The 57,671-nt window shown below is 42.5% G+C and carries 53 protein-coding genes, 1 tRNA gene, 1 other RNA gene and 2 pseudogenes (1 of these 57 running past the window's edge); 32 read left to right on the forward strand and 25 right to left on the reverse strand.

Annotated elements, in window-relative coordinates:
* Window positions 1-172: 172 nt before the first annotated feature.
* Entirely contained in the window at window positions 173-337 is a 165-nt protein-coding gene (gene rubA, locus E2K52_RS01670) for a rubredoxin RubA (RefSeq protein ID WP_151203271.1), read from the reverse strand.
* A 481-nt stretch (window positions 338-818) separates the two neighbouring features.
* On the opposite strand from rubA, the gene E2K52_RS01675 reads away from it, so the two are divergent.
* Complete coding sequence (locus E2K52_RS01675; protein ID WP_151203272.1) at window positions 819-1,361, forward strand: adenine phosphoribosyltransferase; 543 nt, start codon at window positions 819-821, stop codon at window positions 1,359-1,361.
* Between the two features lie 82 nt (window positions 1,362-1,443).
* On the opposite strand, the gene E2K52_RS01680 is transcribed toward E2K52_RS01675, so the two are convergent.
* Window positions 1,444-1,938: a YqiA/YcfP family alpha/beta fold hydrolase gene (locus E2K52_RS01680; RefSeq protein ID WP_151203273.1), complete on the reverse strand. Its 495-nt coding sequence runs from the start codon at window positions 1,936-1,938 to the stop codon at window positions 1,444-1,446.
* Window positions 1,939-2,314: 376 nt separating this feature from the next.
* Here E2K52_RS01680 and lysS point away from each other — a divergent pair, with 376 nt between their 5' ends.
* On the forward strand, window positions 2,315-3,841 hold the full coding sequence (lysS, locus tag E2K52_RS01685; protein WP_151203274.1) for a lysine--tRNA ligase: 1,527 nt from the start codon (window positions 2,315-2,317) through the stop codon (window positions 3,839-3,841).
* A gap of 759 nt (window positions 3,842-4,600) precedes the next feature.
* On the opposite strand, the gene trpS is transcribed toward lysS, so the two are convergent.
* The gene (gene trpS / locus E2K52_RS01690; protein WP_151203275.1) at window positions 4,601-5,614 is read right to left on the reverse strand and encodes a tryptophan--tRNA ligase; all 1,014 of its coding nucleotides are present in this window, start codon (window positions 5,612-5,614) and stop codon (window positions 4,601-4,603) included.
* Between the two features lie 190 nt (window positions 5,615-5,804).
* Between trpS and E2K52_RS01695 the strand changes: the two genes are divergently transcribed.
* Together E2K52_RS01695 and E2K52_RS01700 are read left to right on the forward strand one after the other, a co-directional pair.
* A complete protein-coding gene (locus E2K52_RS01695) occupies window positions 5,805-6,731 on the forward strand; it encodes a DUF808 domain-containing protein (protein ID WP_151203276.1) in 927 nt (308 codons plus the stop codon).
* A gap of 50 nt (window positions 6,732-6,781) precedes the next feature.
* On the forward strand, window positions 6,782-7,687 hold the full coding sequence (locus tag E2K52_RS01700; RefSeq protein WP_151203277.1) for a neutral zinc metallopeptidase: 906 nt from the start codon (window positions 6,782-6,784) through the stop codon (window positions 7,685-7,687).
* A gap of 34 nt (window positions 7,688-7,721) precedes the next feature.
* Here the strand turns inward: E2K52_RS01700 and E2K52_RS01705 are convergent, their stop codons facing one another.
* Window positions 7,722-8,276, reverse strand: coding sequence for a hypothetical protein (locus E2K52_RS01705; RefSeq protein WP_151203278.1), 555 nt, complete (start codon window positions 8,274-8,276; stop codon window positions 7,722-7,724).
* Between the two features lie 210 nt (window positions 8,277-8,486).
* Between E2K52_RS01705 and E2K52_RS01710 the strand changes: the two genes are divergently transcribed.
* Window positions 8,487-9,986 (forward strand): cation:proton antiporter, encoded by a 1,500-nt coding sequence (locus E2K52_RS01710; protein WP_151203279.1) that lies wholly within the window; start codon window positions 8,487-8,489, stop codon window positions 9,984-9,986.
* Between the two features lie 120 nt (window positions 9,987-10,106).
* Complete coding sequence (locus tag E2K52_RS01715; protein WP_151203325.1) at window positions 10,107-10,403, forward strand: MGMT family protein; 297 nt, start codon at window positions 10,107-10,109, stop codon at window positions 10,401-10,403.
* Window positions 10,404-10,452: 49 nt separating this feature from the next.
* Here E2K52_RS01715 and E2K52_RS01720 read toward each other — a convergent pair whose 3' ends face one another.
* A complete protein-coding gene (locus tag E2K52_RS01720) occupies window positions 10,453-10,893 on the reverse strand; it encodes a universal stress protein (protein ID WP_151203280.1) in 441 nt (146 codons plus the stop codon).
* A gap of 246 nt (window positions 10,894-11,139) precedes the next feature.
* A complete protein-coding gene (locus tag E2K52_RS01725) occupies window positions 11,140-11,544 on the reverse strand; it encodes a hypothetical protein (RefSeq protein WP_151203281.1) in 405 nt (134 codons plus the stop codon).
* A 174-nt stretch (window positions 11,545-11,718) separates the two neighbouring features.
* Here E2K52_RS01725 and E2K52_RS01730 point away from each other — a divergent pair.
* Window positions 11,719-11,795: transfer RNA gene (locus E2K52_RS01730), tRNA-Met, on the forward strand.
* Between the two features lie 234 nt (window positions 11,796-12,029).
* Here E2K52_RS01730 and E2K52_RS01735 read toward each other — a convergent pair.
* The gene (locus tag E2K52_RS01735) at window positions 12,030-13,655 is read right to left on the reverse strand and encodes an NAD+ synthase (RefSeq protein ID WP_151203282.1); all 1,626 of its coding nucleotides are present in this window, start codon (window positions 13,653-13,655) and stop codon (window positions 12,030-12,032) included.
* A 1,057-nt stretch (window positions 13,656-14,712) separates the two neighbouring features.
* Between E2K52_RS01735 and E2K52_RS01740 the strand changes: the two genes are divergently transcribed.
* The 3 genes and pseudogenes from E2K52_RS01740 to glpD form a co-directional block, all read left to right on the forward strand.
* The gene (locus E2K52_RS01740) at window positions 14,713-15,255 is read left to right on the forward strand and encodes a hypothetical protein (protein ID WP_413772980.1); all 543 of its coding nucleotides are present in this window, start codon (window positions 14,713-14,715) and stop codon (window positions 15,253-15,255) included.
* A 595-nt stretch (window positions 15,256-15,850) separates the two neighbouring features.
* Window positions 15,851-16,240, forward strand: coding sequence for a tautomerase family protein (locus tag E2K52_RS01745; protein ID WP_151203283.1), 390 nt, complete (start codon window positions 15,851-15,853; stop codon window positions 16,238-16,240).
* Between the two features lie 411 nt (window positions 16,241-16,651).
* Window positions 16,652-18,133: pseudogene (gene glpD, locus E2K52_RS01750) on the forward strand (glycerol-3-phosphate dehydrogenase); the annotation flags it as partial.
* A gap of 248 nt (window positions 18,134-18,381) precedes the next feature.
* Here the strand turns inward: glpD and E2K52_RS01755 are convergent.
* Complete coding sequence (locus E2K52_RS01755) at window positions 18,382-20,211, reverse strand: phosphoenolpyruvate carboxykinase (GTP) (RefSeq protein WP_151203285.1); 1,830 nt, start codon at window positions 20,209-20,211, stop codon at window positions 18,382-18,384.
* A 416-nt stretch (window positions 20,212-20,627) separates the two neighbouring features.
* Here E2K52_RS01755 and E2K52_RS01760 point away from each other — a divergent pair, with 416 nt between their 5' ends.
* From E2K52_RS01760 to groL, 4 genes are all read left to right on the forward strand, one after another.
* A complete protein-coding gene (locus E2K52_RS01760) occupies window positions 20,628-21,566 on the forward strand; it encodes a diacylglycerol/lipid kinase family protein (RefSeq protein ID WP_151203286.1) in 939 nt (312 codons plus the stop codon).
* Window positions 21,547-22,323, forward strand: a complete 777-nt coding sequence (locus E2K52_RS01765) for a metallophosphoesterase family protein (RefSeq protein WP_151203287.1) — start codon at window positions 21,547-21,549, stop codon at window positions 22,321-22,323. Before E2K52_RS01760 ends, E2K52_RS01765 begins: the two co-directional genes overlap by 20 nt.
* Before the next feature lie 177 nt (window positions 22,324-22,500).
* On the forward strand, window positions 22,501-22,791 hold the full coding sequence (gene groES / locus E2K52_RS01770) for a co-chaperone GroES (protein WP_067729023.1): 291 nt from the start codon (window positions 22,501-22,503) through the stop codon (window positions 22,789-22,791).
* Window positions 22,792-22,862: 71 nt separating this feature from the next.
* Window positions 22,863-24,497 (forward strand): chaperonin GroEL, encoded by a 1,635-nt coding sequence (groL, locus tag E2K52_RS01775; protein ID WP_151203288.1) that lies wholly within the window; start codon window positions 22,863-22,865, stop codon window positions 24,495-24,497.
* 67 nt (window positions 24,498-24,564) lie between these two features.
* Here the strand turns inward: groL and E2K52_RS01780 are convergent, their stop codons facing one another.
* Entirely contained in the window at window positions 24,565-25,077 is a 513-nt protein-coding gene (locus E2K52_RS01780) for a copper resistance protein NlpE (RefSeq protein WP_151203289.1), read from the reverse strand.
* An 816-nt stretch (window positions 25,078-25,893) separates the two neighbouring features.
* Between E2K52_RS01780 and E2K52_RS01785 the strand changes: the two genes are divergently transcribed.
* The gene (locus E2K52_RS01785; protein ID WP_151203290.1) at window positions 25,894-26,475 is read left to right on the forward strand and encodes a 1-acyl-sn-glycerol-3-phosphate acyltransferase; all 582 of its coding nucleotides are present in this window, start codon (window positions 25,894-25,896) and stop codon (window positions 26,473-26,475) included.
* A 17-nt stretch (window positions 26,476-26,492) separates the two neighbouring features.
* Here E2K52_RS01785 and E2K52_RS01790 read toward each other — a convergent pair whose 3' ends face one another.
* The 3 genes and pseudogenes from E2K52_RS01790 to E2K52_RS15665 all read right to left on the reverse strand — a co-directional run bounded on the left by E2K52_RS01790 (window position 26,493) and on the right by E2K52_RS15665 (window position 28,501).
* Complete coding sequence (locus E2K52_RS01790; protein WP_151203291.1) at window positions 26,493-26,816, reverse strand: hypothetical protein; 324 nt, start codon at window positions 26,814-26,816, stop codon at window positions 26,493-26,495.
* Window positions 26,817-26,969: 153 nt separating this feature from the next.
* Entirely contained in the window at window positions 26,970-27,731 is a 762-nt protein-coding gene (locus E2K52_RS01795) for a 3-oxoacyl-ACP reductase (RefSeq protein WP_151203292.1), read from the reverse strand.
* 64 nt (window positions 27,732-27,795) lie between these two features.
* Window positions 27,796-28,501, reverse strand: a pseudogene (locus E2K52_RS15665) (TSUP family transporter).
* A 246-nt stretch (window positions 28,502-28,747) separates the two neighbouring features.
* Between E2K52_RS15665 and E2K52_RS01805 the strand changes: the two are divergent.
* Window positions 28,748-28,978, forward strand: a complete 231-nt coding sequence (locus tag E2K52_RS01805) for a hypothetical protein (protein ID WP_151203293.1) — start codon at window positions 28,748-28,750, stop codon at window positions 28,976-28,978.
* An 89-nt stretch (window positions 28,979-29,067) separates the two neighbouring features.
* Here the strand turns inward: E2K52_RS01805 and rsmD are convergent, their stop codons facing one another.
* Window positions 29,068-29,628 carry a 16S rRNA (guanine(966)-N(2))-methyltransferase RsmD gene (gene rsmD / locus E2K52_RS01810; RefSeq protein ID WP_151203294.1) on the reverse strand — a complete coding sequence of 187 codons (561 nt, stop codon included), beginning with the start codon at window positions 29,626-29,628 and terminating at the stop codon, window positions 29,068-29,070.
* A gap of 2 nt (window positions 29,629-29,630) precedes the next feature.
* Window positions 29,631-31,667, reverse strand: coding sequence for a penicillin-binding protein 2 (gene mrdA, locus E2K52_RS01815; RefSeq protein ID WP_151203295.1), 2,037 nt, complete (start codon window positions 31,665-31,667; stop codon window positions 29,631-29,633).
* A gap of 236 nt (window positions 31,668-31,903) precedes the next feature.
* Here mrdA and E2K52_RS01820 point away from each other — a divergent pair, with 236 nt between their 5' ends.
* The 4 genes from E2K52_RS01820 (at window position 31,904) to E2K52_RS01835 (ending at window position 34,831) form a co-directional block, all read left to right on the forward strand.
* Window positions 31,904-32,422 (forward strand): hypothetical protein, encoded by a 519-nt coding sequence (locus tag E2K52_RS01820; RefSeq protein ID WP_151203296.1) that lies wholly within the window; start codon window positions 31,904-31,906, stop codon window positions 32,420-32,422.
* A 65-nt stretch (window positions 32,423-32,487) separates the two neighbouring features.
* Window positions 32,488-33,804: a hypothetical protein gene (locus E2K52_RS01825; RefSeq protein WP_151203297.1), complete on the forward strand. Its 1,317-nt coding sequence runs from the start codon at window positions 32,488-32,490 to the stop codon at window positions 33,802-33,804.
* Window positions 33,805-33,879: 75 nt separating this feature from the next.
* On the forward strand, window positions 33,880-34,539 hold the full coding sequence (gene adk, locus E2K52_RS01830; RefSeq protein WP_151203298.1) for an adenylate kinase: 660 nt from the start codon (window positions 33,880-33,882) through the stop codon (window positions 34,537-34,539).
* Window positions 34,540-34,624: 85 nt separating this feature from the next.
* Window positions 34,625-34,831 (forward strand): hypothetical protein, encoded by a 207-nt coding sequence (locus E2K52_RS01835; RefSeq protein ID WP_151203299.1) that lies wholly within the window; start codon window positions 34,625-34,627, stop codon window positions 34,829-34,831.
* 304 nt (window positions 34,832-35,135) lie between these two features.
* On the opposite strand, the gene nth is transcribed toward E2K52_RS01835, so the two are convergent.
* Window positions 35,136-35,840, reverse strand: coding sequence for an endonuclease III (nth, locus tag E2K52_RS01840; RefSeq protein WP_151203300.1), 705 nt, complete (start codon window positions 35,838-35,840; stop codon window positions 35,136-35,138).
* A 3-nt stretch (window positions 35,841-35,843) separates the two neighbouring features.
* Window positions 35,844-36,635, reverse strand: coding sequence for an RnfABCDGE type electron transport complex subunit B (locus E2K52_RS01845; protein ID WP_151203301.1), 792 nt, complete (start codon window positions 36,633-36,635; stop codon window positions 35,844-35,846).
* A gap of 349 nt (window positions 36,636-36,984) precedes the next feature.
* On the opposite strand from E2K52_RS01845, the gene gdhA reads away from it, so the two are divergent.
* The gene (gdhA, locus tag E2K52_RS01850) at window positions 36,985-38,328 is read left to right on the forward strand and encodes an NADP-specific glutamate dehydrogenase (RefSeq protein WP_151203302.1); all 1,344 of its coding nucleotides are present in this window, start codon (window positions 36,985-36,987) and stop codon (window positions 38,326-38,328) included.
* Window positions 38,329-38,901: 573 nt separating this feature from the next.
* Here the strand turns inward: gdhA and E2K52_RS01855 are convergent.
* From E2K52_RS01855 to rlmH, 3 genes are all read right to left on the reverse strand, one after another.
* Window positions 38,902-39,678, reverse strand: coding sequence for an META and DUF4377 domain-containing protein (locus E2K52_RS01855; protein WP_151203303.1), 777 nt, complete (start codon window positions 39,676-39,678; stop codon window positions 38,902-38,904).
* Window positions 39,679-39,820: 142 nt separating this feature from the next.
* Complete coding sequence (locus E2K52_RS01860; RefSeq protein WP_151203304.1) at window positions 39,821-40,597, reverse strand: DODA-type extradiol aromatic ring-opening family dioxygenase; 777 nt, start codon at window positions 40,595-40,597, stop codon at window positions 39,821-39,823.
* Between the two features lie 103 nt (window positions 40,598-40,700).
* Complete coding sequence (gene rlmH, locus E2K52_RS01865) at window positions 40,701-41,183, reverse strand: 23S rRNA (pseudouridine(1915)-N(3))-methyltransferase RlmH (protein WP_151203305.1); 483 nt, start codon at window positions 41,181-41,183, stop codon at window positions 40,701-40,703.
* A gap of 154 nt (window positions 41,184-41,337) precedes the next feature.
* On the opposite strand from rlmH, the gene E2K52_RS01870 reads away from it, so the two are divergent.
* Window positions 41,338-42,285, forward strand: coding sequence for a M28 family peptidase (locus tag E2K52_RS01870; RefSeq protein WP_151203306.1), 948 nt, complete (start codon window positions 41,338-41,340; stop codon window positions 42,283-42,285).
* A gap of 79 nt (window positions 42,286-42,364) precedes the next feature.
* On the opposite strand, the gene lon is transcribed toward E2K52_RS01870, so the two are convergent.
* From lon to E2K52_RS01895, 5 genes are all read right to left on the reverse strand, one after another.
* Window positions 42,365-44,791 carry an endopeptidase La gene (lon, locus tag E2K52_RS01875; RefSeq protein WP_151203307.1) on the reverse strand — a complete coding sequence of 809 codons (2,427 nt, stop codon included), beginning with the start codon at window positions 44,789-44,791 and terminating at the stop codon, window positions 42,365-42,367.
* A gap of 147 nt (window positions 44,792-44,938) precedes the next feature.
* Window positions 44,939-45,520 carry a 5-formyltetrahydrofolate cyclo-ligase gene (locus tag E2K52_RS01880; RefSeq protein WP_151203327.1) on the reverse strand — a complete coding sequence of 194 codons (582 nt, stop codon included), beginning with the start codon at window positions 45,518-45,520 and terminating at the stop codon, window positions 44,939-44,941.
* Between the two features lie 282 nt (window positions 45,521-45,802).
* Window positions 45,803-45,987: non-coding RNA, 6S RNA (gene ssrS, locus E2K52_RS01885), on the reverse strand.
* A 98-nt stretch (window positions 45,988-46,085) separates the two neighbouring features.
* Window positions 46,086-46,373: a cell division protein ZapA gene (locus E2K52_RS01890; protein WP_151203308.1), complete on the reverse strand. Its 288-nt coding sequence runs from the start codon at window positions 46,371-46,373 to the stop codon at window positions 46,086-46,088.
* Window positions 46,370-46,927, reverse strand: coding sequence for a hypothetical protein (locus tag E2K52_RS01895; protein ID WP_151203309.1), 558 nt, complete (start codon window positions 46,925-46,927; stop codon window positions 46,370-46,372). Before E2K52_RS01895 ends, E2K52_RS01890 begins: the two co-directional genes overlap by 4 nt.
* A 64-nt stretch (window positions 46,928-46,991) precedes the next feature.
* Between E2K52_RS01895 and E2K52_RS01900 the strand changes: the two genes are divergently transcribed.
* From E2K52_RS01900 to E2K52_RS01925, 6 genes are all read left to right on the forward strand, one after another.
* Window positions 46,992-47,624 (forward strand): UPF0149 family protein, encoded by a 633-nt coding sequence (locus tag E2K52_RS01900; protein WP_151203310.1) that lies wholly within the window; start codon window positions 46,992-46,994, stop codon window positions 47,622-47,624.
* Window positions 47,625-47,772: 148 nt separating this feature from the next.
* The gene (pepP, locus tag E2K52_RS01905) at window positions 47,773-49,107 is read left to right on the forward strand and encodes a Xaa-Pro aminopeptidase (protein ID WP_151203311.1); all 1,335 of its coding nucleotides are present in this window, start codon (window positions 47,773-47,775) and stop codon (window positions 49,105-49,107) included.
* Between the two features lie 841 nt (window positions 49,108-49,948).
* Window positions 49,949-50,191: a DUF378 domain-containing protein gene (locus E2K52_RS01910; RefSeq protein WP_151203312.1), complete on the forward strand. Its 243-nt coding sequence runs from the start codon at window positions 49,949-49,951 to the stop codon at window positions 50,189-50,191.
* A gap of 907 nt (window positions 50,192-51,098) precedes the next feature.
* Entirely contained in the window at window positions 51,099-52,307 is a 1,209-nt protein-coding gene (gene ubiH / locus E2K52_RS01915; RefSeq protein WP_151203313.1) for a 2-octaprenyl-6-methoxyphenyl hydroxylase, read from the forward strand.
* Window positions 52,304-53,551: an FAD-dependent monooxygenase gene (locus tag E2K52_RS01920; protein ID WP_151203314.1), complete on the forward strand. Its 1,248-nt coding sequence runs from the start codon at window positions 52,304-52,306 to the stop codon at window positions 53,549-53,551. Before ubiH ends, E2K52_RS01920 begins: the two co-directional genes overlap by 4 nt.
* 177 nt (window positions 53,552-53,728) lie before the next feature.
* Entirely contained in the window at window positions 53,729-53,980 is a 252-nt protein-coding gene (locus tag E2K52_RS01925) for a hypothetical protein (RefSeq protein ID WP_151203315.1), read from the forward strand.
* 65 nt (window positions 53,981-54,045) lie between these two features.
* Here the strand turns inward: E2K52_RS01925 and rsmI are convergent, their stop codons facing one another.
* A complete protein-coding gene (gene rsmI, locus E2K52_RS01930) occupies window positions 54,046-54,888 on the reverse strand; it encodes a 16S rRNA (cytidine(1402)-2'-O)-methyltransferase (protein WP_151203316.1) in 843 nt (280 codons plus the stop codon).
* A gap of 10 nt (window positions 54,889-54,898) precedes the next feature.
* Between rsmI and E2K52_RS01935 the strand changes: the two genes are divergently transcribed.
* The 4 genes from E2K52_RS01935 to E2K52_RS01950 all read left to right on the forward strand — a co-directional run.
* The gene (locus E2K52_RS01935) at window positions 54,899-55,858 is read left to right on the forward strand and encodes a penicillin-binding protein activator (RefSeq protein WP_151203317.1); all 960 of its coding nucleotides are present in this window, start codon (window positions 54,899-54,901) and stop codon (window positions 55,856-55,858) included.
* 3 nt (window positions 55,859-55,861) lie between these two features.
* Window positions 55,862-56,281, forward strand: coding sequence for a YraN family protein (locus tag E2K52_RS01940; RefSeq protein ID WP_151203318.1), 420 nt, complete (start codon window positions 55,862-55,864; stop codon window positions 56,279-56,281).
* 134 nt (window positions 56,282-56,415) lie between these two features.
* Window positions 56,416-57,105 carry a BON domain-containing protein gene (locus E2K52_RS01945; RefSeq protein WP_151203319.1) on the forward strand — a complete coding sequence of 230 codons (690 nt, stop codon included), beginning with the start codon at window positions 56,416-56,418 and terminating at the stop codon, window positions 57,103-57,105.
* Window positions 57,095-57,671: the 5' portion of an alpha/beta hydrolase gene (locus E2K52_RS01950; protein ID WP_151203320.1), read on the forward strand. It continues 302 nt past the right edge of the window; only the first 577 of its 879 coding nucleotides appear in the window; the start codon lies at window positions 57,095-57,097; its stop codon lies beyond the right edge, outside the window. Before E2K52_RS01945 ends, E2K52_RS01950 begins: the two co-directional genes overlap by 11 nt.

The raw sequence follows: 57,671 nt of genomic DNA on the forward strand, positions 1-57,671 counted from the left end.
CTTCTTGAGTAAGATGAGTATAGTTCATGATGCAACTTTGACTTTGGTCGGTCGGAAGCAAAATGCTAGCTCATCTTGCTCCCTTTCAATAATTTAATCTCTGTTGCACTTCATTTGAGAATCCAAGGGACATAAAAAAAGACCATTCAGCATGGTCTTTAAGAGGACATGATCAGACTTCAATCATTTCGAAATCAGCTTTTGATACGCCACAATCTGGGCAAGTCCAGTCATCTGGAATATCTTCCCATTTGGTACCGGCCACAATTCCATCCTGAGGCCACCCCAGTGCTTCGTCGTAAATCCATCCACATACGATGCATTGATATTTTTTCATATAACTCTCCAAAACTGACCAACTGTAGGAGTCAGCTAAAAACTATAACGTGCACGACTCTAAAATAATATGACTTTAATAGTGAACATATTGGGCTAAATTTTTACGCAGTTCCGTTCAGAAAGTAAAGCGAATAAGAGTTTAAACAGTGAAATTAAGATCGGAATGGCAACTCAGGCCAAATTTTATCGATGAAAGGGCTAAATCTGTATTTTAAGCATACGGTCAGAGCAGCACGATTCAGCCCAAAATCAAAACCCACCAAAGTATTCAGGAGACTGTATATTTCTTAAAAGATTTTGATGTGATGGTTTTTTAATCAATTTGTGCGATTTTAGAAAATATTTTTAAAAAATAAATTACATTATTAATATCAAAATCTTATAATCTAATATTGTCTTATATTTAGGCGTTTGTCCTTGTTTGTTTTGACCCTTTAGTCTAATATACAACTATTCATTTTCATGTTTAAGAATCTCCCATGAGCAATTTGTCTACTTCATTGTGGTCTAACATTCGTACTGTTCAGGATTTCCCAAAACCGGGGATCTGTTTCTTTGACCTGACACCTTTATTCACCAGCGATATTAGTCAACTCACTGATGCATTAATCGAGAGCATTCCAGCTGACAAACTGGCAGCAGTAGATAGCTTTCTAGCCGTAGAAGCGCGTGGCTTTGTACTGGCCAGCTTATTGGCACAGCGTACAGGCAAGGGCTTATTGTTAGTGCGTAAAGCTGGCAAGCTACCGCCTCCAGTGATTGGGGTGGGGTATAGCCTGGAGTATGGGGTGGACCGTCTGGAAACGTCTGCTGAAATTGAGCCACAAAAAATCATTATTGTAGATGATGTTCTGGCGACTGGCGGTACATTAAAGGCAGTAAATGAACTGGCTAAAAAATGTCAGCATGAAGTATTGGGTGCCAGTGTTTTCCTCGATTTGCCTGATTCGCATGCAAACCTGGGCTTAGAAATCTGGTCAGTACTGGATGATAAATCTCAACCTAAGGTTGCGGTGGCTTAAGTTAAATAGATCTGGATTTCCAGATCAAAGCTCCTCAGTCAAACCGTCCAGTTTTGGGAAGGCAGATGAACGAGGAGCTTTTTTATTGTCTGATAAAGTGCTTTTCGATTTCCTGAATCAGTTGATTGAGCTGTTCGGGGTGTGCTAGACGATGATGACCCCCTTCAATTGCCTGAATTTGCATATAGTCTTCGAGGCAGATCTGTACAGCATGCATATCCAGGATCTCATCGCCCAGTTCAAGATAGGCAAATTGTGGAATATCATGCTGTAAATCCTTATCAGAAATGATCGGATAATCATCACGGAAATTTGGTTGCAGACTCGGATTTGCTACGATACAGGGGAGTTGATGGGCCTGTGACATTTTGAGTGCCCAATATCCTCCCAGGCTGTGGCCAACCAGAATATCCGGCTTAATCATTTTAATAGTGTCATGATAAAAATCGGCCACGGAGCTATAGCTCAGATTGCGGTAATCCACATCAATACAGTATTTTTGTGTTGTATTAATTGCGTGAAATTTCGAAGATTTTTTACAAGAGTCCAAGCCATGCAAAAATAAGATTTTAGACATATTTTTTACTCATTCTTATCCGACATGCCAAAGTCATTAGTTCGTGATTGAAAGATGAGTTTCAATCTGGGTACTAGCTTAAAAGCTGGCAGCATAAAAAACAGTTAGCTATTGGTCTAATTTCAGGAAAGACAGCCGCCGCAATCGAAGTTGCTATTGAATATATGAAGCTTGGCTTTAATAAAAGAAGAAATCGCTTTCAAAAATGAACGAGAGCCGGACTAAAAAGCGATAAAGAGAAAAAATAAAAAGAGCTATATACTGCAAATTTTCTTCAGAAAAGCCAATTCCACCCAGTCTTTAAGCTACGATTCGACCGGGGAATCTGCTATTCTATGTAACTTCTATTTTTCAACTATTTTTATTCGAGGCAGAGATGACGCAAAATAACGCTCAATCGACTTCTGAACAAATCATTTCCGAAAACGATTTAATTGCACAGCGTCATGCCAAGTTAAAGCAAATCGAAAGCCAAGCCCAAGAAAATGGCAAAAGTCCGTGGCCAAATACCTTTAAGCGCGAGCATTATGCACAAGATTTGCAAATCCAGTTTGCTGATAAATCTAAAGAAGAAATTGAAGCTGGTGAAAAGGTATATGTCAAAGTTGCGGGCCGTGTAATGTTAAACCGTGGATCATTCATCGTGATCCAGGACATGACCGGTCGTATCCAGCTATATGTTGCCCGTAAAGAGCTATCCGCAGATGTACTGGCCACCATCAAAGGACTTGATCTGGGAGATATCATCGCAGTAGAAGGCTATATTGGCCGTTCTGGAAAAGGCGATCTCTATGTTCATATCGAACAATTTGAATTATTGACCAAATCTCTGCGTCCACTGCCAGACAAATTTCATGGTCTGAATGATACTGAAGTTAAGTATCGCAAACGTTATCTTGACCTGATCGTTAACGAAGAAACACGTAAAGCCTTTGAAATTCGGGCCAAGGTGGTTTCAGGGATTCGTGCTTTCCTGACTGAAAAACGTTATATGGAAGTCGAAACACCAATGATGCACGTGATTCCAGGCGGAGCGTCTGCACGTCCGTTTGAAACCCATCATAATGCCCTGGATATGCCGCTGTTCTTGCGTATTGCGCCTGAGCTGTACTTAAAGCGTTTGGTGGTCGGTGGTTTTGAGCGTGTGTTTGAAATTAACCGTAACTTCCGTAATGAAGGGGTGTCGACACGTCATAATCCGGAATTCACCATGATTGAATTCTACCAGGCGTATGCAGATTATAAAGACCTGATGGAATTGACCGAACAAATGCTGGAAAAGCTGGCAATTGATATTCTGGGTACAACTGATGTGCCTTATGGTGATGAAGTTTATAACTTCAAAGGACCATTCAAGAAAATTTCGATGTTCGATGCCATTCTTGAGCACAATCCGCAATTCACGCCTGAAAATGTCAATGATCGTGAGTTCTTGGCAAAATTTGTTCAGGAAGAACTAAAAGAGCAGGTGAAACCTGGTTTTGGTTTGGGTAAGCTACAAACAATTGTGTTTGAAGAAACCGTTGAAACTAAACTGCGTCAGCCGACTTTTATTACGGAATATCCAGCGGAAACCTCTCCATTGGCACGTCGTAATGATGATAATCCACATATTACAGACCGTTTTGAATTCTTTATTGGTGGTCGTGAGCTGGCCAATGGTTTCTCGGAGTTAAATGACCCGATTGACCAGGCAGAACGCTTCCAGGCACAGGTGGCTGAGAAAGATGCTGGCGATGATGAAGCCATGCACTATGATGCTGACTTCATTGAAGCGCTGGAATATGGCTTGCCTCCAACCGCAGGTGAAGGGATTGGAATTGACCGTCTGGTTATGTTGTTCGCCAATGCACCAAGTATCCGCGACGTGATTTTATTCCCGCATATGCGTCATAAAAATTAATAGCTGATCTACCCTAATAACCCACCTTCGCGTGGGTTATTTTTTTTGAAAATAGGGCTTGTTGCCTGAGTAAAAAACCATAGTTTAATCGCTGAAAATTAATATAAGAGTGGTTGTGGTGAAGCTGAAAAATGATTTCTGCAGGTGCTGAGATTCGTTTTGCGCGGATGAACCGTTTATCAGGACGTCTTGTTGGCTAAGGTGAGCCGGAGCGTGGTGCGGAAAACAATGCTGCCTTTGCTTTTGATGATGAGATGAAGGCACTTGATCTCATGCTATTGTATTCGTCAGGATATGCCACTTAAAATGAATGCTTGGCTCGGTGATTCTGACGCCAATAGCCGGATGGCGGAGTATCTTCAGGTATTGAAACTCCTTTAGAAGGTGGTTTATTTAGTATTAATTTTTAAGACTTGAGCTTTAAAAATCCTGCCAACCGGGCGGGATTTTTTAGCCCATACACGCCTATAAAAATAACAGACAAAAAAAACGCAATGATTGGGGTTGTCATTGCGTAGAAAAAGGAATGTCCTTTTAAACAAACCAAAACTAACTGTGGAGAGAGTTAAGCTTGATTCCTTCTATGTGATTTATAGTAAAGCCCAACCTAAGATGACTCATCAGTATTCATGTTAATAGATGTTAAATAAGGTAAAAATTATGGAGAATATGTGGGTAAACCCATAGCTCAGTGGTGATTTAGGCGGTAAAAAAAAGCCCTTCCTGGGGAAGAGCTTTTCTTTAAACCTGCAGCATGAATTAGAAGCGGAATACGCCTAGGCCTGCTTTTACTTCATCTAGTGTGGCCTGCGTAATATCACGGCATTTGTCTGTACCGGTTTTCAGGATATCCATGATGTAATCCGGATCTTTCGCTAGCTCTATCCGGCGTTCGCGGATCGGACCGATCAATTCTTTAAGAATCCCTTCCAGACGCTTTTTCACGGTACCATCGCCCAAGCCACCACGACGATAATGCGCTTTCAATTCTTCCAGTTCTTCTTTATTTGGGTCAAACGCATCCAGATAAGTAAATACGATATTACCTTCCACTTGGCCCGGATCTTCAATACGCAGATGGTTTGGATCGGTATACATGGCATTTACGGCTTTTTTAATGTCTTTATCAGAAGCATCCAGCACAATGGTATTGCCCAGAGATTTTGACATTTTCGCCTTGCCGTCAAAACCTGGTAAGCGGCTCATGTTAGACAGCAGAGCTTTACATTCAGGTAAGAGTTCATGACCAATCTGGCGGTTCAAACGACGTACGATTTCGTTGGTCTGTTCGATCATCGGAATCTGATCTTCACCAACTGGAACGACAGTGGCCTTAAATGCAGTAATATCGGCCGCTTGAGCTACCGGATAGCACAGGAAACCTGCCGGAATATCACGTTCAAAACCACGCAGCTGGATTTCAGCTTTAATGGTCGGGTTACGCTCCAGACGGGAAACTGTCACAAAGTTTAAATACAGCATGGTCAGTTCATTCAAGGCTGGTAAGCATGACTGAACACAAATTGTGGTTTTGGTCGGATCAATCCCGACTGCCAGATAATCCGTTGCGACTTCAATAATATTGCGGCGTACTTTTTCAAAGTTATCTGCATTATCGGTCAGAGCTTGAGCATCAGCGAGTAATAAATGCTGGTGATGAGAGTCTTGCAAGCCGACACGTGAGCGTAATGAACCGACAAAGTGACCGAGGTGAAGTTGTCCGGTAGGACGGTCGCCAGTCAGGATCACTGGACGATTATCTTGATTACTCATTTTTTATTCCAAAAGGGTAGTCAGTATGACTTCTAAATATGAATGAATGGCAATATTGTACGGCATTCTGTTTTTGAATGTCAGCCACTAAAAAGCCTGAATAAAAAAATCTTATTAATTAAACAAGTGAATACAATCTTTTTTTAGAATTGTGATTAAAATAATTTGAAATAGGATAAGGATAATAAATATGGCGAGCAGTTTACTTATATTATTAGATGATATTGCTACGGTCCTGGATGATGTGGCTGTCATGAGCAAAATGGCAGCGAAAAAAACGGCAGGGGTGTTGGGAGATGATTTAGCTCTCAATGCGCAACAAGTCAGTGGGGTACGTTCAGACCGTGAGCTTCCGGTGGTGTGGTCTGTTGCCAAAGGTTCATTTGTCAATAAGCTTATTCTTGTTCCTGCTGCCCTATTGATTAGTGTAGTTGCTCCCTGGCTGATTACACCACTGCTAATGATAGGTGGCTTATTTCTTTGTTATGAGGGCGTGGAAAAAGTCCTGCATAGCATACAGCACAAAAAAGCCAAAACCGGAGAAGCTGCTAGCCAAGAATTAACCACCATAGAAACCGATCTGGTGACGTTTGAAAAAGACAAAATTAAAGGGGCAGTACGAACAGATTTTATTTTGTCTGCGGAAATTGTGGTGATTTCATTAGGAACAGTGGCTACAGCTGCTTTTGGTACCAAAGTGATGGTGCTGTCAGTCATTGCAATTTTGATGACCGTCGGTGTGTATGGTTTTGTGGCAATGATTGTCAAAATTGATGATTTAGGGCTGTATTTAACTAAGCAAGCCTCTTCATTAAAGCAAAGTATTGGGCGTGGCTTATTGGCTTTTGCACCAAAATTGATGAAGACCCTAACTATTGTAGGCACCATCGCCATGTTTTTGGTAGGTGGTGGCATTATTAGTCACGGGGTACCTTTATTACATCATTTCATGGAAGGCTCGGTTGATTATGCTGAGCATATTCCAACGGTGGGTACTATTGTGGGAGCATTAACACCGACCTTGATTAACTTGGTGATTGGCTTTATAGCTGGCTTGGTTGTACTGGGTGTGGTGGCTGGGATTCAGAAAATTTGGCCCAAATCAAAACAAGCATAATCCTTATAAATTCGATAACATACAGTGAATTAGAAAAAAGGAAAATTCCTATGCGCTGGAAAGGACGTCGTGTCAGTACGAATGTGGAAGACCGTCGCGGTGGTGGTGGGGCTAAAGCGGGCGGCATCAGTATTTTAGGGTTGATAGTGGCTTTTGTGGCATGGAAATTCTTTGGTGTTGATCCTCAACAAGCCTATCAAGCCACCAAGCAAGTAACCTCCCAATCCCAGCCGGCTGAAACCCAAGGCTTGGAGCATCCTACGCCTGAGCAGCAGGAAGCGATAGATTTTGTGGGCACTGTGCTGGCCGATACTGAGGATACCTGGAATCAGGTATTTCAGCAGCAGCTGAATAAACAATATGTGCCGCCGAAACTGGTGCTTTTTAATGAGGTGGTGAATTCAGGTTGTGGTACTGCACAATCTGCCATGGGACCATTTTATTGTCCGGCCGACCAGAAGGTTTATATTGATACAGCATTCTTTAAAGATATGCGTACCCAGATGGGCATTAGTGGTGAACAGAATACTACCGAGCTGTCCCGTACGGATCAGGCGGGCGACTTTGCCCAAGCCTATGTAGTGGCTCATGAAGTGGGACACCATATTCAAACCATTTTAGGTATTTCCTCCCAGGTTCAGCAGGCGCGCCGTCAAAGCAGTGAAGTTGAGGGTAATCAGCTTTCAGTACGACAGGAATTACAGGCTGATTGCCTGGCGGGTGTATGGGCGCATCATAATCAGCAGCGCACCCAGTTTCTTGAGGCAGGAGATGTGGAAGAAGCGATGGACGCAGCACATAAAATTGGTGATGACTATTTACAAAAGCGGGCACGTGGACAAGTAGTCCCTGATAGTTTTACGCATGGTAGCAGTGCACAGCGTGTACACTGGTTTAATACCGGCCTGAAATCTGGTCAACTGGCCAACTGTGATAGCTTTAATCAAACGATCTAATGACGAAGAGCAAGGGAATGCTGATTCCCTTGTTTCATTTGTTGAGAAACTGCCGGAAGTTTCTTAAAATTTTTAGACTTACAAATAGAGCGGCCAAAGCAAATAAAGCCACGACTACGACGATAAACTTTAAATGGTAAATATCATTTTTATAAAACTGCTGTAGCTCCTGCGGAGAGTAATTAAAGTGACTCACCTGGCCACTGCGGCTCTCCCGGTACTGAATATTTTTAATATAGAAAAAATTACCAGCCTTAATTAAATCAATAGTCTGAATCTGACGGGTGTGCGACTGGTTATAATCATCCGTACATAAAGCCGGATAATGATCACAACTGATTTTGGCAATATAACCATTTCCGGCGATCAAAATAAAAATCGTATTGTCCGGTTTTTGATTATTGGACAGCAGCACGTACTGGGTGTGAGGATCACTTTTCAAGGAAAGAGGGGTGGCTTGCTGATAGTGCTGTTCTGCATTCATGATGTCCCGGACCTTGATAAAACAGGTCAAAACAAGGGAAAGCGTAACAATAAAAATAACCGCAGCAAAACACAGGCGAAAGATGGTTTTAACAGTTTGATGCATGGGAGAAGATTTCAAAACAGAAGGAAAGTAAAGAGGTGTTCTAGGGTGTATATTAAATCGGCATTTGTAAGAATTGCAAAAAAACTTAACTCAATTTTCAATAAAAGCAGATTAAACTTGTTTTGTTAAAATATTTTGCTTTTTCAATTTTTATTTCAAGTGAACCCGCGACCTAGTATTGCCTGATTTTGCCATCATTTAGGACACCGAATGGGAAGTTTCTTTTTTCTACAACTTTTGACAGTGGTTTTTGCGCTGTCAATTGCCACCACCATGTTCAACAAGCGTGTTTTAGGTTTTCCTCAGGCGATTGGTGTTCCGATTGTATCGGCAATTTTTGTCTTTATCTTGCAATGGGGTGCCAGCCTTTTGCACGGCAATCCATTTTTCAGTATCAATATTGAAAATATCGAGCAGGCAGTTCGAAATGTTGATTTTTATGATTTTCTGATCAATGGAGTAATCTGTTTTATTTTAACTTCTTCGGCACTGAAGTTTAAGGTATCCGATCTGCAAAATCATTGGCGGCCGATAGGAATTCTTGCCAGTCTGGCCTTGGTATTTTGTGCAGTCCTGTTTGGTACGCTCTTATATGGTTATCAATTCTTAATTGGCAAGCATGTTGATTTGCTGGTATTACTTTTACTGGGGGCGGCTTTAGGGGCGACCGACCCGATTGGTATCAAAGGTGTATTGAGTTCGGTACGGGCACCGCATCATTTAATTGTGAAACTGGAAGGCGAATCCCTGTTTAATGATGCAATGTGTATTGCCTTATTCATGACTTTGTTAAATGTCTTACAGGGCGAAAACTTTACCTTGGTCGGCGTATTACAGACCCTGTTCTATGAAATTGTCGTGGCGGTGCTAATTGGCCTGATCTTTGGTGCAGCCATTTTACGTTTGTTGCGTGGCAAGCATGAGATGGAATCTTTAATTTTGACCACAGCCTTATTGGCCTGTGGTTCCTATCTGGTTGCTTTGCTGGCTCATGCATCGGCACCAATTGCCTGTGTTATTGGGGGGTTGATTGTCGGAAATAAATGGAAGGAAATTCTGGCGTATGCCGAAATCGAGGATGTCAATCACTTCTGGCACACCGTTGAAGGCATTATCAATTCTTTCCTGTTTACTTTAATTGGACTAGAACTTTTTATTCTCGACCTGAGTGCTAGTCTGGTACTGGGTGGAATTGTCGCCTTTATCATTCTGCATCTGACCCGGTTTGCTGCGAATCATCTGGCCTTTGCCTTATTTCCAAAAATAAGCAAGAAAAGCTATAACGGCAGTTTAACCATTCTGTCTTGGGGTGGCGTACGTGGCGGGATCTCCCTAGCCTTGATTCTTGCTGTTGCCAATATTCCTCAGCTGGAAGCTTATAGCAGTATTCTGGTAGGTTATACTTTTATTGCCGTATTACTTTCAGGGGTGGTCTGTGGTTTGGGTCTACCTGCCGTCATGAATGCTTTTTATTATAATCCCTATGAAGAGACTCAAGGCTTTAAGGGCTGGTATCAACGAATGTGCCATAAGTTGAACCGTAAGGGGTTCAAATACATCGTAGGGGAAGATGAATATGGCAATGAAACCATTACCATCTATCAGCCTGAAGTGCTGATTGATCAAAAAGATGCTGATGGCGTGACCAGTGTACATCATCCTGAAAAAGCACAGGAAGTGAAACGTCTGGAAAATCCGGATAATTTCTAGTATGGCATCGCTCAACAGGAATAGTCTGACTCTTGAAGACTTGCGAAGTGTTATTAAAATGAGATTGTTGTTGAGTCACCTAATACCATGAAAAGTCAGGCAAGCCGGGAAATGGCGGAGATGATTCTGGCGGTAATCAGTCAAATTCCTTATGGCAGAGTTGCGACGTATGGACAGATTGCAAAACTGGCAGGCTTAGCCAAACATGCTCGTCTGGTCGGTAAGGTATTAAGTCAGTTGGATGAAGGTACAGATCTACCTTGGTATCGTGTCATTAATGCGCAAGGAAAATTAAGCTTAAACAAACTGGATATCGAAGGTCAGAATATTCAGCAGCTTCGGTTAGGTCAGGAGGGGGTGTGTGTGAATCAGGGTAGAGTGAATTTAAAACAATATCAGTGGGATGGCAGGAGTTAAAAATAAAATTCCTCACTTTCGGAAAAATGAGGAATGAAGGAAAAATAATTTATTTACGCACCACCATCACCGGAATATCTGCTTGACCCAACACACTTTGCGCTACGCTGCCCAAGAACAGTTTCTTGAAGCCGGTACGGCCATGTGAACCAATCACGATCAGGTCAGCATTTAAAGACTGAGCTGCCTTAGCGATTTCACTATAAATCACTTGGCCTTCGAGCAGTTGAGTTTCGACCTCCAAACCTGCATTAGAGAATCTGGCTTTTGCTTCTTCCAGCGTTTTAAGAATAGAAGTACGGGCACGTTCAATCAGGTCATTGGTTTGTGCAGCTGTAATATATTCAGCGGCGATATAAGGATCCAGAGCAAGTACTTGTACAACCGTAACTTTACTATTAAAGGCTTTGGCAAGTTCTACTGCCTTGTCCACTGCTGCATATGATATTTCTGAGCCGTCGATTGGTACTAAAATATGTTCAAATGACACGAGAATTCTCCTTGTGAGAAATAAAGTCTTATAAAAATGTGACGCCTTAAAACGGGTACGAATTGTTGTTTATACTTTGATCATAGCCTGTATTTTATAAAAATAAAACCAAGTAAATACATAGGTATAACGTCTAATAGACTAAAGGCTTATTTTTTTAAAAAAATGTATTTTCCCCAGCACTTATTTTTGATCCGGATCAAGGTTGTGGTGTTCAAGAGCAAGTGAATAGAAGCTACTCGACTCTCACTCACATTGCACGGCATTCAGATCAAGTTTGATCTTGGGCGCAAGCTGTTCGTAACGCTGTAAAATCATGGCCGTTTCATCTCCATGAATCTTCTCTTGTAACTGCTGGATTTTATGTTCGCTTACAGAACGACCGGCACAATATAAAGCAATCTGATTTTCCTGAGTGATGGTCCATTGTTGGCTCTGATCATACTCGGCAAAGCGGTTGATTTTTTGTTGGGCTTTGCTCAATTGTACCAAGGCACGTTTTTGCTGCATGCTTAAGAGTTGATGATGATTGATCCATTGCGCTACGTCACGTCTCACTCCATTGTAATCAACAAAAATAGGCGAAATGATCTGGCAGGCAGGGAGACTCGCCAGACTGAGGAGGAGAATAAGGATTTTCATTTTATTCATTGAATAAAGCCTCTATGACTTAAATGGTGTTATGGCTATATGTATTAAACAGTATAAAAACTTTTTTGGCTAAAGTTTAAATGTTCAGTATTTATTTGCGTAAAGACTGAACATTTGTGTGTGAAAATGCTTGACGGTGGCTGTAGAACTAACGATAATGCGCACACAGTTTATGGCTATGTAGCTCAGTTGGTTAGAGCACCGCACTCATAATGCGGGGGTCACAGGTTCAAGTCCCGTCATAGCCACCATTTTAAAGACCAAGCTCTCAGCTTGGTCTCTTTTTTTCTAGTTCAAAATACAATTAAAAATTTCACTTAACTTTTAACATTATTTAAAAAAATAACTTCTAACTTCTAACTTCTAACTTCTAACTTCTAACTTCTAACTTCTGTTTTGTTATATTTAGCTTATTGAATTTTCTATCATAAAAAAATCGCCCAAGTCGAAGACCAGAGCGATTTAAAGTATCTAACAATGGTATTTTAAATACCTGCTTTCCAGCCATTTACGATTGGATAACGGCGTTCACGACCATAGGAGCGTGAACTGATACGAGGGCCAATTGCGGCTTGACGGCGTTTATATTCATTCACATCCACCAAACGAATGATTCTTTTCACAACTTCGGCATCAAAGCCTTTGGAAATAATATCATCCTGGCTCGAATCTTCTTCAATATATGAGTATAGAATAGCATCCAGAATTTCATATGGCGGCAAGGAGTCTTGATCAACCTGATCTGGACGCAGCTCGGCTGAAGGTGGACGTGTGATTACGCGCTCAGGAATAACCGGTGTTTCCGAAATGCTGTTACGGTATTTTGCTAGTTCAAACACAATGGTCTTATACACATCTTTCAGAACAGCAAACCCGCCGACCATATCACCATATAAAGTACAATAACCTACAGCCAGTTCAGATTTGTTGCCGGTGGCCAGTACGAGATTGCCAAACTTATTAGATAAAGCCATCAGCAAGGTGCCACGAGTACGGGCCTGCAGGTTTTCTTCAGTGGTATCTGCCGGAGCATTGCCAAAAAATGGATACAAGGTTTGCATAAAACTGTTAACCACTGGATTGATTTCGGCAATCCCAAAGGTCACCCCCATACTTTTCGCCTGTTCCGCCGCATCTTCGACACTAATTTGGGCGGTATAGGTATAAGGCATCATTACTGCTTGAACCTTGTCCGGGCCAATCGCATCCGCTGCAATTGCTAAAGTCAGGGCAGAATCAATCCCGCCGGAGAGGCCTAAAATCACTCCAGGAAAACCTGAACGCTGAACATAATCGCGTGTCGCCATCACCAGGCTTTGATAAATCTCAGCCATGGTGTCTAAAGTCGGGGTAATGGCCCCTTTGCTGAACTTTAACTGTTCAGCATCGAAGTCTGCAATGTATAACCCAGCTTCAAAGCTTGGTGCCTGTAAAGCCACATCACCTGATTTATTCAGTATGAAACTGGTTCCGTCAAAAATCAGATCATCCTGCCCACCCACCTGGTTACAGTACACCAGATTGATATTCAGCTGTTTTACCAGTGCAGTCATGGTGTCAATGCGGTGCTGTGGCTTGCCTACTTCGTAGGGAGACGCATTCAGTACCAAGGCAGTATCGATATTTAACTGTGCCAGTTGCTGTACAGTAGATAAGGACCAGATATCTTCACAAATCAATACGCCAAATTTATGTTCAAGATATTCAAATACCAGATGCTGATGACCTTGTTCAAAGTAGCGCTTTTCATCAAATACACTATAGTTTGGTAAGGTCTGTTTGTTGTAAATTCCTAATACTTCACCATCTTTCATGACGGCCGCAGCATTATAGCGCTGACCCTCTTCAGATTGATTGACAAAACCAAAGACCATCACAATATCTTTGACTTCGCTAAGTTTTTCAAAAGCCTGTTGAGTACGTTTGGCCAGACTTGGGCGAATTAATAAATCTTCTGCCGGATAGCCCAGAGTGGCGAGTTCAGGGAAAATAATCAGATCAGCTTTATCTTTTTTAGCCTGATTGGCCTGATCAATGATGGCCTGCGTATTTGCATCTAGATTGCCAACATGTGGAGAGAATTGAGCAATGGCAATTTTAAAACTTTTCATTCCAATTAAATCCTATTCCTATAGGTTAATACACTAAATTACTGATTTTTATAATTCTACTTATCCAGCTGAGTGCAGTTCGATACTAGCAAAAGCCAAATGGCCAAAATAAAAACGTCATTATCTCGCATAATCGTTACATTTTGATTTGCGAACTAAAAATATCATACTTGAGGTATTTTATCGCAATTTGGTTGAGAAGCTAGCGCTGATTTAAGAGAATTGCTGCCGATATGCAACGTTATTATAAAAAATCATTTGAATTGTTGTTTTTTTGCACCTTAATGGTAGACCGTTGAGAGCAATGGTGGTTGTGCAGACTTTTATTTAAACTGCTCTTAATTAATCTGAATCAGGGATAAGAAATTGACTTGAAAAAGATGGCAGAAAACTCTTGCGGAGGTATCACACAACCTATGCTTTCAGTCACAATGTTCGATTTTAAGCATTCACTCTGTGTTATTGATGACTTTTTTCAAAAATCGAAGCAGAGGGACGATTGAAACCTCAAAAAAGTTCAATGGGATGGTTGTTTGGCTGCAAACTGTATCTAATCACGAATCAATGAGGAAATATTGTAAGTACGGTTTTATGAATACGCATACAGCAGCCATGAAAATAGGTGAACAGTGGAGAGGGGGGATTAAAAGCAAAGCTCTATGCTAATTGTGGCGCTATGATTTAGAAATTAAAGAACAGATAAGAATTACAAGGTATTGATTTAATTATCTATCAGCGGAAGAAAATAGAATCTATTCAACTCCCTATATCAGATGAATATCACTTAAAGCAGTCTAACAAAATAGAAAATTATTCAGCTTATTACAAGAGAAATATAATTTCATCAGCAGTAAAGTGAGAGCTATTGATGGAGACTGAGCTGGATGTTATACATCTTGTTTATGTGCTTACTGATTATGCCATCAAGCTAAGCCAAGCATTCAAGTAATGCAATCTTGGTTTAGGTGGGATTCGAGTTATACTAAGATGCTAGTGGGTAGCTCAATGATTGCTATGCAATGAGTTTCGGTGTGCTGCCAATGAAAATTGGTTAAACATGGGTCACGATGCTTTTATGAAAAATGCATTTATAAGGTTATTTAAAAGTATTGTTCAGTACTCAATTTATTTTTTTTATAATTGGTTAAATATAAAGGAATTTCAATATAGAGGTCTAACTGAGGGCGAAGTAAATATTGCGAAAAAAGTATTCCATAATCTTATTAATTATAATGATGTGAAGATTTTTAATATACGTTATTTACCTTGGCAGCCTAAAAAAATATTGATGGCTCCAAATGGCAGGATATTTGTAAATCAAGAGTTGTTCGTCAAAGATTATTCTGAATGTTCAATTGCTATGCAAGGTGTATTTATCCATGAACTTGCCCATATACTTCAATATCAAAAACATAAGAACGTAGTGCTAAGAGGCTTTATTTTACAAAGTGCTTATTATTTTAGTTTTAAGCTATATAATCCATATAAATATAAATTGATCGAAGACAAGCTTTTTGAGCAATATAATATTGAGCAACAAGGTGATATTGCACGGGATATTTTTTTTGAAAAAATTCCTAATATTATTATTCAAAACTAGAGTAGATTATCAATGAAGCCAGACCATTGTTGAAGCCAGATAAAGCAATCACGGTATAGAGCTGTTTCAATAAATAATCGGTTATCTTTGGCAGTTATTCCAATACTACCTGCTCATCTAGCTAATAGACTTTAATCTACTTCCACTGATTATCTCTTAATATATGGCGTTGAGTCATAAAAGAATAATAAGGATTGATCAGATATTCTCAAGACAATTTATGACAGCCCTTAATCAGTCTAGAAGCCATATGTTTGGGCATAGTTTGAAAAAGGATGGTGAGGTAAATATGAGTTGCACAGGTCTGGGGCAGTATACTGCTCATGAGATCATGCTCTGGCAGAGAGGCTCTTCCGAAGTCTTAAAACGGCATAGATATACAAGCTTTGTTACTATTTCATTCAAGAAGCAAAAATAAATATTAAGCTCTATTTAATGGAATACTACAATTCATTGAAGCACATTAGTTTAGCCTTAGGGTCAGTCTTTATGAGACTGAACAAACACTTAAAACTATATCTAATATTTGTTGGATACTGTATTAAATAAAGAGAAAGTTAAGCTAAGATTAATGTTTTTAACATAGAGAAAAATAATGTCGCAAATAAAAGTTTATGCTTTAAGTGAAACAATAGAATTACATCGGGATAATTTAAGTAAAGCTATTCATCAAGCTTTAGTCAAAGAATTAAAATATCCTGAAGAAAAAAAGTTTCAACGCTTTATTTCATTAGAACCAAAAAATTTTGTTTATCCAGCAGATCGTAGTACATCTTATGTAATTATTGAAATTTCTATGTTTGATGGAAGAACAAAAGAGACTAAGAAAGCATTGATTAAGACTTTGTTCAAAAATATAAGCAATTTATGCGGTATTGATTCAAATGATATTGAAATCACTATATTTGAGACCTCTCAAGAAAACTGGGGGATTAGAGGGGAAAGTGCGGATGAGTCACAGCTGAATTATAGGATAAATATTTGATTTTAATACAAACGATATAGTGGGTATTAGGTGGAATTAAAAAAGTAGCCTTAAACCCTTATTTTTATGATTTGGATTAACATTTAAAGTACAACACCAAGTTCTTGAAGTATCTTTGATTTTTTGATTTTGATGGGTCTTAAATAAAGTACTATTTCATTTTTCCTGTTTCTGAAATCATTCCCTGTCACACTTCGGCACTTCCTTTGAGAGTCGAGACTGAGTAGAAAATAAACCGAATGAGATACTCAAAAGTGAGGTGGAAATATGAAGTATTGAGAACATGTGAAGAATAAAGGACAGTTTCTCAGTATTATTTCCCTTTCAATAATGTTAATTTGCTAGATGCAAAACCAACTATTAGAACAAGAATAAATCTAAATATGCTGTTTGAGCAGATCCAAGGAGGTGATGATGCAGATGAATCATCCGGTCTATGATGTAGTGATTGTCGGTGGCGGTATCAATGGTGTTGGCATTGCGGTTGACGCTGCGGGCCGAGGCTTATCGGTTTTTTTATGTGAAAAAGATGATTTAGCTAGTCACACTTCTTCTGCAAGCAGCAAGCTTATTCATGGTGGTTTGCGCTATCTGGAGCATAAAGAATTTCGTTTGGTGCACGAAGCTTTGGCTGAGCGGGAAATTCTGTTGGCAAAAGCCCCGCATATTATTCGTCCACTTCGCTTTATTATGCCTCATCAACCGCATTTGCGTCCTGCATGGCTCATTCGGACGGGTTTGTTTTTTTATGATCATCTGGGAAAACGGGAAAAACTAGCAGGTTCTCGACATATTAGGTTTAATGCCGTTAGCAGTCCTTTAAAGGAAGACATAACCCAGGGTTTTGAATATTCGGATTGTGCAGTAGATGATGCCCGTCTGGTGATTTTAAACGCCATGCAGGCACATGAGCTGGGAGCCTATATTGCCACCCAAACACGTTGTACAGCTGCTGAGCGTGAAAATGAATTATGGAAAATTCATCTGGAAGATTCGCAAGGGAGTTATCAGGTACAGGCGAAAGCTTTGGTTAATGCTGCCGGACCTTGGGTAACCCAGTTTATTGAAAAAAGCTTAAAACAGAAATCACCTTATGGGCTGCGCCTGATTCAAGGCAGTCATATTATTGTGCCTAGAGTTTATGATGGCGATAAGGCTTTTATTTTACAAAATAAAGATCATCGCATTGTTTTTGTCATTCCTTATCTTGAGCAATACACGCTAATCGGAACCACGGATCATGAGTATCAAGGCGATTTAGATCAGGTTGAAATTACTCAGCCGGAAATGAGCTATTTGCTGGATGTTTATAATGATCACTTTAAGCAGCAGTTAGGTCCAGAAGATATTTTATCGACTTATTCCGGTGTGCGCTCTTTATGTGATGACGAGTCTGATAATCCATCGGCCATTACCCGGGATTATACTTTGGCCCTGTCGCATCCGCAGCCCCATGAAGCGCCTTTGCTTTCAGTATTTGGCGGGAAGCTCACTACTTATAGAAAGCTGGCGGAGGCAGCCATAGCGCACTTGGCAGTGATCTTTCCTGAAATAAAAAAACCTTGGACTGAAAAAGCGTTATTGCCTGGAGCTGAAAATCTGGTTTCGCTGGAACTTTTAATTCAGCAAATTATGCAGCGTGTGGAAAATGTCTCTTTACCCTTGGCCTCACGCTGGGCTCACGCTTATGGTTCACGAGTCTGGCAGTTTTTAGGGCATATTTCTAGCCTGAAGGAGCTGGGTGAAGATTTTGGCCACGGCCTGTTTGCCAAAGAAGTCGATTATTTGGTAGATCGGGAGTGGGCCAGAACCAGTCAGGATATTTTATGGCGTAGAAGCAAACTTGGTTTTCAATTTAATGGGGATGAAATATCGCGTTTAGATCAGTATCTTCTAAAATTACTGATTAAAAGATCAAATGAAATTGGCCATAAAATAAAAAATGGCACAGACGTACACAACGGGTTGTTAGGACATAGTAGAGTTAGCCAGAGTGAAGCTGGATAGCCCAGGTAAGCAGGTCATTGGGATAAGTGCTTTTAAAAAATCCCTTGTTATATTTTTTGTTCATTGATCCATTCAAGTCGTCAAATAGACAAAAAAAGACCGCATGAGCGGTCTTTTTTCATTTTAACTTATAATTAAGCTGATTTAACTGCTTCTAAAAGCTCAGCTTGACGTTTTTTCAGCGCTTCTGGTAAACGCTCACCCAGTTTGTCGAATAGTTCAGTGTGGCTTTCAAGCTCTTTGATCCATTGATCTTTATCTTGAGCAGTCACAAGATCAAACTGTTCTTTGGTGAAGTCTACACCAGTCCAGTTCAACTGTTCGTAAGTTGGAACACGGCCGATTGGAGTTTCAACTGCATCAGCGCGGCCTTCACAACGGTCAATGATCCACTCAAGCACACGCATGTTTTGACCAAAACCAGGCCATACAAAGTTGCCTTCAGCATCACGGCGGAACCAGTTCACATTGTAGATACCAGGAAGTTTGTTACCTGCAGCTTTAGCTTTAGCACCTACTTTCTCGCCCATTTCTAACCAGTGCGTGAAGTAGTCAGCCATGTTGTAACCCGCAAATGGAAGCATTGCGAATGGGTCACGGCGAACAATACCTTGCTGACCAACTGCAGCTGCAGTCGTTTCAGAACCCATAGTTGCAGCTTTATACACGCCATCAACCCAGTCAAAAGCTTCTGAGATTAAAGGCACTGTGTCTGCACGGCGACCACCGAAGATGAATGCAGAAATAGGAACACCTGCCGGATTTTCCCAGTCAGCATCAATAGAAGGGCATTGACCTGCAGCAACAGTGAAGCGCGCATTTGGATGCGCTGCTTTTTCTTCACCAGTATGCGGTTGACCTTTCCAGTTGGTCAGATTCGCAGGTGCTTCTTTGGTCAGACCTTCCCACCAAACTTCACCGTTGTCAGTTACAGCAACGTTGGTGTAGATCACGTCTTTGTGAAGCGTGGCCATACAGTTCGGGTTGGTCTTGGTATTTGTACCAGGTGCTACACCGAAGAAACCAGCTTCAGGGTTGATTGCGTATAAACGACCATCTTCACCTGGTTTGATCCAGGCAATATCGTCACCTACGGTTTCAATCTTCCAGCCTTCATAGCCTGCTGGTGGAATCAGCATCGCAAAGTTGGTTTTACCACAAGCAGAAGGGAATGCAGCTGCGATATAGTGTTTTTCACCTTGTGGATTCGTTACACCAAGGATCAGCATATGTTCAGCTAACCAGCCTTGTTCACGTCCCATATAAGAGGCGATACGTAAAGCAAGACATTTTTTACCCAGCAATGCGTTACCGCCATAACCAGAGCCGTAAGACCAGATTTCACGAGTTTCTGGGTAATGAACGATATATTTTTCAGGGTTGCAAGGCCATGCAACATCTTTTTGACCTTCTTCCAGCGGAGCACCTACAGTGTGTACGCAAGGAACGAATTCACCGTCAGTACCCAGTACGTCATAAACAGCTTTACCCATGCGCGCCATTTTAGACATGCTAACTGCAACGTATGGAGAATCTGTTAATTCGATACCGATATGGGCAATATGAGAACCTAAAGGACCCATAGAGAAAGGAACCACATACAAAGTACGGCCCTTCATTGAACCATCAAATAAACCGTTCAGACGAGCACGCATTTCTGCAGGCGCTTCCCAGTTGTTGGTTGCACCAGCATCTTCTTTGTTTTCTGAACAGATATATGTACGACCTTCAACACGCGCAACGTCAGAAGGATCAGAATTTGCAAGATAAGAACCCGGATGTGTTTCTTGGTTCAGCGCTTGCATTGTGCCGTTAGCGATCATCAAGTCGATATAACGTTGATATTCTTCTGCGCTACCGTCACACCATTCAATTTTTGCTGGTTTTGTTAAATTAGCAATTTCTTCCACCCAAGCAATAAGCTTAGGGTGACGAACGAATTCTGGTGCGTTCACTTGGGTCATGGTGAGGCCTATCTCAAATGTGTACAAAAGGTTGTACAAAGTACAATCTGAACAATACAGCAACTGCTCAGATGAAATATGAAAAAAAAGTGGCTGTATTAAAGCATAAAATCATAAAAAAAATAAGACTAAAGGCGCGCTAGATTTTTTTTGGAATATAATGCTGCTCATTGATTAATTTGATGTAAAACAACCACATAAGAAGGATATCTTTGATTTTAATTGTTATTTTGTTTTTTTATGTGTGGTATTTATTTAATTGATTATATTATTTATCAATGACTTAAATTAAATATTTGTTCTCACTCATTTATTGATTAAATGAATGACTGTGATTTGAATTTTACATAAAGCAGCTTTTAATTGTCTATGAATTCGACAAAATGCCTAAAGGTTTCAGTATATTTAAGCGAAAAATGTCTAAGCAATCTAAACCTTTATCGATTATTTATAATCATAATTCAGGCTTTCGTATTACAGGTCAGCAAGAGCTGTATACAGAGCTGACTAATATTTTTGCATCGTATGGCTATGACACTCAGGCTTTTGAAATTAATACTCCAGAACAATTTAAACTGATTATGCAGCAGGTGCTGGAACGACATTCTCAGGCATCTGACAAAGGCATTGTGGTCGCGGCTGGCGGTGATGGTACTTTAAATGCAGTCGCCAAGTATTTGCTTAATACCCCCATTCCTGTTGGGATTTTGCCAATGGGCACGTTTAATTACGTTGCCCGAAGATTACATATTCCTTTAGAGCTGCTTGAAGCGGCACAGGTGATTGTCACAGGTCAAGCTAAACGGATTCATGTGGCACAAATTAATCAGGACATTTACCTGAATAATGCCAGTCTGGGCTTATATCCTTTATTTATCAAAAAAAGAGAAGATTATAATCGTCTTTTTGGGCGTTTGCCTTTGCATGCTTATACCTCAGCACTGGATGTGTTGATTCGTAATCATAAGGAACTCAAGCTGGAAATCTGGATTGACCAGAAAAAATATCCGGTAAAAACGCCGCTGATCTTTTTTGGAAATAACCCTTTGCAGCTGGAAGAAATGAAAATGCGGATTGCTCAGGCAGCAGAGCAGGGTAAAGTGGCTGGGGTGGTGGTGGCCAAAAGCGATAAGCTGACTTTATTCAGACTGGTTTATCAGCTAATTAGAGGCAAGATTGATCAGGCTTCGGACGTCTACAGTTTTGCAGCAGATCATGTCTGTATTAAAGCAGGGCGTCACAAGCTGATGGTGGCCATAGATGGAGAAACTGTAGAAATGACACCGCCTCTCAATATTGCTGTCCTTAAAAATAGCCTAAGCGTTTTGGTGCCTTATGATTCTACATCTCTCTGATTTGCATTTTGGAACAGAAAGACCTGAGTGTCTGGAGGCGATCCGTCAGTTCTGTCAGGCTCATCCTCTGGAGGCGGTCGTGGTGAGCGGAGATTTGACCCAGCGCGCCAGGTTTGCGCAATTTTATGCCTGCAAACGATTTCTGGATCAGCTCAGTACACCTTATCTGGTCATTCCCGGCAATCATGATATTCCGCTTTATCATTTATGGAATCGCCTCTTTAGTCCTTTTACCCGTTATCAGTTTTTTTTTCGTGAACTGGAACCCACCCTCGAAACGGAAAATTTTTATCTGATCGGAGTGAATTCAATCCGGCGTCGCTATCATACCAAAGGGCATTTATCGCTTGAGCAGATTCAGCGCATTGATCAGAAGTTGGCACAGGCACCTTCCTCTAAGATCAAAATTATTGTGAGCCATCAACCTTTTTATGTGCCTTTTCACAATAAGCGCGGTTTTAAAGATAGCCCACTCATGGCCAAGATTGCCTTGGAGGCTTGGGCCAGACATGGCCTGTTCGCAGTCTTGCATGGTCATCTACATCAGCCAGCCAGCTATGACCTAAACTGCATGTTTAGGCTGGGGGTAGATCATCCTGTCTATGATGTACACGCTGGAACCTCTACCTCGCATCGGCTCCATAAAAGTCAACCAAACAGTTTTAATCTGATTGATGCAGCAGGAAAAATTTCTCAATATTTATTTGATGAGCAAACTAAAAACTTTGTATTGCACCCCGATGCGCTGAATAAATAGACGAAATAGTGTAATTGATCAAAAAATATCAAAAAAAACGAAATTTTTTTTATTTTTACCCTTGAAGCGTTTTATTCCATCTCCATAAAAGTGACATCTAAAAGTTTTGATAGTGACCCAGGGAATAACGAAGTCATTATCAGTAATCAAAAAAGACTTAGTCTGATGGAGTTAAATATGAGCAACATTCGTCCATTACATGACCGCGTTGTTATTCGTCGTGTTGAAGAAGAAACTAAAACAGCTGGCGGTATTTTACTTCCAGGTTCTGCTGCAGAAAAACCGGCACAAGGGGAAATTATTGCAGTAGGTAATGGTCAGATCACTGACAATGGCGTACGCGCATTAGATGTAAAAGTTGGCGACAAAGTATTGTTCGGTACTTATGCCGGCACAACGGTAAAAGTGGATGGTGAAGAACTATTAATTATGAAAGAGTCTGATATTTTAGCGGTGCTAGAAGCTTAATTTCGCTAAATACAGTCTTACACATTCCATATCAGATTTTGTAAAGCTATTAAAAATATTCGGAGTCAACTATGTCAGCTAAAGACGTAAAATTTGGTGATTCAGCTCGCAGCAAAATGATTGCTGGTGTCAATACGCTTGCAGATGCGGTGAAAGTAACGTTAGGTCCTAAAGGCCGTAACGTTGTAATCGACCGTTCTTTTGGTGCACCGCACATCACTAAAGATGGTGTTTCTGTTGCAAAAGAAATTACCCTAAAAGACAAATTTGAAAATATGGGTGCGCAGCTGGTTCGCGAAGTTTCTTCAAAAACCAATGACATCGCAGGTGACGGTACAACAACTGCAACCGTATTGGCTCAAGCTATCCTGAACGAAGGGATCAAGTCTGTAACTGCGGGTATGAACCCAATGGACTTGAAACGCGGTATCGACCTTGCAGTAAGAACTGTGGTTGAAAATATCAAAACAACTGCCAAGCCAGCATCTGATTCTAAAGCAATTGAACAGGTTGGTTCGATCTCTGCAAACTCTGACACCACTGTAGGTAAACTGATTGCGCAAGCAATGGAAAAAGTGGGCAAAGAAGGCGTGATCACTGTTGAAGAAGGTTCAGGCTTTGAAGATTCGCTTGATGTTGTAGAAGGTATGCAGTTTGACCGCGGTTATATCTCTCCATACTTTGCAAACAAGCAAGATACTTTAACAGCTGAACTGGAAAACCCGTTCATTTTGTTGGTTGATAAAAAAATCAGCAACATCCGTGAACTCATCACTGTATTAGAGGCTGTTGCAAAAACAGGTAAACCGCTTCTGATCATTGCTGAAGATGTTGAAGGTGAAGCACTTGCAACACTTGTTGTTAACAACATGCGTGGCATCATTAAAGTATGTGCGGTTAAAGCGCCTGGTTTCGGCGACCGTCGTAAAGCAATGCTGCAAGACATCGCGATTTTAACTGGCGGTACTGTAATTTCTGAAGAAATCGGTATGCAGTTAGATCAAACAGCGCTTGAACACCTTGGTACTGCACATAAAGTCACAGTGTCTAAAGAAAATACGGTCATTGTGGATGGTGCTGGTGATGCAGCTCAAATTGCTGACCGTGTACAGCAAATCCGTGCGCAAATCGAAGAATCTACTTCTGAATACGATAAGGAAAAACTTCAGGAACGCGTTGCTAAACTGGCAGGCGGTGTAGCAGTTATCAAGATCGGTGCTGCAACTGAAGTAGAAATGAAAGAGAAGAAAGACCGTGTAGATGATGCGCTTCATGCAACTCGTGCAGCGGTTGAAGAAGGTGTTGTTGCTGGTGGTGGTGTTGCACTAGTACGTGCAGCAAAAGCACTTGACGGTGTGACTGGCATAAACGATGACCAGAACGTAGGTATTAACATCCTTCGTCGTGCGATTGAATCACCTCTTCGTCAAATCGTTGCAAACGCAGGTGATGAACCATCTGTTGTAATCAACGCAGTGAAGAACGGTGAAGGTAACTTTGGTTACAACGCTGCAACTGGCGAATATGGCGATATGCTGGAAATGGGTATTCTTGATCCTGCAAAAGTAACTCGTTCAGCGCTTGAGCATGCTGCTTCTGTAGCTGGCTTGATGCTGACCACTGAGTGTATGATCACAGAAATTCCAGAAGAAAAACCAGCTATGCCAGATATGGGCGGTATGGGTGGCATGGGCGGCATGATGTAATTCATCATCCGGTCATTCGATCTAAAAAATCCCCGCTTATGCGGGGATTTTTTTAGCTGATGCATTATCAGGATGCTTTTTTAAGCAGTTTATAATTCAGCTTGCTCTCGATTTTTTGACCATTTTCAAGATTACGCGCTTCAAGAAAATTTTCACCTACAAAAAATTTCCGGTTTTCAGCCTTGGCATCCAGAATAATAATTGAAGGCTGTTGTGAGTCAAAACTGAAACTGCCTTTAATTTCAGTTTCATTGTTTTTACCTTTACCGAGATATTCTTCCTTTAATTCATAAGTTTTATCAGGATGGAGTTCGAGTTCGACCTTGATGCCTTCACAGTCTGCGCAGGGGAAAACACCTTCATATTCACCTGACCAATCTAGGGCAGTTTCTGCACGATCATTGGTGGTCAGGCCAGTACTGGATGTGCTTTGAGTGCTTGCAGGTTCTGAAGAGGTAGAAGAATTGAGAACTGAATCGGCCTGCTCGGTATTGGTCATGTCACGTTCTTCCTGTTTTGAACAGGCGGTTAAGCTTGCAACCGTTACAGTCAGCAGGGCAGAAAATAGAATTTTTTTCATTGAGGTTCACCTGGTTTTTTTATTGCACTTTAAATACCTTAAAAGGACAGGGAAAATATAAAAGAGAGATCTTGTTAAAGTTTGCTTCCGTAGGTGAAGCAAGTGAAGTTGAGCAAATATAACTTGAAGAATCTTGAGAATACCAGCAAGTATCGTAATTTCATCAGCATATAATCGGCTATATCCAGCATGAAATAATAAGTATTGTTATAGAAAGTCAATAACTGAAAATTTTCAGATTTTTGCCAGATTAGGAGATTGTTGGACGCGGGTCAAATAATTCGTCTTATCTATTCCAAATTCAGTCAAAATTAAACGTCTATCATCCAGATTTAAGGTATTGCCTAACTATTTACCGGATGTGAAAGTTCCAACCCGCCATGGGTACCTGGTGAAAGATGGGCTGTGATGAATAGTGGTCGTATTCCAAGCTAACAGTCTGATGTCTATGCCGGAATGACCGAGATCATCAGAACTATCAGCTTCACCCTGTTTGTACATCCATCTTCTAAAATAGCGAATAAACTAGCGCTGTTATGCGTGCGGTTAATTTCCCGGAAACCTGTAATGTCTTTATCTGAAAATTGGGAGATGGGTGGCATAAAAAATACGCGTTATCGCAAATATAGATAAACGGTTATAGAGTTTGATATCAGTCCAATTAAAAAAGTAATTGATTAGCAAAAAGAAAAATCTCTTGTTTAAATTTAAAATACAAATATAAATTAATTGTCTATTTTGTGTACATTTCACTCTATCTATATTTTACTTTGTTGTTAGACTGTGCCGAATTTTTGCGAATGTTTGTGACCTATCGTGTTTGAAAAATGGGCTGAAAAAACTCTGAATTTAATGGGCTGGAAAACTGATAATCAATGGCCGGAAGACCTAGATCAATGCGTGATGATCGCAGCACCCCATACCAGCAACTGGGATGCACTTTATGCGCGTCTTGCTTTAAAAGCGTTGAGGGTGAATGTCCGCCTGACGATTAAAGACAGCTATATGAAACTTCCATTTGGACCGTTTGTACGGGCGATGGGGGGTATTGGTATTAATCGCTGTCCTAAGCAGCCAGGTGAGCCACGTCCAAGTATGGTTCAGGTCATGAGTGACTTATTTAAAGAACATCCTAAACTGATAATGCTGATTACTCCGGAAGGTACACGTTCCCGTCAGGAGCAATGGAAAACCGGTTTTTATCATGTAGCAATCAATGCCGGTGTGCCTATTGCCTTGGCCTATATGGATTATGAGAAAAAAGAGGCAGGTGTAGGGAAAATTATCTACCCAACTGGAAATTATGAACAGGATATGGCTGAAATTATGGCCTTTTATGTCAACATTCAACCGAAATTTCCTGAAAAATTCAGCATCGACCAGCGTTATGCAGCTTAACCGGATACAAGCTGAGTTCAGGGGTGATGCTGGGTAGCCAAGATGCCTCCGAGATTCTGGCAGGCATCTTTATACAGATCATATTGCTGCTGAACCACTTCGGTTAAGGGAATATCAAATAGCTTTTGACCTTGCTGATATTGCTGAATATAGGATTCAGCTTTGGCTTTGGTGCTGTAAAGTGACTGCTGATAATAGTCCGTCACTGCATTGTTTGACATTTGTGAGGTTTCAATCTTGGTGCAGCGAAAGTTATCGAGCATCTGTTCTGATTTTTTAAGATCACTAGACATACAACCTGCCAGTAAGATGCTACCGAGCAATGCTGTGATAGTTTTCATAATAAAAATAGGTAGGTTTGGTAAGAAAGTGAATAGTGTAAATTAAAAATCTGATTTAACCTCTCTAAATTTAAATAACTGGTTAAAAACTAGAAAATTGACCTCTTAACTTAAAGCCAGTGGCTGGCTTTAAGTGCTTTCGTTGTACAGACCTTAGCCTTTTACCAAGCCGCCATCTACAATCAGGTTTTGTCCTGTGACTGCGCGTGCATACGGAGACAGGAACATAAGAATAGCCGCAGCAAATTCTTCGGGTGATACCACATGGCCCATCGGTGTAGAAGCCGCGATCAAGTCAAACACAGCATCCGGTGTGGCTTTGCTGGCATCTGTCTTTTGTAATAACCCACCTGAGAGCATATTGACATGTATACCATACTGTCCCAGATCTTGAGCGGTGGTACGGGTAAATGCCAGCAGCGCAGCTTTTGCAGCGGTATAGTCATGATAAGGCACGACTGGGTTCTGCACCAGATTCGTCCCGATATTGACAATACGGCCAAAGCGGTTTTGTTGCATATCTTGTAGCGCAGCTTGAGTCGTATTTAAAGCGGCCTGTACTGCTCCGCTCAGCTGGCGTTGCATCATGTCCCAGGTCAGTTGCTCTACTTTAGGACGCGCATCGCCATTAAATTCAAACTGGATCAGAGCATTATTGACCACGGCATGAATCGCTTCATTAAAATGGCTTTTAGCAGCCGCAAACATGGCATTAACCTGATCAGCTTGTGTTACATCGGCCTGATAGATAAAAACTTGCTCAGGATACTGTTGGGCCAACTGTTCAGCTGCTTGCTGGCTATTATGATAATTCACCACCACGCGCGCACCTTCGGAAAGCAGGGCATGAGAAATAGCTAGACCAAGACCGCGGGCACCGCCAGTCACAAGAACAATCTGATCACGAATTTGCATGAATTTTATCTGAAGTTACTGAACATGAACCTACCATAACAGTTCTAGGAATACTGTCCAAGTTTTAGAAAATAATCTGGATCGTCTGATTTACATCAGCTGGCTCATGAGCAGAAAACCTGCCGGCACTGAACAACCGCTCTAAAATAATCCGTTTAAAGACCAGTTCAAAAATGTGATAAAGCAACCTGGCACCCAAAATGGCAGAGAGGACAAAAATCATGAGAATTGCCAGAGAAGAGAAATGACTGCCAATAAGCCCCGAGGCTAAACAGCTGAATAGAAAGATTAAAATGACGTAGGATATTAGGTTGTGCTGCTCTGTGCCGTTGTCTAATCATTATTTAGGTTGAATGAGCCGAAAAATACACTTAACCCTCCTAAAATGCCACCTATAAAGCCGATCACGCTGTCAATGACTTTTCCTGGACATTCAAGCGCGGCTAGTGGGGGGGCAGTAGCATTATCGGTGACCAGAGAATCAAAAATATTCCCAGCACCAATTTAAAAGTATTGGCTTGAATGATGTGGAATAAACAAATACTGAGTGGGATTCCGATTCATCCTGCTAATAAATCAGGCAGATCAAGCCAAGCTATCCGGGTAAAACTGACTGGTCTTGTTCCTGACTTAGACAAATGAGATGACTCCAGACAGCGGGGCATACCTCTAAGGGGCTGCTGGTTGGGCTACAAAACCCAGATTCAGAATGACAGGGCAATTAAAGCAAAGGCAAAACCGGTCAGGCCTTGAACGAAAGCTGCAATCATGGCGCCTACAATAAAAACCAGCAAGGTCGTAAAATGAAGTGCTTATATAGAGGTAAATAGTTTTAGCAGATTCCTGCAAAATCCAAGTTTATATTTCACTGGATTGATACCTGAAGGCTGCGGTCAGATTCGCCTGAATCTCTGTACGCATAAGTAGTGAATAAAAGCTACAACAGTACAACAATCATCACGTTTATTCTCCATTAAATCATTCGATACTAAATAATGAAGTAAGAGGGGATGAATATGAAAAGAATCATATTACTGTCTATATTGGCAATCTCTGTCACCGGTTGTGTGGTTGACCCTTATGATGATGGTGATTATCGTTACAATAAAGACCGTCATGGACAATATGATCGGAATCATGGTGACCGCCACTATGACCGAAAACATGGTGACCGCGACTGGAAACATAAAGATCATCGGGACTGGAAACATGATCGGGACAACCGTGACTGGCGTCGTGACCGTTAAGCAGGTTATGGCTTAGTTTTTAACTTGACGATGTAATTACTTAAAAAGTATTCCATACTGGAATCCTTTTTTATGATTTTTTTCGATCACTATGCATTTACATTTTTCTGATACAATCCCGCCCGGATCATACCTGCTTTGGTCGTTTTAATTAAATGCCATGAAGCCGGAAGCTTCAGCTGATGTAAGTCCTTGTCTGCTTCGACATAAATATAAGCTTCAGACTTAATCAGCGGATCTGCTTGCTGAGCCAATTCTTCCCATAAGTCTAGGCCATAAGGGGGGTCCAGAAAGACCAGGTCAAATTGCTGCTTTATATTTGTCAACGCTTGCTGCGCCGTAGCAATTTTTAACTGGGCACGTGACTTGGTGACTTTTAACAGCTCAAGATTATTGGTTAAAAACTGCGCCTGAGTACGGTCAGGTTCAATCATGACCACTTGAGCAGCACCGCGTGACAGCGCTTCAAAGGATAATGCTCCCGAGCCTGTGCACAGGTCCAGGACAACAGCATTCTGAATATCCCACATGAGCCAGTTGAACAGAGTCTCACGAACGCGGTCTGGCGTAGGACGAAGCCCTTCAATGCTGGCAAAAGCCAGTTGCCGGCGTTTCCAGTCACCTCCAATAATACGAAGCTGATTTTTCATGGTTAATCTCGCTCTATAGAAGCAGGTGCAGGGGTTGCGGGAGCTGAAGCATTGCCTGGGGGAGAAGCTGCCGCATTGTCAGATGTATTCGTTGTGCCGGCTGAATTTGGACTGAGCAGACTTTCACCACTTGGCAATTCACCAGGTTTGATCCCCGCAGTCATCAGGCCACCACTTAACTGATGGTTGTGTGGACGTACTGGATTTTTGTCCTTGTGGAGCAGCCAATAGTCGAAGATCGGGCGGGCAAGTGCTGTAGCCGCACTACCACCGCGGCCATTTTCCAGAATCACTGCAATGGCAATTTCAGGACTTTCTGCTGGCGCAAAACCGACGAATAAACCGTGGTCAAGCTGACGTTCATTCAGTAAGGCTTCGTTATAGCGCTTTCCTTGAGCAATACTTTTAACCTGTGCCGTTCCGGTTTTACCTGCAATTGAATACTGTAAGCCCCCACGAATCCCACGGCCGGTCCCAGTCTGGATGACGTCAACCATAGCATCACGCATTTTAATCCAGTCTTCATCGCTTCCATTAAATTCAATTTTGCCATGCGTGCCATTATGTACCTGGAAAGATTTTGCACCACGGCTTTCTCGCAGGACGTGCGGAATGACTTTATTACCATGGTTGGCAGTAATAGCTGTCGCCATCGCGAGCTGTAAAGGGGTTGCAGTAAAGGCGCCCTGACCAATACTGACTGAAATGGTTTCACCACGTAGCCATTTAGCATTTCGGGTACGCATTTTCCAATCCGGGTTAGGATAAAGTCCTGAACTTTCACTGGGCAGATCTACACCGGTTTTTTCACCAAAACCGAACTGGCGCATCCAGGTGTCCATTTTTTCAATACCCATGCGATAGGACAGCACATAAAAATAGGTATCACAGGAAACGTTCTGTGCCTTATGCATATCGACTGCACCATGCCCGGTCTTTTTATGATCACGGAAACGGTGACTATCGCCAGGCAGGCTAAAATAACCCGGATCAGAAATGGTGGTATCCCAGTCCACATAACCATAATGAATCCCGCCCAGTCCAAACATGGGTTTAATGGTGGAACCTGGTGGATAGACCCCTTGTACAGCACGGTTATAAAGCGGCTGGTCGAGGTTATCCCTTAATGCACTATAGTTCTTGTGGCTAATTCCGGTTACAAACAGGTTCGGGTTAAAGCTAGGGCTAGAGACCAGTGCCAGAATTTCTCCAGTTTTCGGATTCATGGCCACAATGGCACCACGGCGTCCAGCCAGCTGCTCTGAGGCAACAACTTGCAGGCCATAGTCCAAAGACAGGAACAGGTCATTGCCACGGACTGGGTCTTTACGGCCGAGATGACGCAATACATTACCAAAGGCATCTGCTTCAACCGATTCATTGCCCGGAACTCCGTGCAGTAATTCCTCGTAGGATTTTTCTACCCCAATCTTCCCGATCAGGTTGGTGCCGGCATATAGGTCTTTATCGATCGACTTGAGTTCTTTGTCATTAATACGGCCTACATAACCGATGACATGAGCAAACAGCTCACCATGCGGATAATAGCGGGTCATCTGGGTCTCAATATTGACACCTGGGAACTGATATTTCACTTCACTAAAACGTGCAATATCACTTTCATTCAGGTTCAGTTTAATCGAGACCCGTTCGGTACGACGAGCGGTTTTAATCCGGCTCTGAAAACCTTGGATATCTTCTTCGCTCAGGTCTAAAATTGGCTTGAGTTGTTCAATAGTCTGGTCAATATCCTTGACATCTGCACGGCTTAACGTTGCTGTAAAAACCGGATAATTATCGGCTAAAAGCACCCCGTTACGGTCATAGATATATCCCCGTGCGGGCGCTAAAGGTTGCAGGCGAATCCGGTTCTGGTCAGAAGCCGTGGAAAAAGTTTCAAAATTAAAAATTTGCAGGTAAGCATAGCGGCATACCAGCAGCAGCATAAAGAAAATGACGATTCCAAACGAAATCATGACCCGATTGCGATAGATGCGCTTTTCTTGTTGTGCATTTTTTAAAGGAAAGTGCTGCTTCATAACGCGATCGACTTAAGACCTGAGAGAAAAGAATCAAAGTGGAGTATTCTAACGCAACTGTTCTTAATTTGATAACGAAAAAACAGCTGCAAAATGAGATGGCGACGACGTTTTGACTTTGTAGACATGAAAATTATAAGCTGCTGCCTATAACAGTCTGGATAATTCTGCTAAAGTCGAAATTAAATAAAAATAGAGCTCTACCAAAAAATATAATTAAGGATGATGGTGAAGGAATGAACCAAGTTTACCCTTTGTTAATGTGTGCTTTATGGGCAGTTGCGGGTTCTGCCTATGCCCAGGACAATCACAGGCAGGCCCAGTTAAATGATCAGCAACCCAAAACTTGGAATATCGGAGCAGGATTGACCCAGAAAATGCTCCATTTAAATACTGAATGGGTGAATCCTTATGGGATTGCTTATGTGAAAGGTGGTGTCTTTATCAACGATGACAAGACTGTGGGAGCACAAGTTGGCTTTCGTTACCCGGCCCACCTCACAGGTAAAGATAAAAATGGTTATTATATTGGAGCTTATGCAGGACATATTGATACTAAACAGGTAGACCGCCAAGATAAAGCTCGCTTGGGTGCAGGCGTTGATCTGGCCTACGTCTTGCTGAACTCAGAGCGGATCAGCAGCTTTAGTATCGGGATAGGGGCAGGTGAGAAACTAGAAGACCGAAACGGCCGGGTGGTGGCTGAAACTGAACCGCGGCTACAATTTTCCTATACTTTAAGTATCGGTTTATAGAGAAAATATTTGACTTTATTAATACGTGTATACTGTGAACAAAAAATTAAATATGGAAGTTATGCATGCTTGAGTACGTCAACGAGTTATGGCAAGTCTTTTTGAATCGCCCGGATTTCTGGGCCGTGCTCAGCATTATCCCGGTCACCGCATTTGTAACGTGGGCACACGTATGGATGGCACTAAAAATGGTGTTTTATCCAATCAACTTCTGGGGTTTTCATATAGGCCCTCTACCTGTGGGATGGCAGGGGATCGTACCGCGTAAAGCTGGACGTATTTCGGGAATTATCACAGATAATACTTTATCTAAACTGGGCTCGTTGCATGAGTTTTTAAATGCCATGGATCCAGATGATATGGCTCGTATTATTGGTGAACAGGTGGGTTTTGAGCTTGAGCACCTGATTGATGAAGTGATGATCGACCGTAATGCGGTACTTTGGGAAAATTTACCTTATTCTATTAAACGCCGTATTTATGCCCAGGCCCATAAGCAGCTACCAAGTACCTTAAAAGAACTTGTGACCGAGCTGACCATGAACGTTGAGTCACTGGTCAATATGCGGGAGATGGTGGTCAGCCAAATGGAAGGTGACCGGCGTTTAATGGTACGCATGTTCCTTAAAGTCGGGCAAAAAGAAATTAACTTTATCTGGCATATTAGCGCCCTGATCGGAATGCTCTTTGGTCTGTTCCAGATGATAGTGTGGTTTGTGGTGCCTTGGCACTGGACTGTGCCGTTCTGGGCAGCAATCTGGGGTTTTCTGACCAACTGGATTGCCATCTGGATGGTATTTAATCCAGTAGAGCCGCACTATATCAAGTATCCACAATTCTTCGCCCGGACTGCCGATCGCAGCTTCCCTTGGATCAAGCCGGTAATTCCACGAATTAGCACCTATAACATACAAGGTGCCTTTATGAAACGTCAGGAAGAAGTCTCTGATGTTTTTGCAAGTGTAGTCACAGAAGATCTGATTACGCTAAAATCAATCATGACTGAAATGATGTATGGCAGTCGAAAAGATAAGACTCGTCGTATTGTCAAACGCCATATTAACGAAATTATGGAAACACCGTTGGTTCGGACCTCTTTACAGTTGTCTTTAGGACCCAAAGAGTATGCAAAACTCAAGACAGACTTGATCGATCGCTCGATTGAAATTACGATGGTGCCTGTATGCGACCCTGCATTTAATGCGAGCCGTGCACAGAAGATCTATCAAATGTTTAGAGACCGCATACGCGAGCTGACACCGAAGGAGTTTCAGAATCTGTTACGTCCTGCATTTCAGGAAGACGAATGGATCCTGATTGTATTGGGTGGTGTCACCGGTTTTATTGCGGGTTTAATCCATTTGTTTGTGGCTTTCTTATAATGAGATGCCGGGGGACACAATCAGAAGATTGTGGTCGTGGCGTCATACATATTGTTTAAATGAGGATGTTTATATATGCGCATTATTTTACTCGGACCACCTGGAGCAGGTAAAGGTACACAAGCTCAGTTGATCTGTAAGCGCTACAATATCCCACAAATTTCAACCGGTGATATGCTCCGTGCTGCGATTCGTGAAGGAACTGAATTAGGTCTACAAGCTAAAAACGTCATGGATAATGGCGGTTTGGTTTCTGATGAATTAATTATTGGACTGGTCAAAGAACGTATTGCACAGCCTGACTGTGTAAATGGCTGTATCTTTGACGGTTTCCCACGTACTATTCCACAGGCTGAAGCGCTGGAAAAAGAAGGCATCGATATTGATCATGTGATTGAAATTGATGTACCGGATGAAGAAATCGTAAAACGTCTGTCTGGCCGTCGCCAGCATCCGGGTTCTGGTCGTGTTTACCATATTATTTACAATCCACCTAAGGTGGAAGGTAAAGATGATGAAACGGGTGAAGATCTGGTTCAACGTCCTGATGATCAGGAAGCGACAATTCGTAAGCGCCTGGGTTCATACCACACTGAAACTGAACAGTTGGTGAGCTTCTATCAGAGCCGTGCAGCATCTGGTGAAAATGCGCCGACTTATGACAAGCTAAACGGTTTACGTCCAATCGAAGATGTTCAGGCTGATCTTTTCGCGGTTCTGGACCAAACAAAATAATCGATTTTCGATAATTTTGACTTTAAAAGAGCTCTAAGTCATATTAGGGCTCTTTTTTATGGTTGATTGAAAAGGGCTGACCACTGTGGAAATTGCGATATTGCTTGGAATAGGACTTTGTTTGGTTGTCCTGGTAGGCCTGTTTGTATTGAGCTTTAAAATGCTAAGAAAAGTTCAGAAAGAAGAGCGCACAGAAAATGTGGGTAAAGTACCTATGCGTCAGCTGCATCCAAAATTACAAGCTGAACAGGATCGGGCCAAGCAAGAACAAGCTAAGCCAGACAAGAAATAAATACCGGAAACAAAAAGTCAGCTGAGGAGTAAAGGATGCAAGAATTATATTTTTTAACGCTAGGCGCTCGATTTTTTCCTTAGTTTCCAACTCACTTCTGCTGACTTGGCGGGGAAAGCCTGGTATGTATAAAACTCCTTATCACCAAGCCCGACACCACTATTCAGGCTGATTGTTCTGAGATGAACTCTATTCACAAACCCCACTTCAAACTATTCAGCATGATGACTCTCTACTCTCGGCGTTAACCAAAGACAAGCAATTTATAAGAGCTTTTCATTTCCTCAGAACTTAACTAAAAAGATTAATCAATACTTTTTACTGGAATGGCTTGGCCTGCGCCAAATTCAAAACGGTCCGGCCAGTTGCAGACATCGGCGACCACACATTCAAAACATTTAGGTTTGCGTGCGATACAACAGTAGCGGCCATGCAGAATTAGCCAGTGATGGGCATCGACAATAAATTCCTTGGGAATGACTTTCACCAGACGGTGTTCTACTTCCAGTACATTCTTACCCACGGCCAGACCTGTACGATTACCTACCCGGAAAATATGGGTATCGACTGCCATGGTCGGCTGACCAAAAGCCGTATTTAACACCACATTGGCGGTTTTGCGGCCTACGCCGGGCAGAGCTTCCAGATCAGCACGATTGTCCGGTACTACGCTATTATGTTTCGTGATGAGTATTTCACAGGCTTTAATGACGTTAACCGCTTTTGAATTATATAAACCAATGGTTTTGATATACTCCTTTAAGCCGTCTACGCCCAAGGCATAAATTGCTTCGGGAGTATTGGCCACTGGAAACAGTTTGTCGGTGGCTTTATTCACGCTGACATCGGTTGCTTGGGCAGACAGGGTTACGGCCACCAACAGTTCAAATGGGCTAGAATAATTCAGTTCAGTTTTGGGATCTGGTCGCTGCGCTCTTAAGCGCTCAAAAAAGATTTGAACCTGTTTCTTAGTCATGTTTTTTACAGGTTTATGACTTGCGGTACTCATATTTTATCCTTGTAATCCCTGTAATTTCTGCTGTAATTCCTCAAGCTGTATACGTTTCTGTTCATTTTCACGTACAGAAAGCTGTTTTTCCAACTTCTTGATTTGCGTGCGGAGTTTGGCAAGTTCAATCGTCGTTTGCGCATCGGAGATGACCACCTCATCTGCCGGTTTCTGGATAACTTCAATAGCCGGAACCTGCTCAACCTGGGCAGAAAATTGTGCAAATAGGGCAGTATTGATTTCAGCCCGTACAACTGGACCCTTGCGGTTCATTCGGCGTTTCTCTTCACGCTGGATATGTGCATAGTAACGTTGACGCAGGTCATCCTGCTCAGTGATACGCTGTGCATCTGTAGCTAAAGGCTGCTGATCCTCGACCAGATCAATGCAGTCGACCGGGCAAGGAGGAATACATAATTCACAGCCGGTGCAAAGCTCAGTCAAAACTGTATGCATGAGTTTGCCTGAACCAATAATTGCATCTACCGGACATGCACTAATACACTTGGTACAACCAATGCATTCATCTTCACGAATCACCGCTTTCATCCGCTGTGGCCGGCCATCGGCCTGGATCGGCCAGACACTTTTTTCGGCCGGAAGTTTAGTGCGATTTAATAATGTGGCCAGAGCATCCGCAACCGGCTGTCCTCCTGGTACACATTTATTTGCATTTTCACCCTCAACAATAGATTGGGCATAAGGTAAGCAACCATCACGGTGACCACATAAACCACATTGGGTTTGGGGCAGTAAAGCATCAATGGACTGGATGAGAGAAATTTGCGAAGTCATGAATAACCAGAGCGGCTCTTGCTTGAGCTTTAGTATAAGTGAAACAAAATATGTCGTTTTTTCAATTTTAACATAAATTTAAAGTCACATGATGGGCAGGATTTTTTAGCATTTAGTGCCTTGTTTTTTAGACATAAAGGCAGAATTCTGGATGGACTCAACTAGCATTTTCTAACAGAGGAAAAATTTTTATAATGTGTATAAATATTTGTTATCAAATTAATTTTAAAGATTTTTTCAAAAAAGTATTGTAGATTAGTTACAAAAGATATTTAATATTTTGCGCCAAAATTTAACATTGATTGTAAATTTGACCAATTTTGATCCATTTTCTGCTGAGGATTAAGCGTTGAAATACAACACACTTAATGAGTTCCTAGATTACGTAAAATCACGTGATGCACATCAACCAGAGTTTCTTCAAGCGATTGAAGAAGTGATGACCAGCTTGTGGCCATTTATCGAGAAAAATCCACAATACGCAGCCCACGGTTTGCTTGAACGTCTAGTTGAACCAGAGCGCGTGATCCAGTTCCGTGTTGCCTGGGTGGATGACCAAGGTCAAACCCATGTCAACCGTGCTTTTCGCGTGCAATATAACTCAGCGATTGGTCCATTTAAAGGTGGCATGCGTTTTCACCCATCGGTGAACCTGTCTATCCTGAAATTCTTGGGCTTTGAACAAACATTTAAAAATGCCCTGACTACATTGCCTATGGGCGGTGGTAAAGGTGGTTCCGACTTTGATCCTAAGGGCAAGTCAGAAGGCGAAATCATGCGTTTCTGCCAGTCTCTGATGATTGAGTTATACCGTCATTTAGGGTCGGACACCGATATTCCTGCGGGTGATATTGGTGTAGGCGGTCGTGAAGTGGGCTATATGGCGGGTATGATGAAGAAGCTCAGCAATGACACTTCATGTGTATTCACCGGTAAGGGCCTGACTTTCGGTGGCTCACTGGCTCGTCCAGAAGCAACAGGTTACGGAGCTGTGTATTTCGCTGAGGAAATGCTTAAGAGCTGTAGCGAAAGCTTTAAAGATAAAGTAGTGACCATTTCAGGTTCAGGTAACGTTGCACAGTACGCCGCTGAAAAAGCGATGTATTTGGGTGCTAAAGTTGTTTCACTCTCTGACTCGGGGGGTACGGTACACATTAAAGACGGTTTTACGGATGCCTTGTTGGCTGAAGTGATGGAACTGAAAAACGTAAAACGTGGCCGTATTTCCGAATTTGCTTCCAAGCATGGTTTTGAGTATCTGGAGGGTAAGCGCCCTTGGTCCATCAAGTGTGATATTGCGCTTCCATGTGCCACACAAAATGAGCTGGATGAGTCTGATGCTGAAGCTCTGCTAGCAAATGGTGTGATCTGTGTGGCGGAAGGTGCAAATATGCCTTCTACGCTGGAAGCAGTTGAGAAGTTCGTTGAAGCGAAAATTCTTTATGCACCAGGTAAAGCTTCAAATGCAGGTGGTGTGGCCACTTCTGGTTTGGAAATGTCTCAAAACGCTTTACGTTTAGGTTGGACATTTGAAGAAGTCGATGAGCGCTTGCATGCAATCATGAAAGAAATTCATCGTAACTGTGTGAAATTCGGTATGCAAGAAGATGGCACTGTGAACTATGTAAATGGTGCAAATATTGCCGGCTTCGTTAAAGTAGCGGATGCGATGCTTGCACAGGGTGTATTCTAAATCTGAATATAGCTAAATAAAAACCGAGGATTTTGCCTCGGTTTTTTTATTGTCTTTACAAAAAACAGTCCAGACCTAAGCGAGGGCAGTTACTCTAAAATATCATTTGATCAGGATGGAAGCTTAATCACAGTGTTGGAGTTTGATCTTCTAAATTGACTTCAATGTGAATTTTTCTAAAGTTCATCATTATAATTTTTGTATCAGAAATATAAGAGATACCGTGAACAATATACTGATGACCATTTTTGAAGTAACTTTAGGTTAGCGTTAGGTGACATGATATCCACCTGTTTGTTCTAATATTTTATGACATAAAAACGTGACTGAGTATTTAAAGGGTGTTGTCGGAGTGGTTTTCTCTATGGTTGTATTTCGGCAAGCTGATAGCAATAAAAATATAGAAAATAAGCTGAATGCTTTGATGGCTTACATATTTCTTTTTATCTGCATGATCAATATTTCATATTTAAAAATTATAGAAAATGATGATCCATGAGTGAAGGGGAATAGAAACTGAAAAAACCGATGCCTTAACATCGGTTTTTCATACATGTTGTGTCGATTTAAAAATTAAAGTGAACCCTTAACTGTTTCACGTTCAATAATCATGTCTTGAACATACGCATATTTGGAATGATCCGCTGCTGGATTTTTAACTTCATAACGTTTGATACGTACAATCTGGCGCTCTTTAGGGTTATGTGTAAAACCTTCGATAGAGTTATAGAATAATGTCCAGTCTTTATTGACCTGGGTTTTTACGCCATTGTCAGCATATTTGATTTCACGAACCTGAAGACAAGTCTGTGCTGTTACACCTGTGCATGCTTTGGTTTCTGGTGAAATTTCAAGGAAAATGGTTTCACCTTCACTTTGATATTTTGATTCAGCGGTTTGCTTACCGGTGAAGACAATTTTTTCGCCTTTTACAGAGACAATAGTCAGGGTTGGAGCTTGTGGATCATTCAAGTTTAAAACGAATGGTACTTTACGGTTTTCAAATAAATCTGCTGCAACTTTTTCTTGTGCCATGGCTTTAGGTTCACAGGCCATTTGAGTAGCCGCCAAGTTGCCCGTCACGATCTGGTTATTTTCAACTTTCCAACTGGTTCCCATACCGTTACAGCTGGTAGAAATTCCTAAACGGCCTGCTTTGTCAAACTTTAAAACCAGAGGTTTTGGGGCATCTGCTGTGTTAGCACTCCAATGGTAATTTGCCAAAGTCTGATCTGCATTTTGTTGTTGTAGTACAGACACAGCCAGATCTCCTACTTTTTGAATCTCAGATGATTGGCAAGCAGTCAGTGCAAGTGGGAAGAGTGCAAGTGCTAGAAGTTTTAGTTTCATTAGATTCAAGTTCTTGATTTAAAATAACAAGATACATCATATATGATCAGCTTTTAAAAAAAATGGATACATTCAGTTTTTTTTGGTTTCAAAGTGTATCCATTGATATTTTTTTGTTAATTGATGAAAGTTACTTTAAATTTTAATCGAAACGGTAAATATCCATGCCTAAGGAACCCATGCTAAAGCTACTATGCACAATGCTGAAGCGGTGCCCGGTACCCATGGCAAAGAACAATGGGCTAAAGTGCTCCAAGCTTGGATGGTTGCGCTGGATATGAGGGAGCGATTGCCAGTCAAGTACTGTATTAAAGTCACTGTGGGTCAGTTTGTTCACCACATAATTGCGGAAAGTCGATGCCCATTCTGGAACTTCGGCAGTAGTTCCTTGCCAGGATAATTCAGCCAGATTATGGGTAATACTGCCAGAACCGATCAGTAGCACCTGCTGCTCACGTAATACAGCCAAGGTCTGACCGATCCCATAAATCTCCTCGGCACTCATTGACATCGGCAGAGAGATTTCCACCACTGGAATATCTGCTTCGGGATACATATGCAGTAGCGGCATCCAGACACCATGATCACGTGGACGGACACTGTTGGCATGTGCCGAGAATCCGGCATTGGCAAACATATTCAGAATCTGTTCTGCCAGTTCAGGACTACCTGGTGCTGGATAGCGGAGCTGGTACAGCTCCGGCGGAAAGCCGCGAAAGTCATGCCAGGTTTCTGGACGAATACCGGTATTCACTTCTAGTACTTCACTTTCCCAGTGTGCAGACATCACCACAATGGCTTGCGGACGCGGTAAATTCAATGCCAGACGCTGTAGGGCCGGGCCTACCTGCTCCGGGTTAAGCGCCAGCATCGGAGAGCCATGAGAAATAAATAAGCCGGGCAGGGTTTGTAAGTTCATAATTCAAACCATATAAGTCAGATGTTTCAATAATGCACAAAGAAGAGCATCAGGGGCAGGCGTGATTATTCAACAAAACGTTGCAAATACAGAACAACTGCGCTTAGCCAGCGCGATGATAAGGATGATTATGGTTGATGCTCATGGCACGATACAGCTGTTCGATCAGCATTACACGTACCAGCGGATGCGGCAAGGTGAGTTTAGAGAGCGACCAGTGCCAGACGGCTACCTTACGCACAGCTTCTGAATGTCCATCCGGTCCACCAATGGCTAACGCAATATCCTGACCTTCCAGCATCCAGCTTTTCATGGTTTCAGCCAGCTTTTCGGTACTCAATTCACGGCCCCCCACTTCCAGCGCAATCAGCACTTCATTTGGTTTCAACGCACTCAAGATGCTGTCACCTTCAATATTGCGGTATTTCAAAATATCGGCTTCAGAATCATTTTTCCCACGTTTGGCCATAGGTAATTCAATCACCTGCGTCTGGACAAAGGGCTGAATGCGCTTAAAATAATCTGTAAAGCCAGTTAATACCCAAGCCGGCATTTTCTGACCAATGGTCAGGATACGAATTTTCATAATAGAGAATCAATCATTGGATACGCCATTATAACGATCTCCTAACATGAAGTTGAGCGGTGAAACAAATTGCAATTGAAATGCTGCGAGTGATGTTGCTTTAATAAACGGAGTTCAAGTCTCCGCTTGATAATAAAGCCATGGAATAATAAGAATGCGGCCCAGCGTTATTTTAAAAGGATGTATCACGGTTCTTCTGTTGAGTTGGGGGTTGCTGTGTTCTACGGCAACTCAAGCCAATATTGCCAAAAGTGCTCAAGCAGGGCACCTAAAACTGTTTATTAACCAGATTGTTAATATTGATGAATTTCGGAATTTTAAGAATGTCGAAGAACTCAATCGGGTTTCAGCCTGGATCAAGCAGCAGATGCGACTGTTTGGTATCCCTTGCCAGTTTCAAACTTATGTTGTCAATAATCTGAGCTACCGTAATGTCATTTGCCGTCTGGATGCCAAAGCGGAAAAGACCTTGGTGCTGGGAGCGCATTATGATGCACAAGGTGAGCAGGCTGGCGCGGACAATAATGCCTCTGGTGTTGCAGGAGCGCTGGAAGCTGCACGGTTGCTGGCTTTACAAAAGACTAAACTAGAACACAATGTCGAGTTTGCCTTTTACACCCTAGAAGAACCTCCTTATTTCAAGTCTGAATATATGGGTAGTTACATTCATGCAAAATCGTTAAAAACTCAGAAACAGAAAATTAAAGGAGTCATCATTCTGGATTCAATCGGTTATTTTAACGATAACCAGGTACAAACCTATCCGGCCGGTTTAAAATGGATCTATCCACGCGAAGGGAACTTTATTGCGGCGCTTGGTCATCTGGCTTCAGCCAGAATGGTCACTCACTATTGTGAGTCGATGCAGCGTCTTTCCCGTTTGGATTGTGAGCGATTTATTAGCCCGACCTTTTTGCAAAATATCGACTTTTCGGGTTATTTGAATTACGCCAAATTTAATTATTCTACGCTTTTGATTACCGATACAGCGCATTATCGCAACCCTTATTATAATACGCCACTGGATACGGTCGATAAGCTGGATTTGAATAAAATGGCAGATGTCGTCAATAGTGTGGTGGATTTGGCTTTGAAATTTTAGGCAGTTTTTAATTTTAACCATATAACCAGATAAAAAATTACCCTGCCAGAGCAGGGTAATTTTTTATAGCATAGTAATCTTAATGACGCGCTGCTTTGGCTTCTTCATTGGCTTTTACAAGGGGAGCTTTAACCAGTGCTTTCGGCATATCCATCAAAGCCAGTGGTAAAATTTCATCAATCGATTTCACCGCTTTAATTTCCAGGCCTTCTTTAACATTCTCAGGAATTTCTGCAAGATCGCGTATATTTGCCTGTGGAATGAATACCAGTTTAATACCTCCACGATGTGCCGCAAGCAGCTTTTCTTTCAGGCCACCGATACGCATTGCACGGCCACTCAGGCTGGTTTCACCAGTCATAGCAATGTCTGGGCGGATCGGAATTCCAGTAAACGCAGAGACCAGCGCCGTGGTTAATGCCAGACCAGCAGATGGGCCATCTTTAGGGGTGGCACCTTCCGGTAAATGCACGTGTACATCAGTTTCCTCAAAGCGTGAAGCTTCGATACCCAGCTCATCGGCACGGGTACGAACCACAGTCATGGCTGCAGTAATCGACTCTTTCATCACATCGCCAAGAGAACCTGTGGTAATAAACTTCCCTTTACCTTTGACTGCTGCAACTTCAATGGTGAGCAATTCACCACCGACTGAAGTCCAGGCCAAACCATTGACACGGCCGACTTGAGCTTCTTCTTCTGCCATACCATAGTCAAATTTATGCGGACCTAGGTAGTCAGGAAGATTGGCAGCATTTACTTCAATCTGAAGGTTTTTAGCTTTCTTGCTGACGGCTTCTTTCACCACTTTACGTGCAATTTTCGACACTTCACGCTCAAGGTTACGCACACCGGCTTCACGCGTATAGCGGCGCACAATGTCACGAATTGCTTCTTCATGCACGGTAAGTTCTTTGGCGCGTAGACCATTATTTTTAATGGCTTTAGGTACTAGGTAACGGTCTGCGATGTTAACTTTCTCTTCCTCGGTATAACCCGGAAGACGAATCACTTCCATACGGTCCAAGAGGGCCTCAGGAATATTCATGCTGTTCGCGGTACAGATAAACATCACTTCAGACAGGTCAAGATCAAGATCAAGATAGTGATCATTGAACTTGTTGTTTTGTGATGGATCAAGTACTTCAAGCATCGCAGATGCTGGATCACCACGGTAATCCTGAGCCATCTTGTCGATCTCGTCGAGCAGGAATAACGGGTTTTTAACCCCAACTTTGGTTAGTGATTGTACGATTTTACCTGGCATCGCACCGATATAAGTACGGCGGTGACCGCGAATCTCAGCTTCATCACGTACACCACCTAAGGCCATACGCACAAACTCACGACCGGTTGCTTTGGCAATCGATTCACCCAGTGAAGTTTTACCGACCCCAGGAGGACCAACCAGACACAGAATCGGGCCACGCAGTTTTTTCACACGGGATTGAACTGCCAGATATTCCACAATACGGTCTTTGACATCATCCAGACCATAGTGATCGGCATCCAGAATTTCCTGCGCTTTGTTCAGGTTAATGCTGACTTTGCTGGCTTTGTTCCACGGTGTATCGAGAATGACTTCCAGGTAGTTACGCACCACAGCCGCTTCACTGGATGCCGGCTGCATGGCCTTGAGTTTGCGGAACTCAGCTTCGGCTTTTTTACGGACATGTTCAGGCAGGTCAGCTTCGGCCAGACGCTTTTCAATTTCCGCAACATCATCTTCTGCACCGCCATTCATATCGGAAAGCTCGCGCTGAATGACCTTCATTTTTTCATTCAGGAAATATTCGCGCTGGTTCTTTTCCATTTGGCGTTTAACCGAGTCATGCAGGGTTTGCTCAATCTGCTGTTCTTCAGATTGCTGCAATAAATAAGTCATCAGCTCGGTTAAGTGTGCTTCAAATTCATCGTGTTCCAGAAATTTCTGCTTTACTTCGATATTTAAGGGTACACGTGTCGCAACAAAAAATAGCAGCTGGAGCAAATCTTCGATTTTATTGGCAGCTGCAATCAGCTCGCGGGCATTGCGCAGTTTAGCTTCGGCATATTGAGCAAAGAGCGCACGCAGTTCTTGCAGACGAAGGGCTTGAGTATCTTCATCTACAGTAACGCTCATTGGACTCAGTTCATGCTCTGCAGTCAGATACTCATTTTCATCAATGATGGTTTTGAGCTTGGCACGATACAGGCCTTCAATCAGGACTTTAATACAGTTTTCATCATTTTCGTGATTCACAACTTGCACAATCTTCGCGACAGTACCGTATTGATATAAGTTGTCGTGATCAATTTCTTCTGTAAGCGAATCTTTTTGCGCAACTACAAATACTAGATTGTCACTGTTACGAGCCACATCAACTGCATTGATCGATTTTTCACGACCGACAAATAGCGCAATTTGCATATGTGGATAAACTACCACGTCACGTAGCGCCAAAAGTGGTAATACACTTGGAACCTGAGGCTCTAAGGTTTCTTGATTCATAATAATTTCAGACATGGGCACTCCTAATGAGTGACAACGGTGTTGCCATGTTTTTAATAGTGATGGGTAATTTAAAAATTACAAGGGTAAACAGGATTAAATTGTATGAAAAATGACTAATTATGTGATTTTAAAGCCTTTAACTCATTGGAAATACATTATTTAACGTTTAAAGCGTCGTAAAAGGGAGGGCGTGATTAAGGCATCAAGCGGCTGATCCCATGCTTCACGTTGCAAAGGCTGATGAATCAGCTGGAAATCATGCGCCAGACCGAGCCGAAAAGGATGACGAGGAGCAGATGCCAAAGTACGGTCATAATATCCGCCGCCCATTCCAATACGAGTTCCTACGGTATCGCAGGCCAGAAGTGGCATGATCAGTAGCTCCAGTTTTGAAACATGCAGACCACGTGTTGCGACCGGTTCACGCATTCCCAGACGATGATGGGCAAAGCGCTTATTGCGATATTGATACTTACTGATCTCGACCCAGACCAATTGCTGGTTCATATTACAAATAACTGGCAGATAGACCTGTTTAGCCATTTTAAAGCAGTATTCAATCAGCGCTTGGGTATGAATTTCCCCAAAGGCATGTAAATAAAGCCCGACAGACTTGCTGGTATGAAATTCGGGTAAGGTGCGGAGTATATTGAGAACGCGCTGCTGTGCCTGTTTTTGCCGGAAGGAAGAAAGTTGACGGCGTTGTTTACGGAGCTGTTTTCGAAGTTCAAATAGATTCATCGTCGTCATAAGCATAGGGTCTTTAAAATTCGCGATCAGCTTGAGAAGGGCAGCAAAGCTTCGCTATACCGAAGATAAAGAAGCCCTATATATTATAGACATATGGATAGTATTTTAAGAAAGCTTTAAACAACTAAAGCCTTGAGAATGAAATGAATCTATTGATAGTTTTAAGTCGGGCATGAAAACAGAGTTTTTGAGGCAGATCCGATCAATACAAAAAAATTAAAAATGTAATTGAAATTTAAAAAGATAAAAAAATGAAATGTATGAAAAATAGTCAAGCACTCCGAAGATGCCGCTGCATGTCATTACCCTTGAACCCTAAAGTTCAAGGTGGACGAGACGCATACTTGCTAGGTTTCCCATACCGGATGGGCATACACTCTAAATATGCAGAACTCAATCCTAAGATTTAAATATCGGCTCAGGGGAATTTGACCCGCTGGCGAACATCTCAGAGTTAAGACTCAGTATAAACTATAATATGGATGAGGCAACTCTATGCTGTTCCTCAACTGTAAACATGCGGATTGAATGCTTGAACTTTAAACAAAAACTTAATTTATTCAGAGAGTTCTTCTACTTCTTCTAAAATAGTTTGTAACAAACGTTCGCAATGCGCATATTGCTGCAAGGACTTGTTCATGGTCAGAACTTCTTGCATCAATTCCAGTGCCACCATAATAATCAGCTTGCTCGGCTCCATGCGGGGCGCTTTGCGACGAAACTCATCATATTTTTCATTGAGTAATTGGGCGGCTCGCTCCAGGTCCTCACGTTTATCTGCGGTGGAGGCCAGACGGAAGCTATGTCCCAGTACTCTTAAGTCGATAGCGATTTGCTCACTCATGATGATGCTTCCTCGGTCACTTCAGTCGGATGGGCCAGTTGCTGGATTTCCTGTGCATTCTGGTCTTGTGCAGTTCCCAAAATGGCCAGACGCTGAATAATGACTTCCACTTTCGCCTTGGCACTTTCATTTTTCTGGGTCAGACGCTCAGCTTCCTGATTCAGGCGCTGAATTTCCTGTTGGGCATGACGCTGATCAAGTAATAACTTTTCTTTTACTGCACGTAATTCATTGCGCTCTGCCAGAATTTCCTGAAAACGGTTTTTCAGATCGGTACAGCTTTTCTCCAGACGGCTATAACGATCCGCCAGCGCAGTGGCATCCTGATTTAACTGCTGGAACTGTCCACGTGTTTCAGAGAGCTTTTGGGTTAGACCTTCAATTTCTTGTTGTTTTTGTGTAATAACGCTATTTTTCTGTTCGATTTGATTTTGATATCGCGCATTAGAAGTCTCTTGCTCCTCGCGCAAACTGGTATTCTCATGTTCAAGATGGGCAAGTCGCGTTTTTAAAACGCCAATATGCCCTTGTAGACGCTGTAATTCTTCTAACATATCGAGGTCGCACAGTGTTGCAAACAAAGGTAATATATAAGCAGTATAGAGATTGGATAAACGAATGCAAGACGATATTTCAGGTTGGACGGAATGGTACCGCAATTTTTCTTCAATTGAAGAAATTTCTAGTCCAAGTGAGTTACATGGTCTGTTGACTGGCATTGTTTGCGTGACTCAGGCACCGACCAATGTAGAGTGGTTGCAGATTTTGGAAACGCTGGATGTCCCCGAGCTGAACCCTGAAGCATTAGAGTTATTAACCGGCGAAGCTGAAGATGTGTTTCATGCCCTGTCAGAAGATGAACTGGATTATCTACCTTTATTGCCCGATGATGAACACAGTCTGGCTGAGCGCGTTCAGGCACTGGCTGACTGGTGTGCCGGGGTAGTGCTGGGCTTGGGACTGGCTTCAGGTCATATCCGTAATGATGAAATGGAACTGATTGAACATTTGCAGGATGTGGCAGCAGTTGAATTCGAAGATTCTGATAATGATGCCGAAGGTGAAGAAAGCTACCAGGAACTCTACGAGTTTGTGCGTTTAATTCCGGTCAGCCTGTCCTTAGGGCGTAAGAAAGTCGCTGTGGAAGAAACCCCACTGTTGCAGAAATTTACTCAAAAAATTCAACCCAAAGCGACGACTACAGAAGCACAATCTGTGGTCGAGATTTTCTCGCCTCAACGCCCGAGTTAATTCCACCAGCTTATAACTTGTCTTGAAAACAGGCAGATGTTTTGCTGGTATTTTTCGTTACGGACAGCAAACAGAACTGCTCTGCTTTCAGGGCAGACGCTTAATCCATATTTTAATCCTCATATAAATGAACAAGAAGTAAGGTCTCATGAAGAAACTGACTCAAGCCGATTTTCAGGAACGTCGTGACATCCTCGCGGGTGAAATAGGTCTGCGTAGTATTGCCATTATTGCCACTAGCCCGGTGGCCATGCGTAACCGCGATGCAGATTATAAATACCGAGCAGACAGCAGTTTTTTCTATTTAACCGGTTTTGCCGAGCCTGAAGCAGTCGCAGTCATTGAAACCTTTGATACCGAAGAGGAAGGTTATACCTATAGCCTGTTCTGCCGTGAGCGGAACCGTGAAATGGAAATCTGGAATGGTTATCGGGCTGGTATTGATGGCGCTATTGAAGAGTATGAAGCAGATGAAGCCTATGCAATTGATCTGCTAGATGAAGAAATCTTACTTAAGCTGCAGAACAAGGATAAGCTTTTTTACCGGATTGGGCACAATACAGACTTTGATGCGCGTGTGGCCAGATGGATCGCAGCTGCCAATGGTGAAAGCCGCCGCGGGACTTCGGCACCGGCGCAGGTCATTCAGCTGGATCGCATTGTGGATGAAATGCGCCTGCATAAAGATCAAAAAGAAATTGAACTGATGCAGATTGCATCTGATATTTCAGCCCAAGCCCATACTCAAGCCATGAAAATGGTGCATCCGGGCATGATGGAATATGCTCTGGAAGCCGAGCTGAATTATATTTTTGGTAAGAATGGTTGTGTGCCTTCTTATAACAGTATTGTGGGTGGAGGGGACAATGCCTGTATCCTGCATTATGTAGAAAATGACAAACCGCTAAAAGCGGGTGATTTGGTCCTGATCGATGCAGCGTGTGAATATGAATTTTATGCCTCGGATATTACCCGTACTTTCCCGGTAAGTGGCACATTTAGCCCTGAACAAAAAGCGCTTTATAATATTGTACTTGATGCGCAAATTGCCGCAATTAACGCGGTTCAGATCGGTAATTCTTATAAAGAGCCACATCATGTCGCAGTACGTATTCTAGTTCAAGGGCTGCTTGATCTTGGCATTATGCAAGGTGATATTGACGATATTATTGAAAAAGAAGCCTATCGCCAGTTTTATATGCATGGTACCGGACACTGGTTGGGCATGGATGTTCATGATGTGGGCAGTTATAAGCTAGAGGGTGACTGGCGTAACTATGAAGAAGGAATGGTCGTGACCATTGAGCCAGGTCTTTACATCGCACCTGATGATGAAACAGTTGACCCGAAATGGCGGGGTATCGGTATTCGTATTGAAGACGATATTGTAGTGACTAAGCATGGTCCGCTGAACTTAACCTTCAAAGTAGTGAAAACAGTGGAAGAAATTGAAGCACTGATGGCTAAAGCACGCGCCGTATAAATCTATTTAAAACAGCCAGTCAGATGACTGGCTGTTTTATTTCAGTCCCTATTTTATCTGACAAGAATGCTGAGAATGTTGTAGAGAAGCCCAAATACTGGCCTGAATTCGGAGCTTTAGAGGGCTGGATGATCAGTGCTTGATGACCATCTGGTTGTAATCCTTCCACCTTAGTCTCTTTTAATATCAGCACACTGGGATTTCATTCAAAGCTCCTGTTTAGGAGCTTTGTATTGGCTTTTTATTCAGGACGTGGATGACAAAATCATATAAACATGCAGGCCCCCCAACGCTAGGACATGAGCTGAATTTAAGAAGCGGGATACCTACATTTGAAGGCATGGCTGAAATGGTCGAGCAGGGGATCGGTTAGATATCTTGCCCGACATTACTGCCAATCGCTATCAGAGCAGATGTCAGTATAGAACGCTTGTTGTGGTGTATAACTGGGCAAAACCTGAGCTGTGTCTTGGCTATCTGGCGTGACAAACCTTAAGCCCAGCCGTGAAAAATATGTCAAATCCTCTAAAAAAATAAGCGACATGGTCACTGGTAAAATAATTTTTTAGAGAGAAAGGTTCTTTTAATTTTATTTTGTTAAAAGAGATCCCTACTTTACTCACTCATTTAAAGCCTCACTGAGAATAAGAAAAATTTCAACTTACGTTTATCTTGTATAAGCAAAACAAAACCAACCTGATTAAAAAATAAACTTTATAAGATGACAGTACTTCAACACAGCTTCGGCCTTTTTAGCATCAATACAACATATTAAATAGAGCTTAGTTTTCATAATTTCCCTGATCCCTGAGTAAATTTAAACAAGAGTAGGAGACAACAAATGAGACTAAATACGATCGACTGGATTGCTTATGCTTTGGCAATTATTGGTGGAATCAACTGGGGTTTGGTGGGTGCATTTAATTTCGATTTAGTTGCTGCAATCTTTGGTGAAATGAGCACGCTGTCTCGAATTATTTATGTTCTGGTGGGTTTGTCAGCCTTATATTTAATCTATACAGGAACGAAATTAGGCAGAACCATACATCACCACCCGGATACTCACTCGAGAGTAATGCGTTAATGCACTGAAGGGTAGAAAGAGATCATTGATATCTGAGTGAGATGGATTTTTAATCTGCTAAGATTGAACTTGAAGCTATTAAAGCTTAATAAGTGAAAACGGAGCTCAGGTTCCGTTTTTATGATGGATTAAAAAATCTCTCTCATTCTTTCCGTGGATATAAAGATGATATTTCATCATTTTAAGCGCTGTTTATTAAACACTTTCAGCTAAAGAAAAACTAAAAGAAATTAACAGCGTGAAAAATAAGATAAGAAAAACCCCGGCATCCTGCGGGGGTTTTTCTTCTGGATTTGTTTGGTATAACTCCTGTCGTACCAGACTGTCCTTGTGCTTATCTCTTATTATTCTTATAGGGAACGTCCTATTCCTGATGAGTTCATCATAGAAGGTCTTCTGTATGCTGGATAGCAGTAAAGGACCGCAACTGATGTACGCCGGAGACTACAAAATTGAATAAAGCTTTTTGAAGAGGAATAAGAATTACCATGCTTTCTCCTGACTTTATTCAGGCTGGAATAGATAATTGCTAGAATTTGTTCTTGTTTTAATGGGTGGAGAATATCGTTCTTGATTTGCAGGGTAGCGGGGTTCGTTGCGGGATCTAGTTCTTTATCAAAACTAGGTGCTATATGTTTTGCATAAGCAAAACTCGATCAACCAAAGGACAGATGCAAAACTGGTTTTTAAGCATTATTTTAAAGTTTCCACATTTTAAAGCTTGCCATGAATTCACTCTCAGAACCCCCCTGCATGCTGTCCCTTCATCAAGGAAGCCAGCACCTTCAAGAAGTACTGGGTAGGCAAAACCTAATTTATTATAAAAAAGGAAATTTTTGAGCTAATATAAAATCTATCATGATTATAAGTATCTGTTATGTAGATACGATATTGAAAGGATTAGAGCATGCAACAAGAAGTCATCATTGTCGGTGGTGGTATGGTCGGCTTAAGCCTCGCACTGATGTTGGCGAAAACCAATATTGCAGTCAAACTCTTGGAAGCGATCAAATATCCGGATTATGATGATGTAAGTCTTGCTCCCTATCACTCCGGTTTTGATGCCCGTAACAGTGCCTTGTCGCGCCGTAGTGTGCAGATTTATCAGGAGTTGGGACTTTGGGATGCTTTACAGGAACATGCCACTCCAATTCTTGAAGTCAATATTACCGAACAGGGCAGCTTTGGTAAGGCACGGTTGGTTGCAGAACAGGAAAAAGTAGAAAGCTTTGGTCAGGTGATTGAAAATGCCTGGCTCGGCCGGGTACTCCTTGCTGAAGTTAAAAAAAATCCACTGATTGAACTGATTGATGGTGTTCAGGTTACATCACTGACCCAAGATGCCGACTTTGCTTATATTGAAGCGCAGCGCGGTGAATCTGTACTGAGCTTGCAATCCAAACTGCTCATTGCAGCAGACGGACGGGATTCTTTCTGCCGTAAAGCTCTCGGGGTCGGTGCATCCGAACATGATTATGATCAGGTTGCGATTGTAACGACTGTACAAACTTCTAAACCGCATCATCAGGTGGGTTTTGAGCGTTTTAGCCATTTAGGGCCATTGGCCTTATTGCCACTACCGGGCGAATATCGCCGCTCTGTGGTCTGGCCTGTAAAAAAGGGTACAGAAGGAGAATGGCTGGGTGAGGAAAATGATCAGCACTTCCTGAATGCCTTGCAGCAAACCTATGGTGACCGGGCAGGTAAATTCCAGAAAACCGGTAAACGTTTTAGCTTTCCCTTATCTCAAGTTCTGGCAGAAAAGCAGGCCATTGGCCGTGTGGTGTTAATGGGAAATGCGGCACATACCATCCATCCGGTTGCCGGGCAGGGTTTTAACCTGTGTATGCGCGATGCCTATGTACTGCTGCGCTATCTCAAAGAACAGCAGGCACAAGGGGCAGACTTGGGCAATGCAGCGGTGTTGCAGGATTATGAAAAATCCCGTCTGAATGATCAGCAGCGTGTGATTAAGTTCTGTGACTCTGTGGTGCGTGGCTTTAGTAACCAGAATCCATTTTTAAAGCTGGTCCGTAATACCGGACTCATTGCTTTTGATACTATTCCAGGCATCAAGCCACTCGTTGCAAATTATGCCATGGGGTTAAAAGCATGAGCTTAAATCAAACTAACGAAATATTAGACGTTGTCATTATTGGTGGTGGATTGGTAGGTGGGCTCACTGCGCTATTGCTGGCCCAAGGCGGTATACAGGCCACTGTGCTTGATGTTGCACCTATCCTGGATGAAGCCAAAACTTTAAGTGTGGCCAATCCGCGTGTTCTGGCTCTAAGTCAGGCAACCATTCACCTATTAAAAACGGTGGGTGTCTGGGAAAATCTGGCACGGCAGCAGCCTTATACCGGCATGCAGGTCTGGAATAAAAATGGTTATGGCGAAATTAATTTTGGTCATCCTGCAGAAAAAACACCATCGGTAGAGCAGGCTTTAGGCTCGATGGTGGAACCAAGCATTCTGAATCTGGCCATTCAGCAAAAGATACTGCAGGATGTGCAGGACTATCGCACGCAGGTCAAAGTTAGCCGGATCGAACGTGGTGTTGGCGTTTGGCTGATTCATCTGGCGGATGGGACTCAGCTAAAAACCAAATTGGTGATCGGTGCAGATGGCGCGAATTCCTTTGTGCGGGAACAGGCCTTTATCGATCTGGATGTACTGGATTATAAACAGGCGGGGATTAGCTGTGCGATTAAAACGGCTCAGCCACATCAGCATGTGGCCCGCCAGATTTTCCTCGAAACCGGCCCATTGGCCTATTTGCCGATGGCCAGCCTGAAAGCTGAGGAACAGGGGCACTGGCAATCGATTGTCTGGACATTGCCGGACGATTATGCCGATGAATATGCTGCACTATCAGATGCCGAGTTTAAGCAGCTTCTGACGCGTGAAAGTTATTATATGCTGGGTGAAGTGCTGGAAGCGACACCGCGTGCCAAATTCCCACTCAAGGCGCGTGCTGCACAGCAGTATGTACAGGATGGATTGGCGCTAATTGGGGATGCGGCGCATGTGATTCATCCGCTGGCGGGACAAGGGGTAAATATTGGCTGTCTGGATGCAGCAGTGCTATGTGATGTGTTGTTGCATGATAGAGCACGTGGCGTTTGGGCACATGAGCAGACCTTGAAGCGTTACGAACATCGCCGTAAGGGACAAAATGATGCGATGATGCATAGCATGTCTTTAATTGGCTGGATGGAAACCGCCCAGCTCTTTCCGGTGGTGTGGGCACGTAATTTTGCTCTGAAACAGGTGGAACAGCTGCCCCTGTTAAAAGATGCGTTTATGGCTCAGGCCAATGGTTTGAGTTTGCTGAAAGCTACCCGTTACTCCGCCTAGATCGTGAATGTAAATTTTTTAAACAAACACTCATAAAGAGTAACTATTTTGTTTAAAAAAAATACGATTTTTTAATAGGAAGTACTAGGCGAAACCCACAGAGATTGCTAAATTTCAGGTAATTTCAAACCGAGCTTGAAATGCCCAAAACCAGCAGTCATTTGTGGGGAGACTAAAATGACAGATATAAATGATTATGATGATGTAGAAGATCCTGTTGTCGACGATGAAGAAGCACAGGCAGCTGAAAAAGGTGCAGTCAGCAGCGATGAAGCTGTAAATGATAGTGATGTGGTCGAAGCGGAAACTCTGACGATTACTGCCAAACAAAAGCAGCGTCAGGCTCTGGAAGATGAAATAGCGGCTTTCCTGGCCAAAGGTGGTCGTATTACTGAAGTTCCAGCGGATGAATCCGTTGCCAGAGAATAATAGCTGCCAGGTTTAAGCCCAAAAAAAACACCACCTTGCTTGTGGTGTTTTTTTTGAAGAATGCATTAGCCATTTGCAGCGGTCAGTTCCAATGCACGCTGATAGGCGATTTTTTTCTTGATGCCAGTGAGATCAGCAGCCAGTTGGGAGGCGGCTTTGACCGAGAGATCCTGTAATAAGCGCAGTAAAAGTTTGTCCAGTTTTTCCTGATCCAGATCTTTTTCTACCGTTGCACCACCGACCACCAGCACAATTTCACCTTTTTGCTGATTATGATCCTGAGCAATAAATTCCACCAGTTCAGCCAAGGTCATTTTTTTGATGGTTTCAAAAGTCTTTGTAATTTCACGGGCAAAGCCGACAGGGCGCTCTGCACCAAAAACCTGAGCCAAATCTTTGACACATTCCAGAATCCGATGCGGCGCTTCGTAAAAAATCAGGGTCTGGCTTTCATCTTTGAGTTTTTCCAGAGTTAACAGACGCTGGCTTTGTTTTGAAGGCAAAAAGCCTTCAAAGCTAAAACGGTCACTAGGCAGACCTGCAGCACTTAGGGCGGCAATTGCTGCACAGGCACCCGGTACCGGAACCACCCGGATATTGTGCTCTTGTGCTGCACGGACAAACTTGAAGCCTGGGTCACTGATCAGGGGAGTACCGGCATCACTGATCAGTGCCATATTTTCACCCATGAGCAGCCGTGCTATCAGCTGGTCAATCTTGTTGCTTTCGTTATGCTCATGACAGGCCGTCAGCGGTGTTTGAATGTTAAAATGTTTAAGTAATTGTGCAGAAGTTCGTGTATCCTCAGCGGCAATAAGACTCACCGATTTTAAGACTTGAATTGCACGATAACTAATATCATCTAAGTGCCCGATTGGAGTCGCAACAACAAATAACTGAGCACTCATAGGTTTCTCCATGTGGAATAAAATGAATAATAAAAAATGGAAGATTAAAAATAAAATATTGGGCTTAAGCCTGCTGCTCTGCTGTAGCAGTGTACAGGCGGAAGTGCTGATCATTCTACCTGAATCTGGCCCTTTGGCGCGAGCAGCATTCAGTATCAAACAGGGTTTTCTAAGTGCCTATCAGGTTTCCGGACAGAAAGTCCCGCTAAGATGGGTTAATTCTGACCGGAAGAAAATCCCCCAACTATTGAAACAGTATGTCAATAAAAAGACCCAGCTGGTGATTGGCCCACTGGCCCGCCAGGAGGTTGAGCAATTGATTCAAAGCAGGCCCGGAATTCGCACCTTAAGCTTAAATGAAGCGACGTCAAAGACCGCCAAGGTCTGGCAATTCAGTCTGTCGAAAAGAGATGATGCAGCTGCCTTAAAACAGCAAATCTCTCAAGATGGTATCCAGCAGCTTCTGGTGCTGCGCCAGCCAGGACATGAAACGGAACATGAGCTTGTACTGATGTCACTGCTGAGCCAGAGCAATTTACAATTACATCTGGTTGAGAAACCGCCCTTTTTCTTGAAACATAAACAAGGCATATTATTACTTGGCAATGCAGACTGGCTAGCTACTTTGCGGGGCTTGGGACATAAACGTATCTATACGGTCGCCCATGCAATTAATGAACAGCATTCACCGCCACGGGGCATCAAGTTTTGTGATGTGCCCGTACTTTATTTTGGTCACTGGCCCGACGTTCATCAGGCCTATCATCAGAATCCGGTAGATATGTCCTATCAGCGGCTGATTGCCTTTGGGGGCGATGCCTGGCAAATTGCCCAATATTATCTTGCCAATAAAAAACTGAAACAGATTGAGTTTTATGGCCGCACCGGTCTGATTCAGCTATCCGAGCAGGGTGTACAGCGTACACCCTCCTGTTTTCAGCAAACTGCCCATGGCTTGAAGGTATTGTGAAGGATGAGCAGACAAAAACAGTTGGGGCTATGGGCCGAACAGCAGGCGGCCCACCTGATGGAGGAGCAGGGTTTTCAGTTATTGGCCCAGAACTATCATAGTCGTTATGGTGAACTGGATCTGGTGATGCAGCGTGGGCTAGAGCTGGTTTTTGTAGAGGTAAAGGCTCGGGCCAGAACCCGTTATGCCCCAGCGATTGAATCTATTTCTTACACAAAGCAAAGAAAAATCTTACAGACAGCCTTATGTTTTATTCAGCAATCTCCACAATTTATTCATCATGATTATCGTTTCGATGTAATTTGTTTTGATTTTAATCAGTATTTTGCAAAAACCATACAGCATGACTTTTCACTATACCCGTATGATTTGCAATGGATTGAAAATGCTTTTACTTTTGATCAAGAGTTTATTAATCTTTGAACAAAATAAGTCCAGATATGCTTATATTTACTGCAGGAACAGGCTAAAGTCCCCTATAGTGGAATTTATCTGAACTTAAGAACAGACGATTAAATTAAGATAAAGACTGTAAAAAATTGAAGGAGTCTTGCTGAGTGGTTAAGCGTATTGCAATAACAATGCTGTGTGTCGCAAGTTTATCGGGTTGTGCCAGCTTTATTTCCAGTGGTACAGGTACGGCTCCTGTAGGTACCGAAAGTGGTGTACGAACGTTGGGACAGGTGTTTATTGATTCTTCTATTGTGCGTACTGCAAAAATTAATCTTTATAAACTGGATTCGCGTTTTAAACAGGCGCGGGTCAATATTGAAAGTTTCCATGGCAATGTGCTGTTGACGGGGCAGGTGCCAGATGCGCATCTTAAGCAGCTGGCAGAAGATAATGTCAAGTCGATGAGCGATGTGAAAGCCGTCCATAACTTTATTACAGTAGGTAATCAGATCAGCTATAACACCATCATGCAGGATACGGCAGTGACCGCCAATACCCGTGGCCTGATTATGAAAGCACCGGTGGTGTCAGACAGTAAGCTGCATATCCATACCGAAGATGGCGTATTGTATGTGATGGGGCGCTTAAACAATGCGGAAATTAATGACCTGAATCAGGTGCTGCAACAGGTAGGCAATGTCACAAAAATTGTCACTTTGATTGATAATATCGAACAGAGTTCAACGCTAAACGGGCAGGATTTTGCGGCACCGGCTTCCTATGCGCAACCTGGCCTGGAACAGACACCAGTTGCCATTGATCCAGATGCGATTGAGCCAACCGATGCTCCATAAGGTTGAGCATTTAAGAACGCAACTGTCAAATCAGTTACTTGAAGTCCAGCAACGCTATAAAGATTTGCGAGTATATGATGTTGGCAGTTATGCGTTGAATCGTTTAACCCCCCGACAGGGTTATAGTTTTGAACACCAGCTGGCTTATGGACTGAAAGCTCGGCAGCGCTTTGACTTGTTCCGCAGTCATCAGCCTTTATCTCATCGGCCACTGATTGTATTTGTACATGGCGGTGCATGGCTGCATGGGGACAAAAAGGATTATCGCTTCATTGGCGAAGCTTTTGCCAAAGAAGGCTATGATGTCGTCGTTATGAATTATCATCTGGCGCCTGAACATATTTTCCCGATGTATATTAATGACCTGCATTTATTGCTTAATCATTTACAGCAGGCAGAAACGCAGTTAAACATTTCTACAGAAAATCTGGTCTTGATGGGGCATTCTGCCGGGGCATTTAATGTAATGTCGGCTTTATATCATCCACAAAAGGCAATGATTCAGCGCGAGAATATCCGAGCTATTATTGGACTAGCCGGGCCTTACCATTTCGATTATAGAAATG

The organism is Acinetobacter sp. RF14B (assembly GCF_006864105.1).
GTDB classification, from domain to species: domain Bacteria; phylum Pseudomonadota; class Gammaproteobacteria; order Pseudomonadales; family Moraxellaceae; genus Acinetobacter; species Acinetobacter lwoffii_C.

Bases quoted from the DNA above. Each gene is read 5' to 3' on its own strand.
- E2K52_RS01790 (WP_151203291.1), bottom strand. From the start codon at position 26,816: ATGAAAACTATCACAGCATTGCTCGGTAGCATCTTACTGGCAGGTTGT.
- E2K52_RS01895 (WP_151203309.1), bottom strand. From the start codon at position 46,927: ATGTTAGAAGAATTACAGCGTCTACAAGGGCATATTGGCGTTTTAAAA.
- E2K52_RS01805 (WP_151203293.1), top strand. From the start codon at position 28,748: ATGAAAAGAATCATATTACTGTCTATATTGGCAATCTCTGTCACCGGT.
- E2K52_RS01725 (WP_151203281.1), bottom strand. From the start codon at position 11,544: ATGAATAAAATGAAAATCCTTATTCTCCTCCTCAGTCTGGCGAGTCTC.
- E2K52_RS01715 (WP_151203325.1), top strand. From the start codon at position 10,107: ATGATTCTGGCGGTAATCAGTCAAATTCCTTATGGCAGAGTTGCGACG.
- E2K52_RS01780 (WP_151203289.1), bottom strand. From the start codon at position 25,077: ATGAAAAAAATTCTATTTTCTGCCCTGCTGACTGTAACGGTTGCAAGC.
- rlmH (WP_151203305.1), bottom strand. From the start codon at position 41,183: ATGAAAATTCGTATCCTGACCATTGGTCAGAAAATGCCGGCTTGGGTA.
- E2K52_RS01880 (WP_151203327.1), bottom strand. From the start codon at position 45,520: ATGAATCTATTTGAACTTCGAAAACAGCTCCGTAAACAACGCCGTCAA.
- E2K52_RS01940 (WP_151203318.1), top strand. From the start codon at position 55,862: ATGAGCAGACAAAAACAGTTGGGGCTATGGGCCGAACAGCAGGCGGCC.
- E2K52_RS01705 (WP_151203278.1), bottom strand. From the start codon at position 8,276: ATGCATCAAACTGTTAAAACCATCTTTCGCCTGTGTTTTGCTGCGGTT.
- E2K52_RS01845 (WP_151203301.1), bottom strand. From the start codon at position 36,635: ATGACTTCGCAAATTTCTCTCATCCAGTCCATTGATGCTTTACTGCCC.
- E2K52_RS01710 (WP_151203279.1), top strand. From the start codon at position 8,487: ATGGGAAGTTTCTTTTTTCTACAACTTTTGACAGTGGTTTTTGCGCTG.
- E2K52_RS01860 (WP_151203304.1), bottom strand. From the start codon at position 40,597: ATGAACTTACAAACCCTGCCCGGCTTATTTATTTCTCATGGCTCTCCG.
- groL (WP_151203288.1), top strand. From the start codon at position 22,863: ATGTCAGCTAAAGACGTAAAATTTGGTGATTCAGCTCGCAGCAAAATG.
- E2K52_RS01935 (WP_151203317.1), top strand. From the start codon at position 54,899: ATGTGGAATAAAATGAATAATAAAAAATGGAAGATTAAAAATAAAATA.
- adk (WP_151203298.1), top strand. From the start codon at position 33,880: ATGCGCATTATTTTACTCGGACCACCTGGAGCAGGTAAAGGTACACAA.
- E2K52_RS01740 (WP_413772980.1), top strand. From the start codon at position 14,713: ATGGGTCACGATGCTTTTATGAAAAATGCATTTATAAGGTTATTTAAA.
- E2K52_RS01745 (WP_151203283.1), top strand. From the start codon at position 15,851: ATGTCGCAAATAAAAGTTTATGCTTTAAGTGAAACAATAGAATTACAT.
- E2K52_RS01855 (WP_151203303.1), bottom strand. From the start codon at position 39,678: ATGAAACTAAAACTTCTAGCACTTGCACTCTTCCCACTTGCACTGACT.
- pepP (WP_151203311.1), top strand. From the start codon at position 47,773: ATGAAGAAACTGACTCAAGCCGATTTTCAGGAACGTCGTGACATCCTC.
- E2K52_RS01825 (WP_151203297.1), top strand. From the start codon at position 32,488: ATGCTTGAGTACGTCAACGAGTTATGGCAAGTCTTTTTGAATCGCCCG.
- E2K52_RS01920 (WP_151203314.1), top strand. From the start codon at position 52,304: ATGAGCTTAAATCAAACTAACGAAATATTAGACGTTGTCATTATTGGT.
- lon (WP_151203307.1), bottom strand. From the start codon at position 44,791: ATGTCTGAAATTATTATGAATCAAGAAACCTTAGAGCCTCAGGTTCCA.
- E2K52_RS01760 (WP_151203286.1), top strand. From the start codon at position 20,628: ATGTCTAAGCAATCTAAACCTTTATCGATTATTTATAATCATAATTCA.
- E2K52_RS01870 (WP_151203306.1), top strand. From the start codon at position 41,338: ATGCGGCCCAGCGTTATTTTAAAAGGATGTATCACGGTTCTTCTGTTG.
- groES (WP_067729023.1), top strand. From the start codon at position 22,501: ATGAGCAACATTCGTCCATTACATGACCGCGTTGTTATTCGTCGTGTT.
- trpS (WP_151203275.1), bottom strand. From the start codon at position 5,614: ATGAGTAATCAAGATAATCGTCCAGTGATCCTGACTGGCGACCGTCCT.
- rsmD (WP_151203294.1), bottom strand. From the start codon at position 29,628: ATGAAAAATCAGCTTCGTATTATTGGAGGTGACTGGAAACGCCGGCAA.
- E2K52_RS01675 (WP_151203272.1), top strand. From the start codon at position 819: ATGAGCAATTTGTCTACTTCATTGTGGTCTAACATTCGTACTGTTCAG.
- E2K52_RS01680 (WP_151203273.1), bottom strand. From the start codon at position 1,938: ATGTCTAAAATCTTATTTTTGCATGGCTTGGACTCTTGTAAAAAATCT.
- E2K52_RS01735 (WP_151203282.1), bottom strand. From the start codon at position 13,655: ATGAAAAGTTTTAAAATTGCCATTGCTCAATTCTCTCCACATGTTGGC.
- E2K52_RS01765 (WP_151203287.1), top strand. From the start codon at position 21,547: ATGATTCTACATCTCTCTGATTTGCATTTTGGAACAGAAAGACCTGAG.
- ubiH (WP_151203313.1), top strand. From the start codon at position 51,099: ATGCAACAAGAAGTCATCATTGTCGGTGGTGGTATGGTCGGCTTAAGC.
- lysS (WP_151203274.1), top strand. From the start codon at position 2,315: ATGACGCAAAATAACGCTCAATCGACTTCTGAACAAATCATTTCCGAA.
- E2K52_RS01925 (WP_151203315.1), top strand. From the start codon at position 53,729: ATGACAGATATAAATGATTATGATGATGTAGAAGATCCTGTTGTCGAC.
- E2K52_RS01890 (WP_151203308.1), bottom strand. From the start codon at position 46,373: ATGAGTGAGCAAATCGCTATCGACTTAAGAGTACTGGGACATAGCTTC.
- E2K52_RS01900 (WP_151203310.1), top strand. From the start codon at position 46,992: ATGCAAGACGATATTTCAGGTTGGACGGAATGGTACCGCAATTTTTCT.
- E2K52_RS01820 (WP_151203296.1), top strand. From the start codon at position 31,904: ATGAACCAAGTTTACCCTTTGTTAATGTGTGCTTTATGGGCAGTTGCG.
- rubA (WP_151203271.1), bottom strand. From the start codon at position 337: ATGAAAAAATATCAATGCATCGTATGTGGATGGATTTACGACGAAGCA.
- E2K52_RS01700 (WP_151203277.1), top strand. From the start codon at position 6,782: ATGCGCTGGAAAGGACGTCGTGTCAGTACGAATGTGGAAGACCGTCGC.
- nth (WP_151203300.1), bottom strand. From the start codon at position 35,840: ATGAGTACCGCAAGTCATAAACCTGTAAAAAACATGACTAAGAAACAG.
- E2K52_RS01910 (WP_151203312.1), top strand. From the start codon at position 49,949: ATGAGACTAAATACGATCGACTGGATTGCTTATGCTTTGGCAATTATT.
- E2K52_RS01755 (WP_151203285.1), bottom strand. From the start codon at position 20,211: ATGACCCAAGTGAACGCACCAGAATTCGTTCGTCACCCTAAGCTTATT.
- rsmI (WP_151203316.1), bottom strand. From the start codon at position 54,888: ATGAGTGCTCAGTTATTTGTTGTTGCGACTCCAATCGGGCACTTAGAT.
- mrdA (WP_151203295.1), bottom strand. From the start codon at position 31,667: ATGAAGCAGCACTTTCCTTTAAAAAATGCACAACAAGAAAAGCGCATC.
- E2K52_RS01795 (WP_151203292.1), bottom strand. From the start codon at position 27,731: ATGCAAATTCGTGATCAGATTGTTCTTGTGACTGGCGGTGCCCGCGGT.
- E2K52_RS01695 (WP_151203276.1), top strand. From the start codon at position 5,805: ATGGCGAGCAGTTTACTTATATTATTAGATGATATTGCTACGGTCCTG.